General features: G+C 35.1%; 58 protein-coding genes and 5 tRNA genes (2 of these 63 cut by a window edge). 40 read left to right on the top strand and 23 right to left on the bottom strand.

The genetic code is table 11. The features are described 5' to 3' along the window. The 9 genes from AS161_RS00615 to AS161_RS00575 form a co-directional block, all read left to right on the top strand. Positions 1-773, top strand: the 3' portion of a protein-coding gene (locus tag AS161_RS00615; RefSeq protein ID WP_164541435.1) for a sugar ABC transporter permease. Its footprint begins 112 nt before the window's first position; 773 of the gene's 885 nt are visible here — the last part of the coding sequence; its start codon lies off the left edge, out of view; the stop codon is at positions 771-773. Beyond that, positions 770-1,612, top strand: a complete 843-nt coding sequence (locus tag AS161_RS00610) for a carbohydrate ABC transporter permease (RefSeq protein ID WP_164541391.1) — start codon at positions 770-772, stop codon at positions 1,610-1,612. Before AS161_RS00615 ends, AS161_RS00610 begins: the two co-directional genes overlap by 4 nt. A 176-nt stretch (positions 1,613-1,788) precedes the next feature. Continuing rightward, the gene (locus tag AS161_RS00605; RefSeq protein WP_164541390.1) at positions 1,789-2,730 is read left to right on the top strand and encodes an RnfABCDGE type electron transport complex subunit D; all 942 of its coding nucleotides are present in this window, start codon (positions 1,789-1,791) and stop codon (positions 2,728-2,730) included. Beyond that, positions 2,727-3,335, top strand: coding sequence for an FMN-binding protein (locus AS161_RS00600; RefSeq protein ID WP_164541389.1), 609 nt, complete (start codon positions 2,727-2,729; stop codon positions 3,333-3,335). The genes AS161_RS00605 and AS161_RS00600 overlap by 4 nt, the downstream gene beginning before the upstream one ends. A gap of 1 nt (position 3,336) precedes the next feature. Next, positions 3,337-3,948, top strand: a complete 612-nt coding sequence (locus tag AS161_RS00595; protein ID WP_011993805.1) for an NADH:ubiquinone reductase (Na(+)-transporting) subunit D — start codon at positions 3,337-3,339, stop codon at positions 3,946-3,948. 31 nt (positions 3,949-3,979) lie between these two features. Next, a complete protein-coding gene (locus tag AS161_RS00590; protein ID WP_011993806.1) occupies positions 3,980-4,573 on the top strand; it encodes an Rnf-Nqr domain containing protein in 594 nt (197 codons plus the stop codon). A gap of 11 nt (positions 4,574-4,584) precedes the next feature. Next, the gene (locus AS161_RS00585) at positions 4,585-5,694 is read left to right on the top strand and encodes a 2Fe-2S iron-sulfur cluster binding domain-containing protein (RefSeq protein ID WP_011993807.1); all 1,110 of its coding nucleotides are present in this window, start codon (positions 4,585-4,587) and stop codon (positions 5,692-5,694) included. Between the two features lie 12 nt (positions 5,695-5,706). Further along, entirely contained in the window at positions 5,707-6,156 is a 450-nt protein-coding gene (locus AS161_RS00580) for a hypothetical protein (protein WP_164541388.1), read from the top strand. Between the two features lie 27 nt (positions 6,157-6,183). Beyond that, positions 6,184-6,864, top strand: a complete 681-nt coding sequence (locus AS161_RS00575; protein ID WP_164541387.1) for a metal-dependent hydrolase — start codon at positions 6,184-6,186, stop codon at positions 6,862-6,864. 49 nt (positions 6,865-6,913) lie between these two features. Here AS161_RS00575 and AS161_RS00570 read toward each other — a convergent pair whose 3' ends face one another. From AS161_RS00570 to AS161_RS00530, 9 genes are all read right to left on the bottom strand, one after another. Next, positions 6,914-8,620: a DEAD/DEAH box helicase gene (locus AS161_RS00570; RefSeq protein WP_164541434.1), complete on the bottom strand. Its 1,707-nt coding sequence runs from the start codon at positions 8,618-8,620 to the stop codon at positions 6,914-6,916. Between the two features lie 252 nt (positions 8,621-8,872). Continuing rightward, the gene (locus AS161_RS00565; RefSeq protein ID WP_011993811.1) at positions 8,873-9,397 is read right to left on the bottom strand and encodes an isochorismatase family cysteine hydrolase; all 525 of its coding nucleotides are present in this window, start codon (positions 9,395-9,397) and stop codon (positions 8,873-8,875) included. A gap of 31 nt (positions 9,398-9,428) precedes the next feature. Then, a complete protein-coding gene (locus AS161_RS00560) occupies positions 9,429-9,920 on the bottom strand; it encodes a transcription repressor NadR (RefSeq protein ID WP_164541386.1) in 492 nt (163 codons plus the stop codon). Between the two features lie 147 nt (positions 9,921-10,067). Further along, a complete protein-coding gene (locus tag AS161_RS00555; protein WP_164541385.1) occupies positions 10,068-11,597 on the bottom strand; it encodes a bifunctional UDP-sugar hydrolase/5'-nucleotidase in 1,530 nt (509 codons plus the stop codon). An 84-nt stretch (positions 11,598-11,681) separates the two neighbouring features. Further along, entirely contained in the window at positions 11,682-12,452 is a 771-nt protein-coding gene (locus AS161_RS00550; RefSeq protein ID WP_164541384.1) for an RMD1 family protein, read from the bottom strand. A 27-nt stretch (positions 12,453-12,479) separates the two neighbouring features. Next, complete coding sequence (locus tag AS161_RS00545) at positions 12,480-14,723, bottom strand: DUF2194 domain-containing protein (protein ID WP_164541383.1); 2,244 nt, start codon at positions 14,721-14,723, stop codon at positions 12,480-12,482. Continuing rightward, positions 14,716-16,107, bottom strand: coding sequence for a GT4 family glycosyltransferase PelF (gene pelF / locus AS161_RS00540; RefSeq protein ID WP_164541382.1), 1,392 nt, complete (start codon positions 16,105-16,107; stop codon positions 14,716-14,718). Before pelF ends, AS161_RS00545 begins: the two co-directional genes overlap by 8 nt. Before the next feature lie 44 nt (positions 16,108-16,151). Next, the gene (locus tag AS161_RS00535; RefSeq protein WP_011993817.1) at positions 16,152-16,571 is read right to left on the bottom strand and encodes a peptidylprolyl isomerase; all 420 of its coding nucleotides are present in this window, start codon (positions 16,569-16,571) and stop codon (positions 16,152-16,154) included. A gap of 56 nt (positions 16,572-16,627) precedes the next feature. Continuing rightward, entirely contained in the window at positions 16,628-17,965 is a 1,338-nt protein-coding gene (locus tag AS161_RS00530; RefSeq protein ID WP_164541381.1) for an MFS transporter, read from the bottom strand. Positions 17,966-18,271: 306 nt separating this feature from the next. Between AS161_RS00530 and ffh the strand changes: the two genes are divergently transcribed. Genes ffh through lepB form a run of 8 tightly spaced genes read left to right on the top strand, consistent with a single transcriptional unit; the run spans position 18,272 to position 23,250 of the window. Continuing rightward, complete coding sequence (gene ffh / locus AS161_RS00525) at positions 18,272-19,576, top strand: signal recognition particle protein (protein ID WP_164541380.1); 1,305 nt, start codon at positions 18,272-18,274, stop codon at positions 19,574-19,576. A gap of 26 nt (positions 19,577-19,602) precedes the next feature. After that, positions 19,603-19,875, top strand: coding sequence for a 30S ribosomal protein S16 (gene rpsP, locus AS161_RS00520; protein ID WP_164541379.1), 273 nt, complete (start codon positions 19,603-19,605; stop codon positions 19,873-19,875). 24 nt (positions 19,876-19,899) lie between these two features. Continuing rightward, positions 19,900-20,124 carry a KH domain-containing protein gene (locus tag AS161_RS00515; RefSeq protein ID WP_011993821.1) on the top strand — a complete coding sequence of 75 codons (225 nt, stop codon included), beginning with the start codon at positions 19,900-19,902 and terminating at the stop codon, positions 20,122-20,124. A gap of 15 nt (positions 20,125-20,139) precedes the next feature. Continuing rightward, complete coding sequence (gene rimM, locus AS161_RS00510) at positions 20,140-20,673, top strand: ribosome maturation factor RimM (RefSeq protein WP_011993822.1); 534 nt, start codon at positions 20,140-20,142, stop codon at positions 20,671-20,673. Next, a complete protein-coding gene (gene trmD / locus AS161_RS00505; protein WP_011993823.1) occupies positions 20,670-21,410 on the top strand; it encodes a tRNA (guanosine(37)-N1)-methyltransferase TrmD in 741 nt (246 codons plus the stop codon). Before rimM ends, trmD begins: the two co-directional genes overlap by 4 nt. Beyond that, a complete protein-coding gene (locus tag AS161_RS00500) occupies positions 21,400-21,972 on the top strand; it encodes an RNA methyltransferase (protein WP_011993824.1) in 573 nt (190 codons plus the stop codon). Before trmD ends, AS161_RS00500 begins: the two co-directional genes overlap by 11 nt. A 41-nt stretch (positions 21,973-22,013) precedes the next feature. Then, positions 22,014-22,361: a 50S ribosomal protein L19 gene (gene rplS / locus AS161_RS00495; RefSeq protein WP_164541378.1), complete on the top strand. Its 348-nt coding sequence runs from the start codon at positions 22,014-22,016 to the stop codon at positions 22,359-22,361. Position 22,362: 1 nt separating this feature from the next. After that, positions 22,363-23,250, top strand: coding sequence for a signal peptidase I (gene lepB / locus AS161_RS00490; RefSeq protein ID WP_011993826.1), 888 nt, complete (start codon positions 22,363-22,365; stop codon positions 23,248-23,250). Positions 23,251-23,332: 82 nt separating this feature from the next. Here the strand turns inward: lepB and AS161_RS00485 are convergent, their stop codons facing one another. The 7 genes from AS161_RS00485 to AS161_RS00455 all read right to left on the bottom strand — a co-directional run bounded on the left by AS161_RS00485 (position 23,333) and on the right by AS161_RS00455 (position 31,510). Then, complete coding sequence (locus tag AS161_RS00485; protein ID WP_164541377.1) at positions 23,333-24,001, bottom strand: hypothetical protein; 669 nt, start codon at positions 23,999-24,001, stop codon at positions 23,333-23,335. A gap of 45 nt (positions 24,002-24,046) precedes the next feature. Then, complete coding sequence (locus AS161_RS00480; RefSeq protein ID WP_164541376.1) at positions 24,047-25,219, bottom strand: hypothetical protein; 1,173 nt, start codon at positions 25,217-25,219, stop codon at positions 24,047-24,049. Between the two features lie 32 nt (positions 25,220-25,251). Beyond that, a complete protein-coding gene (locus AS161_RS00475) occupies positions 25,252-27,969 on the bottom strand; it encodes an LPP20 family lipoprotein (RefSeq protein ID WP_164541375.1) in 2,718 nt (905 codons plus the stop codon). Between the two features lie 84 nt (positions 27,970-28,053). Next, positions 28,054-28,719 (bottom strand): hypothetical protein, encoded by a 666-nt coding sequence (locus tag AS161_RS00470; protein ID WP_164541374.1) that lies wholly within the window; start codon positions 28,717-28,719, stop codon positions 28,054-28,056. Positions 28,720-28,909: 190 nt separating this feature from the next. Then, entirely contained in the window at positions 28,910-29,839 is a 930-nt protein-coding gene (locus AS161_RS00465; protein ID WP_164541373.1) for a CBS domain-containing protein, read from the bottom strand. Positions 29,840-29,873: 34 nt separating this feature from the next. Then, positions 29,874-30,245: a CoA-binding protein gene (locus AS161_RS00460; protein WP_041257100.1), complete on the bottom strand. Its 372-nt coding sequence runs from the start codon at positions 30,243-30,245 to the stop codon at positions 29,874-29,876. Between the two features lie 11 nt (positions 30,246-30,256). Beyond that, on the bottom strand, positions 30,257-31,510 hold the full coding sequence (locus AS161_RS00455; RefSeq protein WP_164541372.1) for an HD domain-containing protein: 1,254 nt from the start codon (positions 31,508-31,510) through the stop codon (positions 30,257-30,259). 132 nt (positions 31,511-31,642) lie between these two features. On the opposite strand from AS161_RS00455, the gene AS161_RS00450 reads away from it, so the two are divergent. From AS161_RS00450 to era, 15 genes are all read left to right on the top strand, one after another. Beyond that, positions 31,643-31,717: transfer RNA gene (locus tag AS161_RS00450), tRNA-Glu, on the top strand. A 23-nt stretch (positions 31,718-31,740) separates the two neighbouring features. Continuing rightward, positions 31,741-31,815, top strand: a tRNA-Arg gene (locus AS161_RS00445). Positions 31,816-31,820: 5 nt separating this feature from the next. Beyond that, positions 31,821-31,896 (top strand) — tRNA-Lys (locus tag AS161_RS00440). Positions 31,897-32,098: 202 nt separating this feature from the next. After that, positions 32,099-32,629 (top strand): translation initiation factor IF-3, encoded by a 531-nt coding sequence (gene infC, locus AS161_RS00435; protein ID WP_241241291.1) that lies wholly within the window; start codon positions 32,099-32,101, stop codon positions 32,627-32,629. A 40-nt stretch (positions 32,630-32,669) separates the two neighbouring features. Beyond that, positions 32,670-32,873 carry a 50S ribosomal protein L35 gene (gene rpmI, locus AS161_RS00430; RefSeq protein ID WP_011993835.1) on the top strand — a complete coding sequence of 68 codons (204 nt, stop codon included), beginning with the start codon at positions 32,670-32,672 and terminating at the stop codon, positions 32,871-32,873. Positions 32,874-32,952: 79 nt separating this feature from the next. Continuing rightward, positions 32,953-33,309 carry a 50S ribosomal protein L20 gene (gene rplT, locus AS161_RS00425; RefSeq protein WP_164541371.1) on the top strand — a complete coding sequence of 119 codons (357 nt, stop codon included), beginning with the start codon at positions 32,953-32,955 and terminating at the stop codon, positions 33,307-33,309. 85 nt (positions 33,310-33,394) lie between these two features. Further along, complete coding sequence (locus tag AS161_RS00420) at positions 33,395-34,333, top strand: cation diffusion facilitator family transporter (protein WP_164541370.1); 939 nt, start codon at positions 33,395-33,397, stop codon at positions 34,331-34,333. Further along, positions 34,269-35,285, top strand: a complete 1,017-nt coding sequence (locus AS161_RS00415; RefSeq protein ID WP_164541369.1) for a hypothetical protein — start codon at positions 34,269-34,271, stop codon at positions 35,283-35,285. Before AS161_RS00420 ends, AS161_RS00415 begins: the two co-directional genes overlap by 65 nt. A gap of 136 nt (positions 35,286-35,421) precedes the next feature. Beyond that, positions 35,422-36,558 (top strand): DegT/DnrJ/EryC1/StrS family aminotransferase, encoded by a 1,137-nt coding sequence (locus AS161_RS00410; RefSeq protein ID WP_164541368.1) that lies wholly within the window; start codon positions 35,422-35,424, stop codon positions 36,556-36,558. 47 nt (positions 36,559-36,605) lie between these two features. Then, entirely contained in the window at positions 36,606-38,081 is a 1,476-nt protein-coding gene (lnt, locus tag AS161_RS00405) for an apolipoprotein N-acyltransferase (RefSeq protein WP_164541367.1), read from the top strand. Between the two features lie 55 nt (positions 38,082-38,136). Continuing rightward, positions 38,137-39,477 (top strand): replicative DNA helicase, encoded by a 1,341-nt coding sequence (dnaB, locus tag AS161_RS00400; protein ID WP_164541366.1) that lies wholly within the window; start codon positions 38,137-38,139, stop codon positions 39,475-39,477. 60 nt (positions 39,478-39,537) lie between these two features. After that, positions 39,538-40,017 (top strand): pantetheine-phosphate adenylyltransferase, encoded by a 480-nt coding sequence (gene coaD, locus AS161_RS00395; RefSeq protein ID WP_041257103.1) that lies wholly within the window; start codon positions 39,538-39,540, stop codon positions 40,015-40,017. 4 nt (positions 40,018-40,021) lie between these two features. After that, the gene (locus tag AS161_RS00390) at positions 40,022-40,750 is read left to right on the top strand and encodes an ABC transporter ATP-binding protein (RefSeq protein WP_206518736.1); all 729 of its coding nucleotides are present in this window, start codon (positions 40,022-40,024) and stop codon (positions 40,748-40,750) included. Between the two features lie 27 nt (positions 40,751-40,777). Continuing rightward, positions 40,778-41,740, top strand: a complete 963-nt coding sequence (locus AS161_RS00385) for a DNA polymerase III subunit delta (protein ID WP_164541365.1) — start codon at positions 40,778-40,780, stop codon at positions 41,738-41,740. A 40-nt stretch (positions 41,741-41,780) separates the two neighbouring features. Then, positions 41,781-42,677, top strand: coding sequence for a GTPase Era (gene era, locus AS161_RS00380; protein WP_164541431.1), 897 nt, complete (start codon positions 41,781-41,783; stop codon positions 42,675-42,677). On the opposite strand, the gene AS161_RS00375 is transcribed toward era, so the two are convergent. The 6 genes from AS161_RS00375 to AS161_RS00350 form a co-directional block, all read right to left on the bottom strand. Then, on the bottom strand, positions 42,643-43,611 hold the full coding sequence (locus AS161_RS00375) for an endo alpha-1,4 polygalactosaminidase (RefSeq protein WP_164541364.1): 969 nt from the start codon (positions 43,609-43,611) through the stop codon (positions 42,643-42,645). The genes era and AS161_RS00375 overlap by 35 nt on opposite strands. 72 nt (positions 43,612-43,683) lie before the next feature. Beyond that, positions 43,684-43,914: a 30S ribosomal protein S18 gene (gene rpsR / locus AS161_RS00370; RefSeq protein ID WP_011993847.1), complete on the bottom strand. Its 231-nt coding sequence runs from the start codon at positions 43,912-43,914 to the stop codon at positions 43,684-43,686. Positions 43,915-43,959: 45 nt separating this feature from the next. Then, the gene (gene ssb, locus AS161_RS00365) at positions 43,960-44,370 is read right to left on the bottom strand and encodes a single-stranded DNA-binding protein (RefSeq protein ID WP_164541363.1); all 411 of its coding nucleotides are present in this window, start codon (positions 44,368-44,370) and stop codon (positions 43,960-43,962) included. Positions 44,371-44,413: 43 nt separating this feature from the next. Further along, positions 44,414-44,788 (bottom strand): 30S ribosomal protein S6, encoded by a 375-nt coding sequence (rpsF, locus tag AS161_RS00360; protein WP_164541362.1) that lies wholly within the window; start codon positions 44,786-44,788, stop codon positions 44,414-44,416. A 158-nt stretch (positions 44,789-44,946) separates the two neighbouring features. Continuing rightward, positions 44,947-45,022 (bottom strand) — tRNA-Met (locus tag AS161_RS00355). A 7-nt stretch (positions 45,023-45,029) separates the two neighbouring features. Beyond that, a tRNA-Cys gene (locus AS161_RS00350) sits at positions 45,030-45,106 on the bottom strand. Between the two features lie 191 nt (positions 45,107-45,297). Here AS161_RS00350 and AS161_RS00345 point away from each other — a divergent pair. From AS161_RS00345 to AS161_RS00310, 8 genes are all read left to right on the top strand, one after another. After that, positions 45,298-46,503 carry an MFS transporter gene (locus AS161_RS00345; protein WP_164541361.1) on the top strand — a complete coding sequence of 402 codons (1,206 nt, stop codon included), beginning with the start codon at positions 45,298-45,300 and terminating at the stop codon, positions 46,501-46,503. A gap of 52 nt (positions 46,504-46,555) precedes the next feature. After that, positions 46,556-46,717, top strand: a complete 162-nt coding sequence (gene rd, locus AS161_RS00340) for a rubredoxin (protein WP_011993851.1) — start codon at positions 46,556-46,558, stop codon at positions 46,715-46,717. A 162-nt stretch (positions 46,718-46,879) separates the two neighbouring features. Beyond that, positions 46,880-48,289 carry a glutamate--tRNA ligase gene (gene gltX / locus AS161_RS00335; RefSeq protein ID WP_164541360.1) on the top strand — a complete coding sequence of 470 codons (1,410 nt, stop codon included), beginning with the start codon at positions 46,880-46,882 and terminating at the stop codon, positions 48,287-48,289. Positions 48,290-48,301: 12 nt separating this feature from the next. Beyond that, positions 48,302-49,714 (top strand): cysteine--tRNA ligase, encoded by a 1,413-nt coding sequence (cysS, locus tag AS161_RS00330; RefSeq protein ID WP_011993853.1) that lies wholly within the window; start codon positions 48,302-48,304, stop codon positions 49,712-49,714. Between the two features lie 60 nt (positions 49,715-49,774). Further along, complete coding sequence (locus tag AS161_RS00325) at positions 49,775-51,499, top strand: proline--tRNA ligase (RefSeq protein WP_164541359.1); 1,725 nt, start codon at positions 49,775-49,777, stop codon at positions 51,497-51,499. Positions 51,500-51,600: 101 nt separating this feature from the next. Next, positions 51,601-53,019: an RtcB family protein gene (locus tag AS161_RS00320; protein WP_164541358.1), complete on the top strand. Its 1,419-nt coding sequence runs from the start codon at positions 51,601-51,603 to the stop codon at positions 53,017-53,019. After that, on the top strand, positions 53,016-54,380 hold the full coding sequence (locus AS161_RS00315; protein WP_164541357.1) for an MFS transporter: 1,365 nt from the start codon (positions 53,016-53,018) through the stop codon (positions 54,378-54,380). Before AS161_RS00320 ends, AS161_RS00315 begins: the two co-directional genes overlap by 4 nt. A 41-nt stretch (positions 54,381-54,421) precedes the next feature. Beyond that, positions 54,422-56,686: an AAA family ATPase gene (locus AS161_RS00310; protein ID WP_164541356.1), complete on the top strand. Its 2,265-nt coding sequence runs from the start codon at positions 54,422-54,424 to the stop codon at positions 56,684-56,686. 63 nt (positions 56,687-56,749) lie between these two features. Here AS161_RS00310 and AS161_RS00305 read toward each other — a convergent pair whose 3' ends face one another. Then, on the bottom strand, positions 56,750-57,671 hold the 3' portion of the coding sequence (locus tag AS161_RS00305) for a type III PLP-dependent enzyme (RefSeq protein WP_164541355.1). 260 nt of this gene lie beyond the right edge of the window; only the last 922 of its 1,182 coding nucleotides appear in the window; its start codon lies beyond the right edge, outside the window — the gene reads right to left on this strand; its stop codon occupies positions 56,750-56,752.

Raw genomic sequence — 57,671 nt, 5'->3', positions numbered from 1 at the left:
TCACAGATTGGGATAGTATATCACAAACATTTAATTTCGTTGGATTTCAAAATTACAAAGACCTTTTCCAAGATTATTACTTTTTACTCTCTTTGAAAAATAATTTCTACTGGATGATAGGATTTGTATTTATCTCTATTCCTCTTGGTCTCGGATTTGCTATGCTTATGGATCAAAAATTCCCCGGGCACAAAGTTTATAAGTCTCTTGTTTATTTACCGATGACTCTCTCTTTCGTTGTTATTGGTCAAATCTGGTCTTGGATTTTAGAACCACGAAATGGTGCGTTAAATACATTCTTGAGAGCTATCGGCCTTTCCAATTTAGCAAGGCCGTGGATTAGTGACCCGAATATAGTAACGTTTTCTCTAATAGCCGCGGCACTTTGGAGACAAGTTGCTTACGCAATGATTCTTTTCTTGGCAGGTTTACAAGGAGTTTCCAAAGAGCATGTTGAAGCAGCTTACGTTGATGGGGCAAATTCGTTCCAAAGATTTTGGCATGTTATACTTCCTGAGTTAAGGCCTGCGACTGTTATAGCGATTACGGTGAATATAATAGACTCTTTGAGAGCATTCGATATAGTTTTTGTAATGACTCGTGGAGGTCCGTTCTATTCTTCAAGTGTTATGGCTAATTATATGTACATAAAAGCTTTTCATAATTACAATATGGGATACGGTTCCGCTATAGCTGTTATACAATTTTTGATAACTCTTGTGTTTATAATAGCTTATCTCAACAATGTTCTTAAGAAGGAGGAAAGGGAATGAGTAAAAAGCGCATTAAAATATTAAAAGTAACAAATTTTTATGTACTCTCAACTATAATCGTTATCATATGGATGACACCTTTTATAATAACGTTTTTAACCGCTTTCAAGAGTATGGATGATATATTTATGAATCCAAACGTCTGGTCACCACCATCGAAGTGGAATTTTGAAAATTTCAAAATCGCTTGGACTGAGAGTAAGATGCAAAGATACTTTTTTAACACCTTTATAGTCGCATCAATTTCTACGCTTGGCGCTTTGTTTTTGTCAAGTTTATCCGCTTTCGCGCTGTCTTGGTATGAGTTCAAGCTGAAGAAGTTCTTGATTATCGTTTTCGTAACTGGAATGTTGATACCTTTCCAAATGTTATTGATACCAGTTTATTCATTCTCGTTAAAAACTCATCTTTACGATACACTCACAGGTGTTATACTCTTTCACGTCGCTTTTCAAATAGGTTTTTGTACGTTCTTTTTAAGAAATTTCATGATTACTATCCCCACAAGTTTGTTTGAAGCAGCTAAAATTGATGGTGCAAACGATTTTACTATTTACAGAAAAATAATTCTTCCACTTTTGAAACCAGCTGTCGCGGCTTTGGGAATTTTGGAGTTCACATGGATTTGGAACGATTACCTTTGGTCTCTTATCTTACTCCAAACCGATGCAAAAAAAACCGTAACGATAGGCCTAACTTCATTGCAAGGTCAGTGGATTAGTAGCTGGAATATAATCGCTGCTGGTTCAATAATCGCCGCAATTGTACCTATTGTCGTGTTTATAATCTTTCAAAAGTACTTCATACAAGGTCTTACGATGGGAAGCGTGAAAGGTTAATTCACAACTTGATTTTTTCAATATAGCTTGTTTTAAATCCCCAAATTGCCAAATTAAAAGCAATTTGGGGATTTTTTTATTTTTGAAAAAATACTAAGGTTGCAAAATTATTAGATAAACGTGATATAATTGTGTACGAAGTTTAATTAAAAACTTTAAACTAAGTTGGGGGTGGTATGGTGGAGAAGATTTCAAAGTTTTTCCAAAAACAGCCCATGATGCGTAAAATGCTCTGGGCTTTGTTGTTTGTATTTATTTTTTCCGTTTTCGCTTATGGTTTTAAGGTTATCTGGTTAGGTATTTGGGTATTTACAACTGGTGTATTCGTCGAATACCTTTTCGAAAAGCAGAAAAGAAAGCCTGTTAGTGAGGCTGTTTTGGTCACTTGTATGCTTTTCTTACTTTCGCTACCACCGAACACTCCATTCTGGGTGGCTATGATTGGTATCGCTTTTGGTGTAGCCTTCGGTAAAGAAGTATACGGTGGATTTGGAAGAAATATATTTAACCCTGCCATAGTTGGAAGGCTTTTTATCTATATAACTTTTCCTAATTATATGACAATGGGATGGGTAAAACCTTCTTTATTCGGAACGGATGCCGTATCTTCGGCAACCCCACTTGCTCTTATGAGACAAGGAGAGAATTTGAATGTATTGAATTTGCTAACAGGTTGGCGAGCAGGTTCGATTGGAGAAGGTCCAATTTTGATTATTCTCGCTGCAGCTGTTTACCTTATAGTTACAAAGACAGCAAGTTGGCGATTGATGATTTCAACATATTTTTCAGCCGCTGCTCTGACTTTTCTATTAGACGTATTTAACGTTCCAAAAGCTCTTCCAACCCTTCCTGCAATACTCTCAGGTAGTCTTGTCTTTATATCTGTTTTCATGGCAACTGAGCCTATCACAGCGCCAAAGAAGATACGCTCACAGTGGATTTACGGGATAATAATAGGTACCACGGGTGTTATAATCAGGACTTTTTCTCTATTCTTAGAAGGTTGGAGCTTTGCAATATTGATGGGTAATCTTTTCGCACCACTTTTGGATGAGGTAATTAAAGATAAGAAGAAAAAAGCCCCCGTCCAAGGCCAAACAAAGAAGGTGGAAGCATGAAATTCGATAGGGAGAGCAAAGTTTACACTGTCGTATTCACATTAATTATCACATTTGTGTTTGTTTTCGTTTTGTCGTGGTTGAATACCGTCACTTCAAGCATGGTTAAGAAGAATCAAGAAATTTTCAAGATAAAAGCTGTATTGAACGCGATGGAAATTGGTTATACAACAAATGATGAAGCAATTAACAAATTTAAAGATACTGTGACCACCGAAAAGAAAGACGGTTACGAATTATTCAAAGCAAATGTAAATGGAAAAGAAGTTTACGCTATCGTTTTCAATGGGAGTGGGCTTTGGGGAAATATATCCGGAGTTTTGGCAGTTAATTCAGATGTGTCAGAGATTGTTGGCATTGATTTTATCTCCCAGAGTGAAACACCAGGTTTAGGTGGTAGGATCGAGGAGAGTTGGTTCAAAAATCAATTCCGTGGTGAGAAAGTTGTGAACAACGGTATTATCGTTTCAACAACAAAGGCGCCTGATTCAAAAGAAGACGGTGTCGTAGATGCCATAACTGGCGCAACTCTCACATCAAAGTCCATAGAAAAGATTATCCAAACGTATATTCCTATACTTAAGAAATTGCTGGGGGTGAATTGATATGGCAAACTCAGCTGAATACAAAAAGATATGGAAAAATAACATATGGTTAGAAAACCCCGTTATTGTGCAAATATTGGGCATATGCTCAACATTGGCTGTAACTAATAATCTCAGAAATACATTAATAATGACGATAGGAGTTACGCTTGTTACCGCATTTTCTAACTTTACCATATCCGCTATCAGAAATGTTATACCAAGGAAAGTTAGAATGATAACACAAGTTCTGGTTATTTCATTTTACGTTATTATCGTGGATATAATATTAAGGGCTTACGTACCAGATGTTAGCAAGGCGCTAGGACCGTACGTTGGGCTTATAATTACAAATTGTATTATCATGGGGCGCGCAGAAGCTTTTGCTCAAGGGAATACTCCAGTAATTTCCTTCTGGGATGGATTCACAGCAGGGCTTGGATATATGCTTATACTTGTTATAGTTGCACTCTTTAGAGAATTGTTAGGATTTGGTACTGTGCTTGGTTTTAGAGTCCTACCATCTTCATTCCCAGCTTGGACAATAATGGTTATGCCACCAAGCGCGTTCTTTGTCCTCGCGTCTTTGATTTGGGTTATCAGAGGTGTTCAGTTGAAAAAGGCTTCGAAATGATAAATATGAAAAAGTCTAGGAGGTGACAATGATGGTACCTGATATAAATCCTTTTGTATTGTTCTTTGCATCGATTTTTACAAGTAATATTCTTCTTACGAATTTTCTTGGGATGTGTTCGTTTATATCAATTTCGAAGGATATAAAGTCTTCTAACGGCTTAGGTTTAGCGGTAACGCTTGTAATGACGATAACAACAGCCATAAATTGGATTATCGAAAAATACGTTATAGCACCGTTGGATTTAGGTTACTTAAGGTATATACTTTACATCATCGTCATAGCCGCTGTTGTACAAGTGCTTGAGATGATAATTGACAGAGTTTCTCCGAATCTATATATGGTTCTCGGTATCTTCCTTCCGCTGATTACCGTTAACTGTGCAATACTTGGTGTAGCTTTGTTCATGCAATTGAGAAATTATACGTTCTTGCAATCTGTATTTTTTGGGCTTGGCAGTGGCATGGGTTGGTGGCTCGCCATTGTTTTACTTGCGGCAATTAGAAAAAAGACGGAAAATGCTCCCGTTCCAGCACCGCTTAAAGGCGTTGGAATTACACTTATCACAATTGGCATTATGGCAATGGCTTTCATAGGTTTCGCTGGAATGATTAAAGTACAATAGGGGGTGAAGAAATGACTTTGCTGATAGCACCTATCGTAGTTTCATTAATAAGCGGAGGACTAGCTTTAGTTATTGCGATAGTTGATGGAATAGTGAATAATTACGGTGAAGTGGATATCGATATAAACGATGGCAAGAAGGTATTGAAAGTTAAAGGCGGAGCACCATTATTGCAGACTTTGAGTTCACAAGGTATATTTGTGCCTTCCGCTTGCGGAGGTCGTGGTAGCTGTGGTGCATGTAAAGTAAAGGTTTTATCAGATGTAGGACCTCATCTCCCAACGGAATTACCTTATATGTCAAAAGAGGAAATACAACAAAACATAAGATTATCTTGTCAAATTAAGCTTAAAAAGCCTATAAAGATTTATCTCCCTGAAGAATTGTTCAACATCCGTAAATTCAAAGGCATTGTCGAAAGTTTAAAAGACGTTACTTACGATATTAAAGAGTTGAGAATTCGACTTGTTGAACCGAATGAAATAAATTTTAAAGCTGGACAATACGTACAACTCGTTATTCCACCTTACGAAAATGTCAAAGAATCAACTCAAAGAGCGTACTCTATTTCTTCAGCACCAAGCGATAAAAATCACGTGGAATTGCTTATAAGGCTTGTGCCAGGTGGTATAGCAACAACTTATGTGCATAAATACATGAAGGAAGGCGATGTTGTAGAAGTTGTTGGTCCTTTTGGAGAGTTCTATATGAGGGATACAAACGCCGATATGGTTATGGTAGCTGGTGGTAGTGGTATGGCACCTATAAAGTCGATAATTTTGGATATGTTGGAACGCGGAATAACCAATAGAAACGTATGGTATTTCTTCGGTGCAAGGAGCAAACGTGACTTATATTACGTTGAAATGTTCAGAGAAATAGAAAAGAAATGGCCAAATTTCCACTTTATTCCCGCGCTCTCTGACCCTCTTCCAGAAGACAACTGGGATGGTGAAACTGGGCTTATAACAAATGTCCTTGATAAATACTTACAGACTGTTTTACCAAAAGATACCCCAAAAGAAGGGTATCTATGTGGTAGTCCAGGGATGATAAATGCATGTATTCAAGTTTTTGAAAAATATGGGGTAAAGGATGTGTACTACGATAAATTCGCATAAGGGGGGAACGCTATGAAAATGACTCCGAAGTACATAAAAGCACAGGAAAATATGAAACCGGGAAAGATTACAGCGGATGGTTTCTTGGGTGATGATGATAGAAATATTGTTGATATAATAGAAGCAGACGAGGAAGAATTTGAATTTTTAAGCTTAGATTTTGTCGAAGTGGCTAAACTGATGAGAAAGCTTTTGAAAGAAGGCTTAAAAGGCTTAGGTGAAGTTATAAAATATGATAAATGGGAGATAAGAGTTGATGAAGCAAGAGGGTTCTTGCCTTGCCCATTCCAAGATGGTATATTCAGAAAGAGGGTTGCGGTTGTAAAAAATCTAAACAACAACGAGGAGATAATGTACAGTGAACTTTCGATTCATTTACTTGCCGCGCATCATTTCTTGCAAGGTAAAGGTTCAAAATTCAGATTGGAACCTGCCAAAATAAAAAAAGTGCTTTATGAGTAGAATAAATTTTAAAGAGGAGGGGTGGTTATGAAACTTACGTTCTTGGGGCACGCTGTCTTATTGATAAGTGATATAGAAGGAAAGTACAACGTTATTATCGACCCATTCATAACAGGTAACCCTGCATATCCAAAAGATTTTCAACTTCCAAAAATTGATTATATTATGGTAACCCACGGACATGGGGATCACCTTGGAGATACTGTTGAGCTTTGCAAAAAGTATAACTCAACGGTCATTTCCAATTTCGAAATATGCAATTACCTTAAACTGAAAGGTTGCAAGATACATCCAATGCATGTTGGAGGGGTGTATTACTTTGAATTTGGAAAAGTGAAGCTTACACCCGCTATTCACGGTTCTGGAATTCATGAAGGAGATAAAGTACTTTATGGTGGTAACCCATGTGGCTTTTTGATTAAAGTGGAAGGGAAAAATATATACCACGCGGGCGATACTGGTCTTACAAAAGAATTTGAACTTCTAAAGGATATAGATGTGGCGTTCTTACCAATAGGTGGTAATTTTGTTATGGATGTTGAAGATGCTCTGGTTGCACTTGAAATGATTAAACCAAAGATAGTTGTCCCAATACATTATAATACGTGGGATATAATAAAAGCTGATGAACAGAAATTTAAGGAAGGCGCAGAAAAACTTGGGATAAAGTGCGTGATTTTGAAACCGGGAGAAAGCTTAGAAATTTAACATCAGCAGCAAGTAAAAAACAAAAGCTGGGCCCATGCCCAGCTTTTATTTAAGCTCTTGATTTTCTTTCTTTACTTTCTCTATTTTCCCTATTTTCTCTTTTTTCCCTCGCTCTTTCAACGAGAGGTTTAGAGCGTGAATTTTTACCCCTTTTTGGATTTAATGTCTTCAATATAACTTCTGCGTCAAATTCACTTACATCTATGAAAGAGAAATTTTCAAAGACTTTTACATTGTTGATATTAGATGGCTCAACACCCGTTCTTTCAGATATGAACTCTACAAGCTTTTTCTTATCTAGTCCTTTTGAACTGCCCATATTTACGAATAATCTTACACTTCCAGAATCAACATTTTTGTTTGAATCCCCAAAATTTTGTTCTCTTCCTTTAGAAAAGTTCTTCGGTTTTACATCACCATACCTTGATACATCTATCTTATCTTTTATCAAAGTATGGAGAAGCATTTCAACAGCTTCAGTTGGTCCCATTTCCTCGATAATTTGTTGAGCTGCTCTTTTGTAAAGTTCGTTTGAAACTTTTGGTGCATTTTTTAAAGTATCTAAAAGTTTTTCAAGTTGCCTGTTAAGTATGTCTTCAACCTGCGGGATTGAATCTTTGATTATCTTTGCCTTAGCAAATCTCTTAACTCTCGCAAAGTGGAAGTAATCATCTCTTGTGACGAATGTGATAGCAAAACCTTTTTTTCCAGCTCTTCCAGTCCTTCCAATTCTGTGTACGTAATACTCAGGATCTCTTGGAACAGAATAATTTATAACATGCGTCAGTCCATCAATATCAATACCACGAGCTGCCACATCTGTCGTGACTAATATTCTCAATTGCTTTTTTCTAAATTTATCAAGTACTCTTTCTCTTTGATATTGAGAGTAATCACCATGGAGACCGTCTGCATTGTAACCAAGGTCCAAGAGTTTTTTGGATATTTCATCAACTTCTAATTTTGTCTGGCAAAAAACGATACCGTAAAAATCTGGATTCATGTCGATAATTCTGCAGAGTAACGGTAATTTATCTTTTTCGTCGACTTCAAAGTAAAGTTGCTCCGCATTTTCTGTCGTAAGTTCATCTTTAACCGTTGATACGTGTATATATTCTTTCATGAATTTTCTTGCTATATCAACTATTTCTTTTGGCATCGTTGCAGAAAAAAGAAATGTTCTCTTATTTTCGCCAGTTCTCTTAATTATTTCAAGTACATCATCTAAAAATCCCATGTCAAGCATTCTATCGGCTTCATCAAGGACAAGGTATTCCACATGTGAAAGGTCAAGAGTGTCACGATTTAGGTGGTCTATAATTCTACCCGGTGTGCCAACTACTATATCAACACCTTTTTCAAGGTCTTTGAATTGCTTTTCAAGTGATTGACCACCGTAAAGTGTTGTTATTTTAACTCGTTTGGTACCTTTCAAACTTTTCAGTTCTTCGAAGATTTGCAACGCTAATTCGCGCGTAGGTGTAACTATTATAGCCTTTACAAATTTGTTTGCCTTGAAATCTATCCTTTCAAGCAACGGTATTCCAAATGCCGCTGTTTTACCCGTTCCTGTTTGCGCTTGAGCTATCAAATCCTTATCAGTTGATAAAGCGTAAGGTAAAACAATTTTTTGTATTTCCGTGGGTTTTTCATAGCCTTTCTTTTGAATAGCAGAGAGAATTTCCTCACTCAAACCAAAATCTTCAAATCTCTCGTAGTTTTTTGTTTCGTCTAATACACTTCCCGTGTTTACCATGTACTTCACGTCCTTTCTCCTTGCTTACATCGTTTTTATCTTTTCATCGGTTAGTCCATCCCTTACCTTGCTTTTTCTTGCTCTTCAAAGGGGTAATGAACCAACCTTCAGCTTTAATTTCAACTACCAATAGGTAGCTTAAAACGGTAAAGCAAGGAGAAAGGGATTGACTAATTCATAGCTTATAAAGTTTAACACATATACTGATAATTACAATTAAGATTATATTACATTTTAGATTTTGTATGAAATTTAGATAACCTTTGCTAGCAAAACCTCTTTCATTTCTCTAAGTGCGAATTCGTGCATTGATTTATCAAAACTATCCACACAATTTGAATGAACTATTGTCTCAATACCTCTATTTCTCAACTCTTCAACGGTAAACAAAACGCATATATGGGTTACCAATCCTCCAACGTGAACCTCAGTTACGCCTAACTTTTTGAGCAGTTCATCAAGATTTGTGCCGTAAAATCCAGAGTATCTGCTCTTTTTGATTTCGTATTTGTTCTGATAATCTTCGAGCGCTTTTTTAAGTTCATCAACTATTTCGCTACCATGGGTATCGTGTAAACAATGCACTCCCCAAATGGAGAATTCGTAATCGTTATCTTCGTGCCAATCTTTTGTGTAAATTATCGGTAAATTCTGTGCTTTGAATTCTTCGACGATCTTAACTATGTTAGGAATAACATTCTCTGCACCTGGAAAATACAAAGCACCGCCTGGTTTAGCAAAATCATTTTGTAAATCAACTATGAGTAACGCTTTCATAATTAATTCCTCCTTTAAAATTTTATCTGAATTAAATTAATCTATACTTTTCAACAGCTTTCAAAATTCTTTCCATGGTTTCCTCATCAGGAGCTTCTATGGTGTGAAGGTGTATCCCACCAGATATCTCTAAAAGCGGCTTGGTGTTAGATGCCTTTAAAAGAGAGATAAATTTCTCTACATCGTCAATAGAAGAAACATCTATCCTACCAGTTATCTCACCATATATCGGATGCTCTACTATAACATCTATAACTTTTCCACCGTTTTCTACAATGGCTTTCAACTCATCGTATATATCATCCGCTGTGTGCTTAAAAGCTATTGTTCTTCTAACTTTTCCACCTGTGTCAAGTACGTACCCATCACGCGTTGATACGATTTTGTACCCTTCTTCCCTAAGTCTTGCAATGTCATAAACAATAATTTGGCGACTTACTCCTAATAAATCCGATAAATCTTTACCCTTCACAGGAGATTTTGATTTTTTGAGTATCTCGATAATTTCGTACCTTCGTTCCATTCATTTCACCTCCTTTGCTTTTACTGAATTAATTATACTTCTTAATACTTTTTCTGTCAAAATCTGTCGAAACAGATAAGAAAAACAGCGGGTGAAGTACTCACCCGCTGTTTGTTTTTAACTACTTTACTTTAATTATTAAATTATTTATTTTCTTTCCACTCTCGGTTTGTCATCGTAAGATGTTATTTTTCCACCTAACACTTTTTGGATATACTCAACAACAACATCTGCCATTACGTAGAATGTGTCGTAACCTTTTTGACCTTTCAACATTGAGTAACCGTCTCCACCAGATGCCATGTAATTATTTGTAACAACTTTATAAACTTTCTCTGGGTCTATTGGTTTCCCACCAACAAGTACATCCGTTAATTTTCCACCTTCTGATTTCCATGTCGCTCCAGCAACTTGTAAGAACGCACCTTGACCATTTGGTACAGTTGCAGCGTATTCAAATACCTTTATTAAATCAAGACCTTTCATTTCAAGCACATAGAGAGTGTTTCCAAATGGGAGAACCGTAAGTACGTCTCTTATTGTTATGTTACCCGGTTTTATTGATGCCCTAATTCCTCCACCGTTTGTCAAAGCAACATCGGCACCAGTTTTCCAAAGCATGGAATCTGCTATAAGGTTTGCAAGGTTTGTTGTCTTTGATCTAACGTTTGCTCTTTCACCGTCCAATAATATCTCTGTTGTCCCTATAACTGTATCAAGTTTTGCACCACCAAGTTTTTTGAAATAATCGAGCGGTACCTTAACATACAAAGCTTCTTTTGTAACAACTTGGTAGATATTCTTCCCTGCTTCATCTTTTCCAACAACTTTTGATTGAATTACCGGTATTGCTTGCCAGTCTATTTTTACAACTTTTCCATTTTCAACTTCGATATCAGCTCTTCCCAATACCTTTCCCCACTCAAATGCTTGAACAATTGGTACACCATTTACAATCATTGGTTGTGTCATTTGTGAGTGGCTATGACCATCGATAATTAAATCGATTCCCTCAACTTCGTTTGCAAGTTGATCAGCTGTTGTGTAAAGGCCGGAGTAACCTTGTCCAACACCAAGGTGTGTTAAAGCAATAACAACATTTGCTTGCTTCCTTAATTCAGGAATCAACTGTTTAGCAATCTCTATAACATTCTTAAATTCGAGATCTTCAGAGTTTGGTCCTTCTAATATTTTTGTATGCTCGGTTGTGAAACCAACGATAGCAACCTTTATTCCGCCAATTTCTTTTATGATATAAGGTGTAAAGAGTGGCTTTCCATCTTTGTAAATATTTGCACTTAAGAATGGGAATTTTGCCCATGACATTTGTTTCATTAGCACTTCTCTTGGTTTATCAAACTCATGGTTACCAACAGCCACAGCTGTTAATCTCATTCTGTTGAGTGCAAATATATCCGGTATAGCGTTCATTAGGTCTGATTCTGGAACACCTGTGTTGATATCGCCGGCATGTAAGAAAATTACGTTAGGATTAACGCTTTTTTCTGCATCGATAATAGATGCAACCGTTGCAAATCCACCGATTATATTACCTGCAGAATCTGTAAATGACCATGCGTGACCGTGTGTATCATTGATGTGAAAAACAGTAATCTTAACCGCAAATGCAAATAAGCTCAGAAGAACTACCAACAGAACTATCAAATACTTTTTCATACTTTATCCCTCCTCGGTATAAATGTGGTTAAGAATTATCTTAAAGTATACATGCATATTCCATTGTACACCAAGTTGAAAAATTTAAAAAATCTTTTCAATAAGAGTCATAGCTATTTCTACAACAAAAAGAAGGATTATCATCCATTCAAGGAAGTTTGCCTTACTTTCACTATGAATTTCGAGCAAAACCGATGCAACTTCAAACGCATGGTCTAATTTTGTCGTTACATTCTTATATCTCCTTGAGAGTTCATAATACCTTGAAAGTTTTTGGTAAAGTTGATCGTATAATTCATTTTCCCATGCCAAATCTGGTTTGTCTAAAATCATTATATCTGAGAGTATCTCATGGCGTGTTTTAAGAATTTTCATAGCAAGACTCAAAGATTTTCTACCTTTTGCTATTTTCCCTTTTGTTGAAAGAAATTTCTCTATTTCGTCTATCAGAATATTGGTTTTTTGCTCAATCCTATTTAACGAAACGCTCTGCGCGAGTACAAAAGAAGTGATATAGATTATTCCATCATCTATCTTTGGCAAGTAAATCTTATCTTCGTGTATCTCTATATCTTTGTCTTTACCTTGGAAAATTTCCAAAGTTTCTATTGAAGTGTGCTTTACATCTCCAATGACATACTCGTCTAGCTCTGAAAGGAGTGAGTTAAACTGTTTAGATGGTATGTTTATTCCTACAACAGCCCCAAATGAGTATACATAAACCATTCCCTCGGAGTACCTGAATTTAAAAGGCTCTTCCCACCTTATGTATTCAATATGTGACGATTTTTCACGCATCAATCTTTTTACATCAATATCATCACCTAAATCCAAAACTGTAAACTTATATTGCATAGAGTACCTCCTTAGTTTTTTAATTCATCATTTCAAAAATATAATTTCCATCCTATTTTCAAATTGCTCCACAACGTACAAATTACTGGAGTAGAAGATTATTCTTCCACCCTCGAGTTTGAATGGTTTTTTCGATCTCAAATAGTAATACCTTGGTAAATGATGGCCCATTGAAATCTCAACGGTAACTTTGTTTTCATTTTTCTTGATAAAGGGCCTTTGTGTGAAAAAGTCGTATATAACCTCCGCACTCTCAGATGAGAAATGATTTCTTAGATATGGATAGTATTTTTTCATGATATCCAAGAATTCTCTCAAACTTTTCGACATCTCTGCCCAGGTTTTGTTTTCTGGATTTCTGTCTTTTGAAAATAGATCGTCTGGATGGAGAAAATATTGATAAGTTCCTAACATCATTAGTCCCATAACAGAATTTGTCACAAGATTGCTAACAGGATAATATCCAGCTGTAGTGCGCGGTATAATCACAGTACCTTGTTTTATTACCGAAAAATCATAATTTCTTTCCCAACTTGGGTTTTTGTAAGTAGTTCCAATAGCTTTAACTGTCGGGAAAATTTCTAATAGTTTACTTACCCCAAAATCATCTATTATGTTATCTGGAGCTACGTAAGTGTAAGGTATGTATTCCTCACCAAGCGTGTTTTTTAGAAATATTTTTAAAGTTACCAATACATCCCTAATCTCCTCTTCGTTCCATCTATCTTTTGTAAATGGTATGTGGTTGTACCCGTGCACACCTATCTCGATGGAACTATTTAACAATTCTTTGAGCACAAGTCTTTGTTCTGGAGTGTTCACGTATTCTTGGAAGCTGAATGGCCATTTTACAGAAGCATTGTAATTCGCCACAAATATTGCTGTGTACTTTAGATTTAATTCATCAGAAAGTTTCTTCATAGTTGGCCACCAAACATTGTAATAAAATTCATTGTCAGTTATGTCACCAAACTCTCTTGTTATGTCATCTATCTTTCTATTATAAGCTGGCAATGGAAAATCGTCTAAGTAGATAGAAAAGCTGTTAATTATAGGTTGGATAGAAAACGGAAGTTGGGAGTATACAACTTGCATAAACAAACCAATTAGGTTTTTCGTAAGTAAGTCAGATGGATAGTATATGACTTGCCCAGTACCCATGAGAATTTTCCAAGCAACCGTTATGTTATCTGAAGAACTCACCAAAGGTATAGATGATGGAATAGGCTCTATATAATTTATTTCTCTATTAAACTCTATATTGAATTCAGGTGGAATAGGAAATATGTCGCTTGTAATTTTCAAATTAGTTACTTTTATCTTTTTATCACCCTTCGAAATGACTACCACGGTCCCCCCTGACAATGTGTAATTTATAAGCTTCTGATCTGTTAATGGTACTTTTCCATCAAGCAAGATTATTAAATCGTATATAGAAAGAACGGATGGAATATTTTCTTCCCAATCATATCTGACAAGCGTGTAACCGAGTGCTTTTAACAATGCGATATTGTTTTTACCTATTACAAGAACCCTAAAACTTTTGGAATTGCCGTAAAGCAAAGATATAAGGATTTTGCCAATATCTAGGGATATTTTACCATTATCGTCAAATAAGTAGCTATAACTTACTACCGCACCAATTGGACCAACAAAAGCCATATCGAAAGATTTTCCATCGGAAGTTTTGACAGTCACAATCGGTTTTGTATAAGGGCTTATTGAATAGTAAGGCTCAACGTCCCGATCTTTTGTTAAATAAACAGGATTTTCATTTAAGAGATAATACTTATCTATGCTAACTTCTGAAGGTTTTGTCTTTTTCCAACCAAAAGTATAGGAAATACCAATTAAGTTATATATAGAATTTATTTCGGCAAGTCCCGGGTGATTCGAACCAGAAGAATCGATTGTAGCACCTATGTTGTTTATGATAAATATTTTCCCACCATTTAGCAAAAAATCATAGAGCCTCTTTAAATAAGTCTTTGCGTTCGGCATGGTAGGACTGTAATAACAAGTCACAATAAGCTCGTAGCTTTTCAAATCTAAAGTTTCAAATTCTTCACTTTCCACGTCCATCGTATCGTAAGTTACAGAAAGCGTTTTTAGCTCAGGCGCGACGTACCTTAAAAGGATATTGTAACCGTATCCTTGCTCTGAATTTTTATAAAGAAGCAAAGCTTTTGAATATCCTAATGTGTCTAAAAAAATTACAAACAATGCAATCAAAAATGTGAGCTTTAGAATTTTATCAAGTGTTTTAACCATTCTTCAACACCTCTTCGTATAAAGATAGGTAAGATTTTATCATCTTCGAGAGGGTGTACTTTTCTCTAACAATTCGTTTTCCATTTTCAGAAAATGTGTGCCATAAATCTTTATTTTTGGCAAGTTCTAATATCTTTTCCGACATATTTATGTAATCTTTAGGTTCAACAACAAAACCAGACTGTCCATCAGGATCTAAAGCTATTTCAGCGCAATTTCCAACGTTTGTTACAACAACTGGGATTCCACAAGCCATAGATTCCAATTGTACTAAGGGCTGACCTTCCGAGACACTGCTGAGAAGAAGAACATCTATTAAACCATAATAATCAAGAACATTCGCTTTTCCAGTGAATATAACTTTATCATTTAGCTCAAGCAAGTCTATTAACTCAACACATTTTTGGTAATATTCTTCATCTTCATCGTTAGGACCAATTATGTAAAGTCTTGCGTTTTCCATTTCTTTAGCTACTATGCTAAAAGCTTTTATTGCTGTTAATATATCTTTAATTGGAACCACTCTTCCAACCATACCTATATTAAACGTTTCGTGCACTACTCTATTCACTTTACTGAATTTATCTACGTCTATTCCATTCGGAATTACGTACATCTTTTCAAAATCTGCGTTTAACTCAAGCTGAAAGAGTTGATTTTTTTCAAATAATGTGGTTAACGCATCACATTCTTTATACGCAACTTCACTTATCAATTTGAATATCTCTATCCATACAGGTTTATAAACCTCTTGAACATTTCTAGACTTCATTATTTCAATTTCTCTTTCTCTGTGATATATGCCATGTTCTGTAATTATTAACTTGCCATTATAGATGTATTTTCCAACAAGTGCACTTAGTGATGCATAACCAGTCGTTGTTGAATGATATATGTCGGCTTTTGGAGGAATAGATTGGATGGCTCCAATTATTGGGATGATAAATCCAATTACGGTCCAATAAAAACTTGTGAATCCTTCACTCTCAAAGTAATGTGAATAAATGTCGGTGATGAAATCCCAAAATTCTTTCGTTAAAATAGCCGAGTATAAATTCTTTCCGGCAACATCTTTTAATATTTCACTAAACAAGTCTGCTTTTTTACTTCTTGGAAAATCTATCAACTTACGAACGTTTAATACCAAATTATTCGTATCAACAAACTTATTAGAAGTATCCCCCTCTGAAAACAAAAGATATTCGTATATTCTATTTAGATTTTTTGGCATTTTATATCCAAAAGGACGTTTCCATCTCCAAGGTGCAAGATGGACAACGTCGAATTGAATACCAGGAAGATTTTCAATTAACATTTGTATCCACGATGATACTCCACCTGTTATGTACGGATACGTTCCTTCGACTATTATACAAACTTTCATAAAATTTATTCTCTCTGAAAAGATAATTCTGCTAGATTGTTGTTTTAGTTAATCTCCAATATCTCAATCTCAAAAATAAGATTCTTGCCAGCTAAAGGATGATTGGCGTCCAAAATTGCAACAGCGTCGTTCAACTCTTCAACCCTTACAACAAAGAAATTCCCATCTGGTTGATGAACTTCGAGAAGGTCCCCTACACTAACATCTTCAGGCAATCTTCCTCTTTCAACTGAGAATTTTAAATCTTCCCTGACTGGGCCATAAGCTTTTTCAAACGAAACTGTGAATCTCTTCTTGTCGCCCATCTCCATGCCAAGTATCTCTTCTTCAAAACCAGGAATAATTTGCCCTGCGCCTACAACAAATTCAAGTGGTTCTCTGTTCAAAGATGTATCAAAAATTTGACCATCTTCAAACATACCAGTGTAGTGAAGCTTAACTTTGTCTCCTACTTTAATACCCATGAAATCACTTCCTTTAATAAAGATAATTATGTGGTAAAAATATTTTACCACATTTTTTACTTTTCATCTTTATTCTTTTTAAAAGTTGTGCTATTGTGTATGTGAACACTTAATTTTTGAGAATTATCCTTTTGATAAGAAATTATTCTTCTATGCTTAAAGTCTTTAATTGATGTAACAAAAGCATTTTTCTTACTTTGTTCTAACTTTGTTGTTTGTGTTTTCTCATCGGTTTTATCTTTGAAAATATATATCAAAACAAAGGTTATCAACGTTATGATAGTGTTTAAAAGATAAAATGTACCAGTGATTAAAAAGAGTTTTGAATAATTTGTTGTACCACTTTTTGAAAGGTGAGTAAATATTTGAGCGGAAAATGCTTTCATTAAGTTGTTTATAAAGTAACTTACACCTGAAAATGTGGCTAAGTAAGATTTTGGAAGATACGATAGACAGAAAACCATAAACATAGGCGTTGTTATGTTTAACAGAATATACCTAAGTATATAAGCAACGGTAAAAAGAGCTGAGTTTAACATAAATATAGGCATCATGAAGATCAGTAAAGTTACCGAAAGATAAAGAACAAAGAGTAACAACTTGTAACCGTACTTAGACGTTAACTTGTGGGTGAACAATGATGTTACAGCCGTTGAAAGTTGAGAAATAGTAAGGATAAGTGTTATGGTTGTCGTTGAAAACAAAAATAAATCTAAAAATATCACATTCCCAAAGTTTATAAAAACTGCCGCGGCAGCGCTCACTAACGCTCCAGATAAAATGTAATAGAATAACATCGTTAATTGCACAGGATTTAGGTACATTTTACCATTTGTTTTTAATTTTTTTCTTTTAACTCTTAACTTCGTATTAGGCAAAGCAAAAAGTGGGAGAATAGAAAATAGCGCTAAAATCATAGATAATCTTAAGCTGTTGACTAATCCTATTTTCTCTGACAGAAGACCTGCACCAAAATATCCCAAAACACCTGTAAGCATAACTATAGCAAAGTTTATATTCGAATTTCTTAGTCTTTTCTTTTCATCTGAGCTTTCTATTACAGAAATTGTTGGTAAAATTATTGAAGTGTCAAAAAAACCAAATAAGAAAGAAAAAACATAAAGCAAAGTATACGAGGTCGGTATCAGCCTTAACAAACCAGCGAGAGAAAATAAAGGCATTGTTACAAGCAATGTCTTTTTTCGACCGATTCTATCTGAAATGCTTGAAAAAAGAAGGCCTCCAAAAGCTAATCCCCAAGAGTAATAAAATGTAGAATTTCCGATAATAGAGTTTTCATAAGATAAAGACTTTAAATACAAGTTAAATAAAGCAGTATATGCTGCTTTCGATATACCAACAAGGAAAGTGTAAAGATTAATATAGAGTAGCAACTTACTCCCCCCATCATTTAATTGAAAATAAAAAAATCTAATTTAAATAGCTCAAAACAATTATATTATATCACAATTAAAAACAAATGAAAAATCATTAGCTCTATCATTTGTTTCTTCAATGTAACATTTATTATGTTGTTTAAGTTAACACATCTAATTTAAGAAACTAAAGATTCATCATATATTTACTCATATGTTACATTAATCCACGTGAATTAATTGATTTTTTCAAAAGGTATAGTATTATTTTTAATGCAAACATTTTTGCATTTGATTTTTTGAATGTTGCATGGGGTGATTAGGATGTTTGAAGGACTGCGAGATAAATTATCAAACGCTTTTAAGGTTCTTTCTGGAAAAGGAAAAATCACTGAGAAGAATATAGAAGAGGCTATACAGATAGTAAAGACTGCTTTATTAGCTGCAGATGTTAACTATAAAGTTGTCAAAGAGTTTGTTGAAAATGTAAAGAAGAGAGCTTTGGGAGAAGAAGTACTCAAATCATTAACCCCAGACCAGATGTTTGTAAAGATAATTAGGGATGAATTGATAAAACTTCTTGGGGAACGCGAACCATTTAAATTAATTCATAGGCCCGCGTATATAATGATGGTTGGTTTACAAGGTACAGGTAAGACTACCAGTGCGGCTAAAATCGCTAATTATTTGAAAAAACAAGGTAAAAATCCTATACTAGTTGCCGCAGATACTTATCGTCCAGCCGCTATAGATCAACTTGAAACGTTAGGTAAAAAGATAGGTGTGCCAGTAATCACAGGCGATAGAAAAAATGCTTTAAAAATAGTAGAGGAAGCAAAGAAACAAGTTAAAGATAGCGGTCATGATGTCGTTATCTTAGATACCGCTGGACGATTGCATATTGATGATGAGATGATGCAAGAATTAGAGCAAATAAAGGAAATGGTGAATCCTGACGAAATTTTGCTCACAGTCGACGCAATGGCTGGCCAAGACGCTGTTAATTCGGGTAAGACTTTTAACGATAGATTAAATGTGACGGGTTTTGTAATAACAAAATTAGATGGTGACTCACGTGGTGGAGTTATATTAACAATTCGATATATAACGGGTAAACCTGTAAAATTCGTCGGCGTAGGCGAAAAGATAGACGACTTTGATGAATTTTATCCAGATAGAATTGCAAGTAGAATCCTTGGACTTGGCGATATGCTCTCACTAATTGAAAAAGTTGAACGTGAACTTGATAAAGAAAAGATGGAAAAGATGAGTCAGAAATTCATGAGAGCTGAGTTCACATTAGAAGATTTCAGAGAACAAATTAAAGAGATTAAAAAACTCGGGATAGATAAAATTCTTGAAGCATTACCCGGTTCTCCACAAGTTGATTTAGATACAAGCGAAAAGGAACTTAAGCGAATTGAGGCCATAATAAACTCAATGACACCAGAAGAAAGAAACAATCCGGATATTATAAACGCAAGTAGGAAGAAACGAATAGCCGCCGGAAGTGGAACAACAGTCCAAGATATCAATAAGCTTCTCAAATCTTACGAGGAAATGAAAAAACTTATGAAAACAATGAAAAAAGGAAAAATGCCATTTGCTCTTAAAGGATTTAAATTCTGATAAAAACATTTTAGGAGGTGTTTTTAGTGGTAAGGATTAGGCTTACACGCATGGGAAAAAAGAAACAACCATTTTACAGGATAGTTGTCGTTGATCAGAAGAAGAAAAGAGATGGTGCTTACATCGAAAGTTTAGGTTACTACAACCCACTTAAGGAACCTTACGAGGTAAAAGTTGACATCGACAGGGCAGTTGAATGGATGCTTAAAGGTGCTCAACCAAGTGAAACAGTTTCAAAACTCCTTGGTAAGCTTGGATTATACGAAAAATTAGAAGAAGCAAAATCTAAAAAGGCTTGAATGTAAATATGAGGAGGAAAAAACGTGAAGGAGTTTCTTGAGTACGTCCTCAAATCTATAGCAAAACATCCAGATGATGTTGTAGTTGTTGAATACGAAGAGGACGGAAAGAAAGTCTTTGATATTTCAGTTCATCCAGACGATGTAGGACAAGTTATAGGAAAAGATGGCAGAACGATAAAATCTATTAAAATATTACTTTCAAGCATGTCTGATGATTCTGAGTTTATTTTAAAGGTTTTACGTTAAAACAAGGTGATAGGTATGATGAGAAGAGTAGAAGATCTACTAAAAGATAAAATACCATATGGAATATTGAGTAATACACACGGACTTAACGGTGATTTGAAATTGTATTTATTTTCAAATATGCCGGAACTTGTGGAAAAAATAACCGAAGCTGTGGCATACAATGAATCACAAAAAAAGTTTGTTATTGTAAAATTTTCAAAGGTAAGAAAAGCAAGTGACTATTTTATAGTACACTTAACAGGCATAGATACAATATCGGAAGCTGAAAAATTAAAAGGTTTCATAATTTACCTTGATAAAAGCTTTTTCCCAAAATCTAAAGATGGTGAGTATTACTTTTTCGAAATTTTGAACGCTGAAGTCTACGACAATGCTGGAGAATTCATAGGTATAGTCGAGGATATTATTGAAACCGGGAATAACGATGTTATCGTTGTGAAAAAAGAAAAGGAAGAAGTACTCATCCCAGTTATAGAAAGATATATCTTGAAAATCGATAAAGAAGCAAAAAAGATAATTGTAAATATGCCGGAGTGGTTGGAGTGAGAATTGGCATCCTAACCATTTTTCCGGATTTTGTGAAAGTTATCAAAGAGTACGGAGTTATAGCACAAGCCGTTGAAAATAACCTTTTGCAAATCGATATATTCAATCTAAGAGATTTCACCACAGATAAGCACAAGGTCGTCGACGATTACGCCTATGGCGGCGGACCTGGAATGGTTATGAAACCAGAACCATTTTTTAAATTTTTCGAGTATTACAATCAAATGTTTGGTAAACCTTACGTAGTACTGACATCACCGCAGGGTAAAACGTTAAATAACGAAATAGCAAAGAAGTTATCAGCTCAAGAAAGATTGTTAATCATCTGTGGAAGATACGAAGGCATCGATGAACGCGTTATGAAGTTCGTTGATGAAGAAATTTCAATTGGAGATTACGTCCTCACAGGTGGCGAACTACCAGCAATGGTTATTACAGACGTGGTATCGAGATTTATACCGGGTGTGGTAGAAGAGGAGTCTGTTAAAAACGATTCTTTCTACAACGATTTATTAGACCACCCACACTATACAAGACCAAGAAACATAGACGGTTTGGAAGTTCCTGAAGTGCTTCTTAGTGGTAACCATGAAGAAATCGAATTGTGGCGAAGAAAAGAGTCTTTAAGAAAGACTATATCTAAAAGGCCTGATTTATTTTTAAAGCACCAATTTGATGAAGTTGATAAGAAAGCACTTCTTTTACTCTTTAAGGAGCTGATAAAAGATGCTAAATAAAGTTTACACAGCGCTGATTCACTATCCAGTACTTGGTAGAGATGGAAGGATAATAACCACAGCAGTAACGAATTTGGATATACACGACATAGCTCGTAGTTCAAGAACTTACAATGTAAAAAAATATTACGTAGTTACTCATCTACCAGCTCAACAAGATATAGTAAAAAAAGTGCTTGGATATTGGACGGAAGGGTACGGTAAAACATACAATCCGAATAGGTCAGATGCGCTTTCAATAGTTGAATTAAAATCTTACGTTGAGGAAGTAATTGAAGACATAGAAAAGGAAGAAGGCCAAAAACCAATCATTATGTTTACATCTGCCAAAGTAAGGCCAAATACTATAAGTTACGAAGAAGGTAAAAAGATAATACTTAACGATGAGCGACCGGTTTTATTGCTTTTCGGTACAGGTTGGGGAATGCCAAAAGAATTAGAAGATATGTGCGATTACTCACTCGAACCAATTAGAGGAAAGAGCGATTTCAACCATTTATCAGTTAGAGCTGCGGTTGCGATAATTCTTGATAGATTGATAGGAGAAGAAGTAAGTTATTAAACAAACTAAACAAATTAAATGTGATAAAGGAGGTTATACATATGAGCATGGACAACATTGTTAGAATCATTGAGAAATCTCAGTTAAAAGAAGTTCCAGAGTTTAGACCTGGCGACACAGTTAGAGTACACGTTAAAGTTAAAGAAGGAGATAAGGAAAGAATACAGGCATACGAAGGTGTAGTTATTTCCATAAGAGGTTCTGGCATTAGCAAAACATTCACAGTAAGAAGAATTTCTGCAGGTGGAATCGGTGTTGAGAGAATTTTCCCACTTTACGCACCAACTATCGATAAAATTGAAGTTGTAAGAAGAGGTAGAGTAAGGAGGGCAAAACTCTACTACTTGAGGAATGTCAAGGGTAAGGTGAAAATTAAGGAGAGAAAATAAAATGCCCTCAAAAGACAAAAATAAAAAAATAGAAAAAAGCAAAAGTATATTTAAGGAAACGATTATAACGTTAATTTATGCAATCGTTGCAGCCACGATAATTCGGCTTTATGTATTTGAAACTATGCTTGTTCCAACGCCCTCAATGGTCCCCACAATAAATGTGGGGGATCGTCTTTTTGTTGAGAAGGTAACGTATTCCGCGAGAGAACCACAAATTGGGGAAATCGTCGTTTTCTACACGCCATTCCCTGACGAAAGAGCTCAACAAATGCTCCGAGCTTTTGATAAATTTATGGATTCATTCTCACCAAAAGAATTTAAAGGTTCGGTCAAATATGTAAAAAGGCTTGTCGCAAAAGAAGGCGATGTAATCACGTTAAAACAAGTGGATGGTAAATGGAAGTTGTTTGTTAACGGAGAAATTCCCGAACACTTAAAAAATGTTAATTACGAACCAGATGGTATATTTAAATATCCAAAGTTATGGGATTATCTTGCGCAAGCAAGTAAATTAAAAAACAACAAAGAACAGTACAGAGCTTACCTATTCACGCTTGCACAAAAAGAAGGTAATGAACTTGCAAATATCGTTTTCAGTATCTTAGGTGGACTTGATCCGGTACCTTATGGAATCAATTACGACGTTTTTGTGACAAAGTATCTTGAACCAAATGGTATAAAACTTTCAGATTATGTCTGGGAAGAGAATGGGCAAGTTTACGTTAAAATCCCAAAAGGTTTCTATTTCTTCATGGGAGACAACTCACCACAGAGTCTTGATGGTAGATATTTTGGTTTCGTCCCAAAGCATGCGGTTATAGGAAGGCCGATATTGAGGATATGGCCATTCAACGCATTCGGGCCAGTGCAACCTTTGGTTAAATAATTGATTAATAAGATCTAGAAAAAGGTGGGAAACATTCCCACCTTTTTTTGCTGAAAATCTCTTATTAAATTGCTTATTTAAATTACTTTTTTGCTTCTTCAATTACACTATTTAAAGCTTTGAAGAAATCAACACCGTTTTTCCCAAGTTCTTCAATTTGCTTTGATATTTCTTCATTCGACATTGCCATTTGCTTTGCTATCTCGATTGCTCCTTCTGGGTCAAAGACAAGGAGAACATTCGTGTAAACTACATTACCGACGTATTCTTCCCAAATCGCGTAGATATAAGTTCCGGAAAATTCGTCACTTGAAAACATCTCAGTTACGCTTTTGTACGTTTCCATCGCAATTGCAACTACTTGCTGACTTGCACCTTTTTGTTGAATTTGTCCCTCAACTAGTTGTTTAAATGTTGAAACCTTCGTATTGAAATATTCTGATAATTCTTTTAACGCGTTAACTTTTGCTTTTTCACGCGCTTTTACCGTATCAAATCCACCGCCAATAGACTCTCCACGAAATGCTAAGAGTTTCCCCTTTATATAAAGTTCTTTAACACGATTTTCCATAGGATTGTTTATGTAGACTATCTTGGCTTCTCTAGATATAGATTGAATTTTTACACCCGCGGCCGTTATCCATTGATAATCATCTTTGGATTTGAGCACTAAAAATATCAAGATACCTCCTACAATCAAAGCGGTAATTACGGCTATTGTTAACCAATTCTGAGATAAGAAGTTATCCACATCTCTCACCTCCAAAGTTATTGCTTAATCATCCTCTGGTATAAACTAGAAATACACTCCCAATTGGAAGCTTATTCCAGTTGGTCCACTCGTACCTAGGTACAAATTGTATCCAAGTCCTCCGTAAATTCCAAATTTTGGATTAAATTCATAAGTACCTACTCCACCCACAAAAACTCCGTAAATAGCTCCAACAAAGTCTGTGGTGTTTAAATCAAATAAGCCTATTAAGCTTATGCCACCGCTTACAATACCACCAAATCTGTCAACCTCAAGTAATTTCATTCCAACACCAACATTAAGATAAACAGGTGTGTAACCTAAGATTTCACCAATGAAAGTTCCCATGCTTGCATAAAGTGGTAAAGGTATCTCGCCACTTGCATCAGTCCAAGTTGTCACACCTAATCCAAATAAACCTGAGAACATCGATAATCCAAGCCCGGCGTGCGCCGGCAGCGTTGGAAATTCTTGCGCTACATCGTAAACTTCCGGCCTTTCACCATACATAAATTTCGTAACAACGCTTCCAGTCTCTTTGTCATATCCTGTTACCTTCACATACCCGACACCTGTCGCAGTCTCTACTTGGAATATAAAACCAACTTTTGCAAGCTTCGGATCTATACCTGCAAGTAATATTTTGTCTCCTTGAATGGATTTTACATAGGCTTCCAGTTTAAATATATTTCTCAACTCAAGCCAAATTGATGATGCCGTAGATTTTAATGCATCGGATATCGCTTTCTGAGATGTCTCTTTAGAACTACCTGTGGATTCCATCGATTTAGAAGCAAGTAATTCGCCATTTTCAATATCGTAAAGCTTTATAGTATACCTAGAAATCGCTTGATAACTATTTGTTTTACTACTCCAAGAAGCCGAGAGTTCAGTTAAAGTTAAAAGTAAGGCATATTTCGAACCACCCAATTTACCAATTTCCACCGCTTCGGAGACACCTAATTCAGTAAGATTTCTCTCTTTTAAAATTTTTTCTAAGTCTGCCCTTGGAAAGAGTTGGAATCTGCCAAGTTCAAGGGCTTGTTCCTCTAAAATGGACAGTAAGTAATCTACTTCGTCCATATTCCAGCCGTTTCCAATTTTTGCAGGAAGTATGACAAGCTTTATTTTTTCAGTTACTGTAATACCACCAGCAGCATTTAATATCGAAACAAGTAAAACTGTTAATATAAAGGTTATTAATAGTAATTTCTTCATATTATCCACCACCCTGAATTATTATTTTTAATTTACTTTGTAACTATGTACTCGTAATCGCTAACTTTCTTTACTTTCACAGAAGTCAAAGAGTTGAAGAATTTTTCCATTTCTGGCATATCAATGTCAATTTCAATTACCAATTTTTTGCCAGTATTTTCAATCACTTTCAATGAAGCATATTTTGCTTTTAATGCATCAAGAAGCATGGCACTGTATGCTGCCCGCTCCGGTGTGAATGTGTATCTGTAAGCTTTTGAAATTTCTACATTCTCAAAATTTAAAGAATTAATTATCTTTTGGATATATGCTTGGAAATTTGAAGAATTAACAATTTTCGAAAGTGCAGCTTGAATTGTTGCACCTGAATTCGTTTCTTCGTAATTTTGGGCAGAAACTATATTTCCCGTTATTGAATCGATGATTTGAGTATTTACAAGCATTCTGACTGAGTAAAGCTTATATTCAGAAAGATATGTCGACGGCGCGTTGACTTTTGTGTATATCAAGTATCTTGCAGCTGATAGAGCTGCATATTTCGCAACTATCGTTGAGTTGTAACCCAATTTGTACTGCTCTTCAAGTATCTTCTTTGAAAAATCTTTAGAAACGAGCTTTACTCCTGCCGATAGTATTCTTTCAATCATCATTGATTCAACATAGCCATTTTCATCGCCTTCTACTATCAACAGTGCAAATCCAGAAGGTGCGGTTTTTAAAGCGTACTCTATGTCTTTTTCAAATCTTGATTTACTTATTTTCGCATCAACGACTACGTAATAAAGGTTCTGATACTCTCCAGAAGCGGTGATTTCATAGTCAATTCCTGCCAAAACTCTATCCAATATGTAATCATCAACGGGAACGTTAAGTAATTCCTTGTTCTCACCTATTAATACTTCAGCCGCAGCTTTCTTGACTATCTTTATAAGTGCGTCTTTTGTTGCATTTTTTCTCATCGCATTTTGGTCAGTAATTATTTTTGCAGTACCCCCTGCGAGGATTCTTAGAGTGTCTCCCTCTCTTGTAACCACTCTCAGTACATCCGGATTAACACTGACTTTCCCTGGTGCCCATGTTGCGGATACAATTCCCGCTAGAGTAACTGTTAGCTTCGAATTTACCGATTTGACTACGCCTGAAAGTTGTGTAGTACCATCTTTCAAACTTATCAAATCTGGGTTCTCTGTATTTTCGCCAATAACCCTTAAAAGTGTTATTGTATTCGGTTGAACCTTTACGGAAATTGTTACCTGCTCTCCTATAATCGTTTCAGAAGGTCCTGATAATTCAATTTTTACATCGCTTAGATAAGACCTTAACGATTCTCTATTAATCAACTCCGAAGGTAAATCTATTGCCATCGCGTCGATTTCATTAATCATCTGTGCAACTTTTATAGCACTGTCTTTATCTACTATTTTTGTAGAATTTACATTGTTAACCATCATTGAAACTTGATTATACTTATTTTTTATACTTCCAACAATCATAGATAACTCTTCAGAAATTCTTGGTGGAAATTTGTATTTTCCAAGTATCGGTTCGTATTTGTCAACAATTCTTTTCGCTGTGTAAATCATCTTTGATGCGAGTAATGAATTTCCAAGTCTTATTGACACAAAAGCTTCAAAAGTTTGTCTTGCAACATCCGCATCAACATATGCTTCCGCTTTTGCATAATATTTACCTTCAACCGCTTTCTTATCGACTATTTTGTAAACAACATCCATAAACTCGAATTCCGTCTTTGTTTGAATTGTCTTTTCATATTCGCTCTGGAATTTTTCTTTAACTTTGTTATCAACTATAAGTTGGCTTAATTGGTCTTTCAATATTGCAGAAGATTTAACTTCAACGTACAATTGCTCTGACAAATTGCTTAGAGCGTTCTTTTTGGCACTTTCTTCCGCTTCAATTTCAGTTTTACCATATGCTTCACCGATACCTTTTATGTAATTAGATGGTATATTTACTTGAGCGGGTGAAGTTGGTGAAATTGGCTGTGTTGGTTGACTCGGTTGACTTGGTTGGGTAGGTTGAATAGGTTGCTGTACTTGGTCCGTTGGTTTGGACGGTTCAGATGGTTTACTTTCCAAAGGAGTACCTTTGTAAGCCTCTTCTATAACACTGTTAAGTGCACCGAAAAAATTCACCCCTAAGCTACTTAAACTTGAAATAGCTGAGTCTATCTCTGGTTGCATCTGTATATATTTCTTCACGTCCTCTGGATCGTAAACTAAAAGGGCGTAGGTTTTTACAACATTGCCTTCTCTAACCCTCCAATACGCATAAACGTATGCTCCGGAAATACGTGCTTGAGCAAACAGTTCGGTAACTCTTTTGTAAGCATCTACTGAAGCGGAAACTATCTGTTGTTTGTTCTGAGAAGTTGAAACACTTTGAAGTTGACCTTCAACAAGCTGCGCAAAAGTACTTACCCTTGCGTTTAGCATCTCCGCCAAATTGGAAAAAGCTCTAATCTTTGCCATTTCTTTTTCTTGGAGGGTTCCATTTCCCTGAGCTTCACCTACAAAAGTGATAAGTTGGTTCCCTCTCATTAATTGTGCCACGGCTTTTTCCTTAGCTGTGTTTTTTTCTATTATCTCAGCATTCACTGGTATTTTCTGTATTTTAACACCATCAGCATCTATCCACTTTTCTTGTGGTTGACCAAAAACAAAGAAAACTCCTATACCAATTGCCACAGCAAGTGCTAAACCCATGATTATAAATAAATTATTTTCCATTAGTTCACCTCCCGATTAAAAACAAAAAGTGGAAATAAATAAAATAACCCCCTGCCGCTTTGCAGGGGGCTTAAGAAAAGAAAATCATTTTTTCTCCATCGGCGTTCCCTTCGTTGCTTCCATCATAACAGAATTCAAACCTTCAAAGAAATTCACACCTTGTTTTGCAAGCTCATCAACTACTTGCTTGACCTGTGCATCCATTTCCACTATTTTTAAAATAGATACCGGATCATAAACAAGCAAAGAATAAGTATTTACAACGTTATTCTTAGAAACTCTCCATACCGCAAAGACATACGCACCTGAAATTCTTGCGTCCGCAAACATTTGTGTAACTCTCTTGTAGGCGTCTACAGATGCACTCACTATCTGTTGTTTATTTCCACTCACTTGAACATTTTGAAGCTGACCTTCAACCAATTGCGCAAACGTTTCTACTTTCGCATTCAAGAATTCTGCAATTTGCTGGTATGCTCTTATTTTAGCTTTCTCTTGATCTTGCGATGTTCCAGTGCCTTGAGCTTCTCCAACAAATGCAATTAGTTGGTTCTTTTGTTTTAATGATTTTACAGCATTTGCCTGAGCTTGGTTTATAAATATTACCTCTGCATCATTTGGAATTTGCCAAATCTTTACTCCATCAACTTCGATGTATTTCTCCTTAGGCATCAATAAGAAAATTCCACCCACTACAAGTACAGCCGCAAGCAAGCCAACGAGAACCCAAGTCATCATGTTGCTATCCATAGTGAATCCCTCCTTTGAGTTATGTATGACAAATTTTTGAATGACGGAAATTAGTAAAAAATAGTAACCAATTGTAAAAAAATATAAATTAAATTAGAGAAGAATTTCACTAAAATCAGCTAACATATATATAGACCTCAACAAAATCAAAATCGTTTAAAAATTTTTATATTTTTAAGATAATTTTTGGTTAATTCAAATAAAAAACCATCTCAACAACTACACCTTTCCCTTTCTCCGAAAGCACCACCATTTTATCTGAGAATCTCTTCATATTCGGTAGTCCCATACCTGCTCCAAATCCAAGCTCTCTAACGTAGTCCGGGGCTGTTGAATATCCTTCTTTCATCGCAAGTTCTATATTTTCTATCCCTTTTCCGTTGTCCTCAACTCTCACTATAATTCTATCTTCAGCGATAAAACAATAAAGTTCGCCTTCACTTCCACTATGTATAACAACATTTGTCTCGGCCTCGTAAGTTGCAACAGCAACTCTTCTCACAACATTTTCATTTACTTTTTTGTTCAAAAGGAATTTTTTCAACTGCGCAGCACCTATACCAGCAAGATTTACATCAAAGTAATCTATTTTAAAATAGAAATCGGCCCCTTTTTTGTTGAGTTCTTCACCTGTTATTAAAGACCGATTAAGCATATCCCCTTCAAGGACTTCTTTTCTTCGTTCATCGTGAAGATACAATAATCCAAGTCTTGTTGCAACAGCAGCAAGTATATCGTTTTTTGTAACTATACCAACGAGCTTTCCATCATCGTCTACAACAGGAAATCGCCCGTATTTATACCGCTCAAATTGTTTTATAACTTTTTGAAGTGTCATGTCTTTATGTAAACAAATCACATGAGCAGTCATGTGCTTGTCTACTTTTTCATGTAACGTACCATTCTCAAGGGATTTTATTATGTCTTCTATACTTATAATGCCGACCACATTTCCATCATCATCAACAACGGGAACACCTGAAATTCTTTTAAGTCTAAGAATTTCTTTAACTTGAGCAACCGTTCTGTCGGGCTTAACGTAAATAACGTCTTTATTCATAAATTCTTCAACTTTTATGTTAGCAAATACCTTTTGTACCTTTTCGAGAATTTCCACCATCTGGCACCTCACACGTTAGTTAAATTATCCTTACCTATCTTGTCTCAACCATTATGCAATTGATAAACGAAAATTGCGCATCTGAAAGCGTTTTTGAATATTCTATTAACTCCGGAGATTCAGCGCCGGGTTGGAACCAAAATCTTCGAAAACCACTTTGATAAGCTTTCTTCAATTCTTCAATTGCTATCTTAGGCGGGACAATAAAAACCAACAGTTCAACGTCTTTTGGAAGCTCATCGACATTTTTGTATACTTTCAGTCCATCAATCTCATCGTAATTCGGGCTAACAGGATAAACTTCAAATCCTTTTTTTCTCAAATCTTTTAAAACGATGTTCCCAAACTTATTTGGATTTGTTGTGGCACCTATAATCGCTATCTTTTTAAATTCCTTAGGGTTCATACTCATTCTTCTCAACCTCCAATCAAACTTCTCTCAAAATCATATATATCTTTTTGTATTGAAGACATAAAATCAATTTTATTGAAATCATAACCACCAAAAACAAGTTCTTTTAAAATATTTGCAGGCCCTTTGTCTAATACACCGTTAGAAACAGCGCGCTCAACTTCTTCGTACGCTTTTTCTGGAGTGTTTGGTCCCCTGTATGGCCTTGGTTCCAGCACAGCAACAAAATAATCAGCAACTTGCAAAATTTTATCTTTGAAAGTCATTTTGTCACCCTTCAGCCTCCAAGGATAACCGTTTCCATCTATTCTTTCTTGATGCCTTACTGCTGGCCAAAACCATGGTTCATCTTTATGATTACATAGTATTACGTAACTGTAATAAACATGCTTTCTCATTATATCCATTTCACTTGGTTCTAACTTACCATTTTTTTCAAGTAAATTAACTGGTGTCGTTATCTTACCTATATCATGGAAAAGCCCTGCTATGAAAAATTCTTCGCTGTTAAGCAATATTTCACTAGCAATTGCCGAGGATACCTTCGCTACCCTCCAAGAATGTTCTCTAGTGAATGTGCTTTTAGAGTCTATTATATACGATAGAACAGCACCTATTTCAACAACTTCGTTAAATGAGAGTTTAACATCCAACGTGTGCTCGTTTATAATCTTTTCTCTATTATATCCCGCCTTTATATCGTATAACATCCAACGTGTGTATTCTTCCTTCAAAACTCCAATTGCTGCATCGTAAACAAAATCAAAATACCTATTTTTTATAGTAGATAACGGTATAACAAAGTCATCAAAGCTTAATTCTTCATTATTAACTAGAACATATTTAGATATTTCTTCACTGATAGAAAGCACATTACCGAGAACGTCCTTTTTTTCATTTTCATTAAGATAATGTGGCATTGCGTGGTGCAAAAGAATACTTGCTGATAGGTCCGGATACATATTCGCAAGTACAGATATTTTCGATACCTCAAATGCAGAAATCAACGTATGATCTTTTGTAGGAGATTCGTGAGTTGGCACATCTTGGTTGATAAGAAATTGCTCATCAATATCATCTAAGACTATGCCTTTATGAGGAGTGATAACACCTATATCATGAAGCACTCCTGCGTAGAAAGCTTCCATTTCATCCAAACCAAGCATTTTAGCAATTTTTGAAGCTAGAAAACCAACCTGGAGCGAATGAATACCAAATCTTGGAACAAAGAGTATAGTATTCAGCAAAATATCTATCATCTATCTCACCTCGTTTAAATTATACCATAAATTATTTGTAAAAATATTCTGTAAAAATATTCAGTATAATAAAAAAGGGCTTGACTTTTTTTTAGCTTATGTTAATATATATTTCGGTCATAATAATTGTATGGCCCCATAGGATAACGGCTAGTCCATCGGATTCTCAGTCCGAGGGTCGGGGTTCGATTCCCCGTGGGGCTGCCAGTGTAAAAAATGGTGTTTGAGCAGCCCCCATAGTTCAAAGGATAGAACGGCGGATTCCTAATCCGCAAATGGAGGTTCGATTCCTCCTGGGGGCACCATAATTGGGCCGCTAGCTCAGCAGGTAGAGCACCTGACTCTTAATCAGGTGGCCGTGGGTTCGAGTCCCACGCGGCCCACCAGTTATCTTAGGGTTAATAAATATTTTTTAGGCAAAAAGTGGAGGCGCCCGGCTTCCCACCCAACGGCAAAATGCTGTTTGGGTATCAGAAAAGTTAAGTTTGAAAGGTAGAACTGTGATAAATCATAATGTGTTATAAAACAACGGGCGCTTTTGCCCGTTTTTATTTTTGCAAAAACTAAATTAAAAACCAAAACAGGAGGGTGAAAATTATTAAAAACGAAAAAGAAAAGATTATAAAGAACGAAGAAATTCCTTTCACAGAATTAAGAGTGGTTGATGAAGAAGGTAAAGCCATTGGTGTTATGTCGAAAACTGCTGCTATCGATTTGGCTAAGTCAAAAGGACTCGATTTGATTTTAGTTGCACCAAATGCTCAACCACCAGTTGCGAGAATATTAGATTATGGTAAATACAAATACGAATTAGCAAAGCGAGAGCAAAAAGCAAAAAGAAACCAAAAAATTATTGAAGTTAAAGAGATGAAGTTTAGACCTGTTATAAACGAGCATGACTATCAAACAAAGCTTAAACATATAAAAAGATTTTTAAGTGACGGAAATAAGGTTAAGGTTACCGTAATGTTCAGAGGAAGAGAATTGGCATTTGTTGAGAAAGGGAAAGAGATTCTCGATAGGATTTCCAATGACATTGCTGACATTGGAAGCGTTGAAAAAGAAGCAAAGATGGAAGGCCGTGATATGTGGATGGTTTTGAAACCAAAAAACCTTTAAAGTACAATAAAAATTTAGACTAAGACAGGAGGGATAAACAATGGCTAAGCAAAAGATGAAAACAAGCAAGACTGCTGCAAAAAGATTTAAAGTAACAAAAAACGGCAAAATTATGAGAAGACATGCAAACGCATGGCATAAGACAGGTAAGAAAAGACGTTCAACAATGAGAGCTTTAAGACTTGAAGATGTTATCGCAAAATCAGATGAATCAAGAATATTAAGGTTACTTGGAAAGAAATAATAGTTTTTGGTACTTTTCGCATCGATAAATTTATTTAACTTTTACGAATTCAAAAAATAAAAAAAGGAGGATATAAACCATGCGCGTAAAAAATGCCGTCAATTCAAAAAAGAAAAAGAAAAAGATTCTGAAGTTTGTAAAAGGTTTTAGAGGTGCATTGAGAAGAAGGTATTCTCTTGCTAAACAATCTTACTATAGAGCATTAAAATTTGCTTTTGATGGTAGAAGAAATAAAAAAGGTAACTTCAGAAAGATATGGATCACAAGAATAAACATCGCCGCAAGAAATGAAGGATTAAAATACAATGAATTGATTCACGGTTTGAAACTCGCTAATGTTGCGATAAACAGAAAAATGCTTGCGGAATTGGCAGTTAACGATCCAGAAAGCTTTAAAGAATATGTAAATATAGCTAAAGCAGCACTTGGAAAGTAAAATTGATATTGATTCTCAATAGCAAGGGGCGTATGCCCCTTTGTTTTTTAATAATTTTCATGCTCTAAAGCAAGGAGGCCTTAAAATGGAAAGTATAGCCGAAAAAGAATTAAAAAAAATTTCTATCATTGCAGTTTTCACAAATTTGATTTTGGCAATTATAAAGGTTAGTATTGGCTTGATTTTCAAAAGTATGGCCGTTTTAGCTGATGGTATAGATACATCGACAGACATTCTCACATCTTCCACTATGTTGATAGCAACAGTAATATCGAAAAAACCTGCGGATAAAGAGCATCCTTATGGCCACCAAAAAGCTGAAAACATAGGCGCAAAGATAATATCCTTCGTAATATTTTACGCAGGTGTTAGCTTGTTAATAGAAAGTGCTAAAAGACTTATAACTGGTCAATACGAAGTTTTAACAGGTTTTTTACCGCTCTTTGCAGCGATAATATCAGTTCTTGGTAAAACTTTTCTTTTTGCAATAGAATACACAACTGGCAAAAAACACAAAAGTCACGCTATGATTGCGGAAGCAAAAAATATGAGAAATGATATAATAATGTCAGGACTCGTTTTTCTTGGAGTATTTTTAAACAAAATAGGTTTGTCTTGGATGGATCCGCTTGTTGGTATAATTATGTCTGGTATAATAATAAAAGTAGCATGGGAAGTTTTTGAAGAAAATGCTCACGAGCTCATGGATGGATTAAAAGATGAAGAAATGCTTATATACGACAAAATTTTTGAAGCCTGTAAGGTTTGTGGCGCATCAAATCCACATAAAGTAAGAGTTAGAAAAATAGGTAATAAGTTCGACATAGATATGGACATTGAAGTTAACGAAAATATGTCTGTTAAAGAAGCGCATGATATAACAAAATGCATAAAAAAACAACTTTGTGAAACAAAAGATATATATGATATTGTTATACACGTTGAGCCGGAGGCAAACGATGAAAAAGAGCCGTTTGGACTTTCTGAAGATAATCATAGGATTAGCGGTAATAGTTCTAATTAGTTCAAAAGTGTTATCATTAAATTTAAACGAGATATTAGAAAAATCTAAATCTGATCCAGAATTTGCCTGGAACATGTATTTAATTTATATTTCTCAACTTTCCAACGAACAAAGTCAATATATAAACTCAGATGAAATTGACAAAGTTGGGAAGAAAATTTACGCGAAAAGAAAATTAGTACAGTACAAATTCGCGCTGGAAGAAGATATAGAAGGTCTAATTGATTTTTTAAAAACAAACGCAATAACTGAAAAAACAAAGTATCTACTTCTTGATATATTCGGTGAAGAAAGCATATCAAATTATCTCCTGAAAAATTTGAAAAACAACATTGATTCTCTTTATCTTCTCAAAATTATCCATATACCTGATAAAAACCAATTTTCGAAATCTTTGGTGGAATTACTTGAACAAAAAGTCCTGTCAAAAAAGTTTTTTGAAACTGTTTTACCTTCACTTCCACAACAAATAAAAGACGAGCTGCTAAATATGATAATAGAAGAAATTACAAATTTTGTGAAAAATAAAGACATAACAAATGAAGAAAAAATATCGTTGGCCAACGTATATAAAGATATTTTAAAATACTACCCTTCGTATAAAAATTCTTTTATTGAAAGAAGACTAAAATTAAACAAAAATATTTTAGTGTCTATATGGGAATTTTTAATTAAATTTTCGTTTAGCACATTATCTAACATTCGTATTTTAATAACAATATTGCTCTTAGTAGCATTGCTAATATCTTTTTCTCTACGGATTATACGATACAGGATATTCTTATTACTAGGATTGAAAAAGTTAGCGGCGTTGAGTTATAAAAAGATAGTCGAGAAAGACCCATTAAATGAAGAAAAAAGGCTTAAACTCGCTCAGTTATATGAATCAGCCGGTATGTTTGATGAGGCTTTGAATGAGTATAATTTCTTAAAGCGAATAAAATTTGAGTGAAGGTGAAAATTTACAAGCGATTTACGACTAATCCCTACACATTATTATTCGTGTAGGGTTTTTTGTTACGTACTGTGATATAATTTATAATGACTAATTTAAAAATACAAAAATAAATTTGGGAGTGTGATTATGAGTGAAAAAAGTGCCTTTGTCAAGCCCACAAATAAATTCTTCTGATATAGAAGTTGTTGTCGAAGTCCTAAAATCAGGAAGATTAAGTATCGGTAAATACACAGAAGAATTCGAAAATTCTATTCGAGATTTTGTAGGAGCAAAGTACGCAGTTGCTGTTTCAAGTGGGACAAGTGCATTGCATTTGATATTAAAAGCTTCTGGTTTTACAGAAAAATCATTGCTTATAGCTCCTTCATTTACATTTATCGCCTCTGCTAATGTTGCTTTATTTGAAAAAGGTAGTGTAGAATTTGTTGACATAGAATCTGACACTTTAAACACCGATTTTTCTCATTTAGAAGAGGTAATAAGCAAAAATTCTGAAAAATACGAAAAAATATATTTCATGGGGGTAGATGTTTTTGGGCATCCTTTAGATTGGGATAGGATTGAGGCGATTTGCAATAAGTATGGTGTAAAAATAATCGAAGATTCGTGCGAAGCATTGGGAAGTGAATATAAGGGGAAAAAGGCTGGATCTTTTGGAATAGCTGGTGCCTTTGCGTTCTATGCAAATAAGCAAATTACGACTGGTGAAGGTGGAATTATAGTTACAAACGATGAGGATATATACAAAATTTCCAAGTCTTTGAGAAATCAAGGTCGAGGCGAAGGTGAAGGTTGGCTTGCACATGAATACGTTGGATACAATTATAGAATCGATGAGATGTCTGCTGCCTTGGGTTGGTCACAAATGAAAAGAATAGATGATATTATAGGCAAAAGGGATAAAGTGGCGCAAAGATACAATTATTTGCTTTCTAACCTTGAAGTCAAAACACCTGTAGTAAAAGAGTATGTTACAAAGATGTCTTGGTTTGTCTATGTTGTCCAACTTCCAGAAAGCGTAAATAGACAAAAAAGAAAAAAAATTATGGAATATCTTGAAAATAACGGTATACAAGTTAGAAATTACTTTGAGCCAGTACATCTGCAAAAACCATACAGGGAGTTAGGATGGAAAGAGGGAATGTTACCAATTACAGAAAGTGTAGCTGAAAGAACTTTGGCATTGCCATTTTACACTGATTTGATACAAGAAGACCAAGAATACGTGGTCGAAAAGTTAAAAGAAGCGTTAGAAATATTCGCTTAATGTAATCATATAAAACTTGGTTAAAAACACGAAGAGGGGGATTAGGTGTGTTAGAGAGTATTTTGAATGTTGCGTTTTCATCTTTGCTTACAACAATATCAATGCCTGGTTATCTATACGGGGGATTAATATTTTTTTCTTTGATACCTTTGTTCTTTGCCCTTGAAAAAAAAGGACCTTTTTCAGCAGCTATCTTAAGCTTTTTGTATTTTTTTATATTTTCATTTGCGAATTTTCATTATTTGATAAATACATTAACTAAAGGGATGCCTGAGCTTTTTGGCAGATTCTCGTCAGTCACAGGTATTTTAGTTTTTATACTCTTTTGTGTATTAGAAGCTCTTCCTTTCCTACTTTTTGGATTTCTATATGGTCTGTGGAATGAGAAGATTAGATTCAGAATTTTAGAACCTATTTTTGTTGCGTCTGTTTATGTCATTTCAGAGTATCTTAGAAGTTTGGGAGATCTTGGATTCACAGGTGGAAGATTGAGTGACGCTCTTTACAGCTTTAAAGGCTTAATCCAAATAACACAGATTACTGGAACTTTGGGTTTGGTATTAATAATAGTGATTTTTAACTATGAGGCTTATAAACTTTTAAAAAAGAATAAGTACGGAATATCAATTGTATTAGCCTCTTTTGCAATAATAATTCTTGTAAACGGGATTATAGATTCAAAGTTGCCAATTACTATTGGTGAAAAGCCCGTTGTTTTAGCCCAAACAAACGTTCCGCAAAATGTAAAATACACTTATCCTTCCTCAACAATACTTGAATATTTGAACGAAAAATTTTCTGATTCACCCGACTTTTTAACAGTATTTCCTGAGGCTGTTTTCCCAGGGGAAGATATAAGAAGGAATAAAGAAGTTGAAGAAAAACTTATTCAATCTTTCAAAAATAGAACGATAGTAATTGGTTATCCAACATTTGAAGGGAACGCAGTTTTTAACAGTTTGAACATTTACACTAAAGGCGTCTATGTCGATAAATATGATAAAATAAAGCTTTTCCCATTTGTTGAAATGCTTCCTTACAAATCTATATTCGGTCATTTTGAATTTCTCAAAGGAATGTATTATTTCACACCAGGTACTTTAAAACAGATAAAAATCGATGGATATGGGAATGTTGGTTTTTTAATTTGCTTTGAATCATATTTCTCTTCACTAACACGTAAAGTTGCAAAAGATTCAGACTTTATAATAGTTTCCACAAACGATGGTTGGTATAAATCAAAAATAGCTTTAATACAACATTACACACAAACAATCTTCAGAGCTGTGGAAAATGGTAGGTACGTTGTTCAAGTTTCAAATACAGGGGTAAGTGGTGTGGCTGATTATTATGGCAATTTTCAAATACTGCCTGATGGAACAGTATGGAAGGTATTATATGTAAAAACAAATAATAAAACCACATTCTACACAAAATACGGCGATTACATAGTTATAATAGCTTTATTCTTTATGATATTTTCTGGATTGTCATCGAAACGAAAAAGTTCAATTTTTGATTAACTTTTTGATTAGTTTTTCAGACATAAATTATTTATATATCTGGGAGGTTTAAATAGTGAAAAACGTTCCGGCGAATATCGAAGCTGAACAGGCTTTAATTGGAAGTATTCTAATAGAACCAGAAAAATTGGATAATATTGTTTCAATTGTTAGCTCTTCTGATTTTTACGACCAAAGACATAGGTACATATTCTCCGTAATAGAACAATTACACGATGAAGGATTACCCATTGATATAATTTCTGTTTGCGATCGATTGAGAAACCAAGATTTACTCGACAAGATTGGAGGAGAACTTTACGTTGCCCAACTTGCCGATAGTGTCCCAACTTCGGCTCACGCTGAAGTTTATGCTCAAATAATACGTGATAAAGCTATACTCAGAGAACTAATAGCGGCTGGAAGTCAGATAGTTCAAAATGCTTATACAGATGTGGCCGTCGATGAAATTTTAGATGAAGCCGAGAGGCTTGTTTTCAGAATAGCCGAATCTAGAGCCACTAAGACATACATCGATGTTAAAAGTGCATTGACAGAAGTATTTGAACATTTAGAAGAATTGAGAGAAAAACACCTAAAAGGACTGGGTGGCCTTGTCACGGGTATACCAACTGGATTTAAGAAGCTTGATGAAATGACATCAGGATTTCATAGATCCGATTTAATAATAATCGCCGCAAGACCGAGCGTTGGAAAAACTGCATTCGCATTAAACTTAGCAAAAAATATGGCGCTTGTAGGCGAAGCATCGGTTGGTATATTCAGTCTTGAAATGAGCAGAGAGCAGCTTATACAAAGATTGTTATGTATGGAATCCCTTGTAGATCTCCAAAAAGTAAGAAGAGGTTGGTTAAGCGATGATGAATGGAAAAGACTTGTTCAAGGTGCTTCGAAATTAATGAAGGCAAATATTATCGTCGATGATGAATCAAATCTCGAACCGCGTGTACTAAGGGCAAAGGCAAGGAGAATGAAAAAAGAATATAACGTAGATGCGATTTTCATAGATTATCTGCAGCTTATGAACCTTGGTGATAGAAGAGATAGTCGTCAACAAGAGATATCCGAAATCTCACGCTCGTTAAAATTACTCGCAAGAGAATTAGACATATCTATTATTGCACTATCTCAGCTTTCAAGAGCTGTTGAACAAAGAGAAGATAAACGTCCAAGGCTCAGTGATTTGCGTGAATCTGGTGCTATTGAGCAAGATGCCGATGTTGTAATATTCCTTTACAGGGATGAATATTACAAGAAACAACACGTTGACCTTCCACACGAAACTGAGATTATAATAGGCAAGCAAAGAAATGGACCAATAGGTACAGTAACACTTATGTTTAATCCATCTTTCACAAATTTCTTTGAAGCCGATGCTTTCCATTCCAATTCATAAAACATTAAGCGATTAACAGTGAAAAAAGACCGTTGATGTGGGACAGGAGGTACTAGAATGATAAGAGCTGTTTATCCTGGTTCATTCGATCCAATTACATATGGACATATAGATATAGCTAAAAGAGCTGCAAAACTCTTTGATGAATTATATGTCGTTGTTATGGAAAACAAGAGAAAAAATTATACGTTTACCGTAGAAGAACGAATAGAAATGGTTAGAGAGTGTTTAAAAGATATCCCAAACGTAAAAATAGAAAGTTTTTCTGGTTTGCTTGTTGAATACACTGAAAAAAATAAAATTAACGTTGTTATTAGAGGTCTTCGCGCTGTTACGGATTTTGAATATGAATTGCAGATGGCACTTGCAAATAAAGAGATATGCAATGGAGTAGAAACTGTTTTTCTTATGACCGATAAAAGTTATTCTTTTCTTTCTTCAAGTCTTGTAAAAGAAGTTGCTTCTTTCGGAGGACCAATATCCCAGTGGGTTCCGGAGAATGTAGCTAAGAAGTTGTCTGAAAAAATTCAAAAGAGGTGAAATTATGGAATTAAATCACATGCTTGAAGATAAGTCAAATAAAGCATTAGTAAAAGCACAAAATTTATCAAAAATTTACGGGAATGGTCCGTCAAAAGTTATCGCTTTAGACAACGTAAACCTTGAAATATACGAAGGTGAAATTATAGCGATACTTGGTCCTTCAGGTTCTGGTAAAACAACGCTTTTGAATTTATTAGCGGGGCTTGATGTACCATCTTCTGGACAAATTGTCATTGATGGGGTAGATATAACGAGTTTAAGTGAAGAAGAAAAAACGAAATTCAGAGCAAAGAATATGGGATTCATTTTCCAATTTTTTAACTTAATTCCTGTGCTGAATGCAGTGGAAAATGTTGAATTACCAATGCTTTTGAACAAATATTCACTTTCTGAAGCAAGAAAAAGAGCACTGGAACTTTTAGAAAAGTTGAATATACTTCATAGAAAGGATGCTTATCCATCACAACTTTCTGGTGGAGAACAGCAAAGAGTCTCTATAGCGCGGGCACTATCAACTCGTCCAAAGATAATATGGGCAGACGAACCAACAGGCGCCCTTGATAGTAAAAATGCAGAACAGATAAAACAATTGATAATCGAGTTAAATAAAGAATTTAGTACAACATTTGCTATAGTCACACATGACCCTACTGTTGCACAAATAGCCAATAGAATCTTTAGAATGGAAAGCGGAAAAATCGTTGAGGTTATAAATAAATTTGAAAAATAAAAATCGTAGACATTTGGGGTGTAATAAATGGTTGTCTATTTGACTGGTAACTCAAGATTGAAAAAGGAATTGTACATAAAAGATTACTTAAATAAATACACTAACTATCAATATATAAAAATCTTCTCAAACGATGAAGGAAAGTTGGAAGAATTGAAAAACGCTTCAAAAAGTTTGGGGCTTTTCTCAGATGGAAAGATATACGACCTCGTTGATTTCGATGAATGGTCAAAGTCTGAAAAGGAAGAATTCTATAAAATTGAATTTCCTGATGAAAATGTAATAGTATTAGTTAGAACCGAAAAAGCTATTCAAAAAGACTTGAAAGACAAAGTAATCGTTCAAAATTTTGATAAGCCAAAGGATTGGGAAGATGAAAAATGGCTACAATTTATTATGGATAGTGCCAAGCTTATAGATGTGGAAATTTCACAAGAGATAGCACACGAATTGTTAGAAATTGTAGGGCCTGACGAAGACACAATAATTAGCGAGCTTGAGAAAATCAAAATATACTCACTTGGTAAACCTCATATCGAAGATATAGAAGATATAACATACAAGAGAACTGTAAGCAAATTAGACGAATTCGCTTACCTTTTGAGCGAAGGAAGGTTAGATGATGCAAAAAATTTAATTTTCGAAGTTAGTAATGAATACGAACCCGTTTTTGTCTTATATGCGCTTAGCAGACATTTTATTGAATTATTGAACTTAATAGCAACAGTTGAAAGAAAACATAAATACTCCTGGCCACAAATAAAAGAAATATCAAAACAAACAGATATACCTATTCCTAGAGTGACAAGGTTTCTCGGATTTAAATTTAAAGACTCAAAATTTTCACCAATAAACCATCTTGAAAAGTACACATTAAAAAAAGTTAAAAATGTGCTTGAGTACTTGTATTCAATGGACAGACAAATAAAATTAGGTGCTGACGTAAAAGTTGTTTTAGCAAATTTTATAACCTATTTGAAAAATCTATAAAATAGAAATTTTTAAAAGAGGTGAATTTAATATGCAATTAATAAAATCAGGCTTTGCTTCATTTGTTGGGAAACCAAATGTCGGGAAATCTTCTATTATAAACGCCATAATGAAAAAAAAAGTTGTTATAGTATCTGAAAAACCACAAACAACAAGGAATAGAATCAATGTAATTTACACCACCGAAGATTTTCAGATCGTCTTTGTCGATACTCCGGGGATACATAAGCCACTCCATAGATTAGGAGAATATATGGTAAAAGCCGCTGTACAAGCTCTTAAAAATGTTGATTTACTTCTTTTTACAGTAGATGCCAAAGAAGGATTTGAAACGCCTGAAGAATACATAATTGAATATGTAAATCAATCAAAAACACCAGTAATAGGAGTTATAAACAAAATAGACCTTGTCGATAGAGATAGAATAAACAGCATAGAAAAAATAATGATGGAAAAAGTAGAGAACTTGAAAGAAGTTGTTAAAACGTCCGCCGTTACTGGAGAAGGGCTGGAAAAACTTTTAAAAGTTATAGTGGAAAACCTTCCTGAAGGGCCCCAATTTTACCCAGAAGATATAGTCGTTGATAGACCTCTTTCTTTTATAGTTTCAGAGCTAATACGTGAAAAAATATTTCATTTTACCTACGAGGAAGTACCACATTCTGTTGCAGTAATAGTCGAGGAGATAAAAGAAAGAGAAAACGGAGTTTTCTACATAAGAGCTAACATATACGTTGAAAGAGAGAGCCAAAAAGGTATAATAATAGGCCAGAAAGGTCAAATGATAAAGAAGATCGGTGAAAGTGCGAGAAAGGATATTGAATACTTCTTAGAATCAAAAGTTTACCTTGATTTGTTCGTTAAAGTAAAAAAAGATTGGAGAAATAAAGATTTTATTATACTCAACGAAATAGGGATGAGAGATGATTTGGAATAATATATTCGGCTAAATTTTTAAAATCATCCGCTGAATTTCTCAAAGATATCCTTGGAACATTCGGAAAAGTAAGTTTCATGTCATATCGTGCAATGTAGTATAAAAAATTGTACTTTTTAGCAAGCTCAATGTATTGATTTATTCTTTGAACGTTTTCTTTATCAAAAGGATTACCGTTGTCTATGTATTCCACAGATAAAACAGTAACGCCCATTTTTTGAACGTTTATTAAAATCTTAATTCTTTGTTGAAAAGCATCGGATAAAGTATTTAGTTTGAGCTTATCAAAAAATAAACTTTCAACGACAACATACTTAACTCTATCCGTGAGGACTGGGTAATCGTTTAGTATCTCTTCGCCATTTACTAACGCAAACTGGAAATTGTTAAAATCTCTTGTTAGAGTATTTATTAACTCAAACATAGCTATTTTTAAATCTTTCTCAGATTTACCAGTTATCTTTTGCAGAGTTTCATGTTTATAAACATTTGTCCAATCAAACATTACACCATCAAAACCCGATTTCTTTACTCTGTTTAAGTAATTTCTCATCATGTCATACCATTCTCTGTACCAGTACTTTACATAGTATTCTCCTTTCCAACCTTCCAAAGGAGATAATATAATGGATTTATTAAGACTTTTCCAATAAAATCTCCAATTTTCCGCTATACCTAAATTCACATAAGCAAAGACTTTTTTACCTGTGCTTTTTAGTTGACTTATGTCAGAATAACTAAACTCCGTTTTTTCCGTACCATCAGCGGAGTAATCACTTACAACAATATTGGATTTTATACTAAGCAATTGATTAATATCGGAACCATTTGTAAATAATATCCAATCTTGATCAACTTGTTTTGTAAAACCTATTAATGCAACTAAAAGAGCCAAAAAAATTAATAAGAAATATTTCGTCAAATCATCTAACATACTCTTATCACTTCCATTAATACAAATAATACAAAACGCCCCTTGTTTGGGGCGTTTTAAATGTCCTCAAGATTAGTACTTTATATATGGTAAGAGCGCCATTTGTCTTGCTCTTTTAATAGCTATTTTGACCATTCTTTGGTGTTTAGCACAATTGCCTGTTAACCTTCTTGGGAGTATCTTTCCTTTTTCGTTTAAGAAATCTTTAAGTATTCTTATATCTTTATAATCAACGTATTCAACGTTCATTTCACACATTTTACAAGCCTTTACTTTTCTCCTTCTCTGTCTTACTTTCGGCATTTCTATTCCCTCCTATTTTATATCATTTTTTCGGAAAATCAAAAATCAAAACGGTGGTTCATCGTCGTCTGGAATGTTGTCTACTATTTCTGCGTCTGTATCAAAGACATCTTCGTAAGGAATCTCGTCTTGGACATCTCTATCGCCTTTCTTTGTATCAACAAAGACAATATTATCAGCCCATATCTCAGGAGTTGAACGCGATTGCCCATCGTTTGTTTTCCATTTGTTTATCCTCAACTTACCTTCTACAAGAACCATTCGCCCCTTTTGAAGGTAAGTATGAGCTAACTCAGCTAACTTTCTAAACGCAACTATGCGTATAAAATCTGCTTCTCCGTTGTTTGGCCTATTAACTGCTAAAGTGAAAGTCGTTATCAAATTTCCATCTAGAGTCTGTTTTGTTTCTGGATCTCTTGTTAGCCTTCCAACTAAAACTACTTTGTTGTAAGACATTATTAATTCACCTTCTTTTTAAAATAAGCAATTTCGATAAACTTTAATTTGTTGAACTTTCCTCCTGTGAAACATTCTCTTGAGTTTCTCCTGTCTTTTGGCGTGCTGCTCTTCTTTCTTTCTTTTCAAGGTCTTCTCTTCTAAATGTTTGCCATCTCATGAACTCTGGGTGTACTTTGAAGTAGTTTTCAAGTTGCTCAAGGCCTTGACCGTTAGATCTGAAGTACATAACCGTATAGTCACCCTCGAAGTACTTTCCAATCTTGTAAGCAAGTTTCCTAATACCCCATCTGTCAACGGTCTCCACTTGTGCTTTAACTCTTTCCTCAAGGAACTTCTTAACGTTTTCCACAAGTTTGTTTCTTTCTTCCTCTGGTACATCTGGTTTAATAATGAACATGGTTTCGTAAATCCTCATAAAGCACCTCCTCCCTCGGTCTACGCGGCTCTGCTTATCCTCTAAAAAAGCAGAGCGGGAATTTTCGAATTATTTTTGCGTATTTTACATAAAATAAATACGGGCAAACAAGCCCGCTCTTCCTCACTCACAAAACCTTTGCAAAGCTTTAAAAGAACTGGTGGGCTCGGGAGGGATCGAACCCCCGACCGTCCGGTTATGAGCCGGATGCTCTACCAACTGAGCTACGAGCCCACTCATGTGGAGGCGACGGAGGGATTTGAACCCTCGAATAGAGATTTTGCAGACCTCCGCCTTAGACCCCTTGGCTACGTCGCCCCATCGCGTGATAGATTTTACCACAGAGTTTTTAATATGTCAACAGGTTAAATATATATGCGGAGTGAAGAATAGTAAAAATAATCAAAAACATCATTAATAAATAAAAATACGGTTGTCAAATGCCGTTTTTAATGATATCATTATTTTGTTAGCATGTATAATTTTTATGTTTTTAGAGGTGAATTATTTTGGAAAAAAAAGATAAATTTAGTGGCATTTTTCATCTTTATCACTTAGTTTCGTTTTTTGTATCTATAAACGCTTATTTATTCAGCACCTTCATTAATTCAACAGCCGCTCAATGGGGATTTTCATTCTCCGAAATTGGTTTTATAAACCTTCTTTTGTCATTCTTGTATGCCTTGTCAAGTATCACTTTGGGACACATAGGATACAAGTTTGGGTACAAAAAGATGATGAATATGTTATTTATTTATCTTTTTGTATTATCATTTACTGGTTTCTTCGTGAATAACAGATTTTGGCTTTACATCTTCGCAAGCCTTCAAGGAATATTCTTCGGCGCATTTTTCCCACAAGTTGAAGGATTAATAGCCCAATCTGAAAGTTTGCTAAAAGTTACACCTCCATCTATAACCGGTAGATTCACACTAGCATGGAGCTCTGGAAATATATTTGGTGTGGCTTTCGGGCCTTACCTCACTGTAAAAGCACGTTCTATTATATTCTTTTACGGAATAATCCTGAGTATTGTTGTTTTTTTGCTTATAAGCCGTGATAAAAAAATAAATGGCGAATTGATAAACTTCACCCCCAATAGAAAATTAACAACCGATAGCGATAAATTCGATGTTGTAAAGGATATTAGCAGGATGAAAAGACTTAGATTAGAATATAGGATTATTCTTTTCCTTGGCGGATTGATATACACATCGGTTCTCGCTGAGTTTCCAAAGTTAATAAAGATGGCTGGGCTTGATATATCACGTGCCGGTTTTCTTACGGTTGGAGCAAATATCGGAGTTTTGCTTACATTCATTGCTCTTCAATATTGGAAAAAATGGGTAGGCAATGAAATTATCTGTGGCGTTTTGCTATCTGTGGTGCTACTTACCGGAGTTGTTGCATTATTCGCCAAAACTCCTCTCTTATTCTTCTTAACAGCCTTTTTGGCTGGCGGAAGTTATGCGGTTCCTTATACTTTTGCTATATTTTACGGTTTGCTTTCTACTTCAGAAGAACATGGTAAACAAGGCGCACTGCATGAAATGGTTATAGGCTTGCTTTTTGGCGTTGGACCTTTTGTCGGTGGAATATTCCTCGATCATTTTAAAAGTACTTTTGGATTGACTTTCCTCTCAATTATATTGAGTATATTAATATATTCAATTCAATTTTTCTTCAACAAAAGCAAAGTAGTTATTGAAAAGTGAAATAGTTTTGTGGTATAATTGATTACCACAGTTAAAGATGGAGGTGAAAGAAATGAAGTACAGATGCACAGTATGTGGTTATATTTACGATCCAGAAGTTGGTGATCCAGATTCCGGTATAAACCCAGGAACTCCATTTGAAAATTTACCAGATGATTGGACATGTCCAGTTTGCGGTGTAAGCAAAGATATGTTTGAACCACTCGAAGAATAACTAAAATTTACATCAACTTTAAGTGTTAATACTTTTCGTTTAGTTTATGTCTTAAGTTTAAATCTTCGGTGGAAAGTTAAAAATTGGGGGCCGTGGTGCCCCCGTTTGCATAAATAATAAATAATAAGAGATTTAATAAAAAACACAAGGAGGAACGGTTATATGTCAGAAGTTCGTGTGAGATTTGCCCCAAGTCCAACGGGGTATTTACATGTTGGTGGTGCTAGAACTGCACTTTTTAATTATCTTTACGCAAGAAAAACAGGTGGTAAATTCATTTTAAGAATCGAAGATACAGATCTCGAAAGGTCAGAAAAAGTTTTCGAAGAGCAGCTTATTTCCGCGTTGAAATGGCTTGGTCTGGAATGGGATGAAGGTCCAGATATCGGTGGGCAATACGGGCCTTACAGGCAGAGTGAAAGAGTTCATCTTTATCATGAATATGCGCAAAAACTCATTGAAGAAGGAAAAGCTTACGAAGTCTACGCATACCCAGAAGAGATTGAACAGTTGAGAGAAAAATTACTCAGTGAGGGTAAAGCACCTCATTATACCCGTGAAATGCTTGAGTCATACAATACCCCTGAAAGAAAAAAAGAATACGAAGAAAAGGGATTAAGACCTGCGGTTTATTTCTCTATGCCAAGAAAAGATTACGTGATAAACGATGTTGTAAAAGGAGAAGTTGTGTTCAAAGCTGGAAGTGTTGGTGATTTCGCGCTTTTAAGAAGTAACGGTATGCCAACTTACAACTATGCTTGTGTTATAGATGATGGCCTTATGAAAATCACCCACGTCTTACGTGGTGATGACCATTTGTCAAATACAGTTAAACAGGTGGCACTATATGAAGCATTTGGTTGGCCCACACCTGTTTTTGGACATGTCTCAATGATTCTGGGACCTGATGGGAGTAAACTTAGTAAACGCCATGGCGCAACATCTGTAGAAGAGTTTAAAAGCAAAGGATATCTTCCAGAAGCCTTGGTTAATTTCCTCGCATTGCTTGGTTGGTCACATCCAGAAGGAAAAGAAATACTCACAAAGCAAGAATTGATAGAAAGTTTTTCGCTTGAAAGACTTGTAAAAAATCCTGCGATATTTAATCCAGAAAAATTGAAATGGATGAATTCAGAGCATATTAGAATGAAAAGTATGGATGAGCTTGTTAAAATAGCTAAACCATTCTTGCAAAAAGATGTTGACGATGAATATTTCGCAAAGATACTCCACGCTGTAAAGGATAGGATAGAAGAACTTTCGCAGTTACCTGAATTGACAGATATTTTCTTCGAAAAACCTCATCAATTACCGGAAAAAACTCCAGAGGCTATTGAAACTTACACAAATTTACTTTCAGAGCTCAAAAAAATTGAAAAATGGGATAAAGATTCAATATACGCAGCTTTCAAAACAGCTATGAAGAGCGCAAAGCTCAAAGGTAAAGATTTCTATATGACGTTAAGACTTGTACTTACAGGTAAAACTGAAGGTCCAGAACTAATCGATATACTCGAAATCCTTGGTAAAGACGAAGTAATAGAGAGGATCTCTTTGTATTTAAATAAATGAAGAGGTGGTCTCATGACAAAGGTTTATATAACAGATACGCTTAGTAAAAGTAAAGTTCCACTTGAGACTTTAGAACCTGGCGTCGTAAAGATGTACGTTTGCGGACCTACTGTATACAATTACATTCACATAGGCAACGCAAGACCTATGGTTGTTTTCGACGCTCTCAGAAGGTTTTTAGAATTCGTGGGTTACAGGGTAATAATGGTTCAAAACTTTACAGATATAGATGATAAGATAATAAACGAAGCAAAAGAATGGAACGTCGATTGGAAAACAGTTGCGGATACGTTTATCGCAGAGTATTTTCACGATGCTCAACTTTTAGGCGTAAGAGCAGCAAATTACCACCCCAGAACAACAGATTTTGTTAAAGATATCGTTGAAGCAATTGAAACAATGATAAAAAAAGATTTCGCATATCCAGCAGAAAATGGTGATGTTTATTTCAGCGTTAGGAAATTAAGAGATTACGGAAAGCTATCTGGAAAAAATTTGGATGATTTGAGAGCAGGCGCAAGAGTTGATGTGAATGAACTGAAAAAAGATCCACTTGACTTTGTTTTGTGGAAATCCGCCAAACCTGGTGAACCTACGTGGGACAGTCCGTGGTGCAACGGTAGGCCAGGTTGGCATATAGAATGTTCCGTTATGTCGCAAAAATTACTTGGTGATATGTTTGATATACACGGTGGTGGTGAAGACCTTATCTTCCCACACCATGAAGATGAAATAGCTCAGAGTGAAGCGCTCACAGGTAAACCACCGGCAAAATACTGGATGCATAACGGTATGATTATCGTACGTGGAGATAAGATGAGTAAATCCCTTGGAAACACATTCATGGTAAGGGAAGCGGTAAGAAGGTACACTAAAGATGGCGTAAAGCTTTTCTTGCTGTCCAAACATTACCGTTCACCTATGGAATTTTCGGACGAGATACTTCAAGATAACATGAGAGCAGCTCAAAGGGTGCATAACGCATTAAACAGATTCACGGAAAAGTACCCATACCCATTGGTACCAAAAATTGACGAAGAAATGGAAAACTTCATAGACAGATTTGTGGAAGCACTTTCCGACGATTTCAACACACCAGTTGCACTCTCAATTTTATTCGATACAGTTAAAGAACTTAACAAATCAATGGATGAAGGTAACGACGAAAGAGCATTGAAAATGTACCACCTTGTAAAGAGAATTTATGGTCCTGTTCTTGGAGTGTTTGACAGTGAAATCCAAAAACAACAGCAAGTAAATTCCGAACAGTTAGATCAGCTAATACAAGGTATAATAAATTTAAGAAATGAATACAGAAAGAATAAACAATTTGAAATAGCTGATAAGCTAAGAGACGCACTCTTAAATGCAAAGATAAAATTACTTGATACTCCAGAAGGTACAAAATACGAAATTAATGATTAATAAAATTTTAGAATTATTGACATGTAAGACTTTAAAAAGTTGGAAAATGGAGGGATATTTGTGAGATTTTCACAGTTTTACGCGCCAACATTAAAAGAAGCACCAGCGGATGCGGAAGTGCCAAGTCAAGAATTGCTTACAAGAGCTGGGTTTATAAGAAAAATAGCGGCTGGTGTGTATACATATTTACCACTCGGAAGGAGAGTTTTACTTAAGATTGAAAAGATAGTGAGAGAAGAAATGGACAACATAGGAGCAAACGAGATTTTGATGCCAATAATCCAGCCTGCGGAACTTTGGAAACAATCTGGCAGATGGGAAGATTACGGTCCAGAGATGATGAAATTAAAAGATAGGCACGGAAGAGATTTTACGCTTGGACCTACTCACGAAGAACTCGTAACTTTCCTTGTTCAAAATGAGCTTAATAGCTACAAACAATTACCGATAACCCTTTACCAAATGGCAAACAAGTACAGAGATGAAATTAGACCGAGATTTGGTGTGCTTAGAGCAAGAGAATTCATAATGAAGGATGGTTACAGTTTCCACAGCGATTGGGAATCCCTTGATGAAACATACAAAGCTCATAGAAAAGCTTACTCTAATATAATGGAACGAATCGGATTAAAATATGCGGTTGTTGAAGCTTCGTCCGGAGCAATTGGAGGCAACGAATCTCACGAATTTGTTGCTTTTGCAGATACTGGAGAGAGCAATGTACTTTTCTGCGAATGTGGGTACGCAGGCAACGATGAAAGAGTGCCATATACTGGTGAAATTATTTACGATAATGAAGAGCTCAAGGGAATGGAAAAAGTCTACACTCCAAATGTGAAAACAGCGCAAGATGTGGCAGATTTTCTAGGAGTTCCAGTGAGAAAAATCGTAAAAACACTTATTTACAAAGGTAGAAATGGATACTTCATGGCACTTGTCCCAGGTGACAGGGAACTCAACGAAGAAAAATTGAAAAATTTCTTAAACGACCAGTCGTTAGCTTTTGCCACACCTGATGACATATTGAAAGACTTTGGTGTACCCATTGGCTTCTTAGGTCCGGTGGGTGTGAAAGGTATAAAAGTTATCGCAGACCACTTGGTAAAAGGGATGAAGAACTTCGTTGTTGGTGGAATGGAAAAAGATTATCACTTCGTAAACGTAAATGTTGACAGAGACTTTAAAGTTGATGAATGGGCAGATCTAATAGTTACAAGAGAAGGAGACCCGTGTCCTGTTTGTGGAAAACCGTTAAATGCAAAGAAAGGCATCGAACTTGGTCATATATTTAAGCTTGGCACAAAATATTCTGAGGCGATGGGTAGTAAATACATGGATAAAGATGGTCAGTTAAAACCTTTCATCATGGGGTGCTACGGTTGGGGTGTTTCAAGAACACTTGGAGCGATTGTAGAACAACTACATGACGAAAAAGGTATAATTTGGCCATTATCCGTCGCACCATTTGCAGTAGTTATAACACCAGTTAGTAACAACGAAAACTTAATGAAATTTTCTGAAGAATTGTACAATTTCCTTGTTGAAAAAGGCGAAGAGGTACTTTTAGACGATAGGAATATATCACCTGGTATGAAATTCAACGACGCGGATTTAATAGGAATACCATTTAGAGTAACAGTTGGTAAAGCTCTATCTGAAGGAATGGTAGAAATCAAGTGGAGAACAGGACAGCAATTCAAGGTGAAAGCAACTTTAGAAGAAATATATGAATTTTTGCAAAAGTCAAAGCAAGAATACGATCCTCACAAAAGAGTTGAAAAATAATAAATTATAAAGTTATGAATTAATCAGTGGTCTACAATCAAGGTACAAAAACGATAAAAAGACTGGGGACCACTGATTAAAATATCTAGGGGGTGATTTATATGTCACCTGTTGAAGGTCTTGAAAAAGTTGATAAGTACATTTACAAAATTCGCAAAGCTGGAAATATGAGAGTTGACGCGATAATTCTATCGGATTGGGAAACGTTAGATAAAGAAGCGATAGAACAAATCAAAAACGTCGCAACTCTTCCAGGTATTTTAAAAGCTGCTTACGCTATGCCAGATATACACTGGGGTTACGGATTTCCAATAGGTGGAGTTGCCGCTTTTGATGTTGAAGATGGAATTATAAGCCCTGGTGGTGTGGGATTTGATATAAACTGCGGAGTTAGGATGCTTGTCGTAAAAGGTTCAAGTAATATCGTAAAGAGTAATATCGATACAATAATAAAACGCATTTATGAGAGTGTACCAGTTGGAGTTGGTGAAACAAGTGAGTTGAATTTTTCAAAAAACGATTTCAAAAGGATAGTTACAAATGGTGCAAAAGAAGTAATAAAGATGGGATTTGGATACGACGAAGATTTGGAAAGAATCGAAGACTACGGCCACATACAAAATTGTGATTTTTCCGATGTAAGTGAAGAAGCTGTAAAGAGAGGGAAAGACGAACTTGGGACGTTGGGTGCGGGAAATCATTTCATTGAAATCCAAGTCGTCGAAGAAGTATACGATGAGAAAATAGCAAAAGTATTTGGGTTGGGTAAAGGTGATATAACGATATTAATCCACACAGGTAGCAGAGGCTTTGGTCATCAAATCGCTACAGATTACATTAAAATCATGAGAGATAACCTTAAAGAACATAATAAAAATCTCCCTGATAAACAGTTGATAAATGCTCCATTTAATAGCAAATGGGGGCAGATGTATTATAGCGCAATGAACTGTGCGGCAAATTACGCGTTCGCGAATAGGCAGATTATTACTCATCTCATTAGAAAAGTATTTAAATCTGTTGCGGGATTAGATGTAAAACTCGTTTACGATGTAGCGCATAACATCGCTAAGATAGAAGAATATGAAATTGATGGAAAAAAGAGAAAAGTTATTGTACATAGGAAAGGCGCGACAAGGGCATTTGGACCGGGAAACCCACACCTTCCAGAAATATTTAAAGAAACAGGGCAACCAGTTATAATCCCAGGGAGTATGGGCACAGCATCGTACATACTTGCTGGAACGAAAAAAGCTGAAGAAATGACATTTGGTTCAACTGCTCACGGTGCTGGGAGAACTTTGGGAAGAAGAGAAGCGACACGAGAGCTCTCAGTTGAACATGTGATAAGAGAGCTTGATGAAAAAGGTGTAAAACTTTTGGCTAAATCAAAAAAAGGTATAGTTGAGGAAGCGCCAGAAGCGTACAAAGATGTTGATAAAGTAATTAAAGTTGTTGATGAACTTGGTATATCGCTCAAAGTTGCAAAGTGTGTTCCTATCGGAGTGATAAAAGGATGAGTGAGTTTATAAAAAGACTTAAATGGCACGCCTCAAAAGATGAATTGTACCTTACAGTTGAAGGCACACTCTCCACTTTTTACCTTGTTCTAACTCAAACGGTAATATTCACAGCACTCGCATTGTACTTTGGCTTAAATGAAGTCGCTTTGGGATTAGTCTCTTCTTTTCCCATGGCATTTCAGATTTTTCAAATATTCGCACCCGCAGTTATTGAGAAATTACCAAACAAAAAGAAACTATTAGCTTTTTTTAACTCAGGTAGGTTTTTATGGATAATATTAATCCCACTCCTATTTTCAGAACACAGAAAACCGGAATTATTTATACTCATCTTCGCGCTCAGTCAGGTATTCGCAGCATTTGCTGGAAATATCTGGATTAGTATTATATCAGATGTCATCCCTTCAGAAAGAAGGGGAAAGTACCTTGGATTGAGAAATTTTTTCGTATCTTTAGCGACACTTTTGGTTTTTTATCTGTATTCCCTGATAGCTGATAACATTAAAAAACCTTTCAATTTCGCGATAATAATACTAATAACAATGGTTACTACGCTTTTCTCTCTTGTTTCATTAATGAAAGTTAGGGACGTCAGTTCGAAAAAAACAGGATCCCTTAACGATTTAAGAATAGTTTTAAAAGATAAAAATTTTATGAAACTTTCAAAAGCTTATTTTATGTGGAACTTTGTGATTTTATTATCCGCACCGTTTTTCCCATACCATCAAATACATAATCTAAAATTACCAATGACGTATATAAGCTATGCATCTATCACCGCATCTTTACTATCGATGTTATTTTACACACTTTGGGGAAGATTATCTGACGAATTCGGTCATAAAAGTGTGTTGATAACCGGTTTATCAATCGTTTCCATAACACCTGCTATTTGGATTTTGATGAACGAAAAGCACTGGGTCTTAGCTCTTACTTTAGACGCTATTTTATCAGGTGTTGGATGGGCTGCTGTGAACCTTGCTTTTATAACTCTCCCTATGGAAACGGCAGCAAGTAGCTCACCAATGTACTTTGCAGTATTCTCAGCCCTTGGTGGTTTAGGTGGTATGATAGGTTCCTTAATAGGGGGACCTATTGCAAAATTCTTTAATTCGCTTGATTTTTATGTAAAAGATTATCACATCTTTGGTCTTCAAATATTCTTCATAATAGAAAGTGTATTAAGATACTCTGTAATCCCACTTTTCGCGGGAATATCGAGCAGAAAATATGTGTCTCCAGCAACTTTGTTTACAAATGTACTCTCAACTCTGTCTGGTAGACATGCTATAAGGATACAAGAAGGTAACAGACAAGAGGTTATCATCGGTAGGAAGAGACTCCGAAGATGGTGGTAACATAAAGGTTTTAAAAATATCCTAAAATTAGGTGGTCAAAAATGTTTTTGAACTTCCTTCAACAATACAACTTAACAAGGGACCAAATATATGCAGCTAAAAAACTAGAAGATTTTATTTATAATTATCTAGATTTTCTAATCATTCAAGGCAGCGCAGGTACAGGTAAAACGTTTTTAATATCTCAGTATGTTAGATATCTCTTCGAAAAAGGAAAAAAATTTGTAATTCTCGCACCAACTGGTAGAGCTGCTAAAATCCTTCACGAAAAATCCGGATTTGAAACTAAGACTATTCACAGTGAAATTTACAGTTTTTCCCATGAGAAAGTAGATTTGGAAAGTGAAATCATCAAAGTATATTTTCGTTTAAAAAAATCACAACATGATAACACAATTTTCATAGTAGATGAAAGCTCGATGATTTCAGACAATAAACAATCAGACGAGGAACTTGTCTTTGGGAGCGGAAAATTGCTTTCCGACTTTATCGAATATGTAAAAAGCGGTGAAAACAACAAAATTATATTTTTCGGAGATGAATACCAACTTCCACCAACAAACTCAGCTTTTTCCCCGGCATTAGATGTTAAAACCCTTCAGGAAAATTTTCATTTAAAGGGCGAAAAGATTTTTCTTAACGAAGTTGTTAGGCAAAGAAACCAAAGTAAAATATTAAATAATGCAAATACAATTAAAAAACATATCGACGATGAAAATTACTTAACTCTAAAGTTTGAGTACGACGGTGACGAATTTGTCAAAACACATGATTTCATAAAGGAATACAACTACTCAAAGCTTGGCGAAGATATCATAATTGTTTCAACAAACAAAAAAGCTTTGGAGTACAATATGGAAATTAGGAAAAAGCTCGGATTCCAAAGCCAAATTGAAGTAGGCGATATATTACTTAATACAAAGAATGTTTACTGCAAAGATAAAGTAGTATTTAACGGCGAATTTTTTAAAGTCGAAAAAGTAATAAACTATGAGGGAAAAGACGCATTTGTTGGAAGAAAAAAGTACGTTTTGGAATTCTACGATTTAGAATTAAAAAATATAAATTCTGGTGAGATTATAGAATCCAAAGTACTTGCGAATTCCTTATTTTCAGAAACCGCAGATATAGATTTGGATTTAAAGAAAGCATTGTTTAGCTTTTGTATAGATGATGTGTGCAAAAAAACAGGTTTATCACAAAAAAATATTACTCAAAATCTAAGTAAATACCTTCAAGATAACCCATACTTAAATGCATTACACGTAAAATATGGTTACGCTATAACTGCACATAAATCTCAAGGTGGAGAATGGGATAGAGCTTTTATAGACCCATATTATTACAATTCTACAAAAACTAAGGAATATTTCAGATGGTTATACACATCGATAACCAGAGCCAAGAAAAAAGTCTATATAAAGGATTTACCAATAAAAATCTTTTCATTTAACAAATTGAAAATTCAAAATGATTTCACTTTAAGAGAAAAAATCAATATTTCATACAATTTGAACTTTAACGATGAAATGTTAAGAGAACTATACACAGCTTTTGAAAGCATAATATCCAAACATTCATTTAACGTATTGGGCATAGAGCATCTCCAATACCAAGAGGTTTATTATATCAAAAGTGGTAATCATTATCTCAAAGTCCAACTATATTACGATAAAAATTATGAACCAACAAGTCTGAAAATTTTGGAAACAACCAACAACGAACAAGCACTAAAAATGTTGAGTATCATCAATTCAGAAGTTCAAAATTCTAATAATTTTAATATTGATAAAAACAATAAAATTAATTCTATTTCTATAAGCAGGTGTATGAAAAAGACTTTAGAAAACGAATGCGTAAAAATCTATATAGACGGAAGCTACGACGAGTTCACGAAAAAATTTGGCGCAGGTTTTGTTGTTGTAAAAGAAAGCAATGAAGAGAAAATAGAAACGTACTGGAGAGGTTTCTCAAACCCAGAACACGTAAAACATCGAAATGTGGCTGGTGAAATATATGCAGCATTGCTGGCATTTGAATATGCGAAAAATGAAAATCTGAAATGCATAGAAATTAACTATGACTACGAAGGTATAGAAAAATGGGCTCTTGGTTTGTGGAAAACAAATACTAGCTTAACAAAATTATACAAAGAAAAGTACGATTACTATTCCACTTTTTTCAGAATAAAATTCAATAAAGTCAAAGCTCACACTGGGGAAAAATACAACGAAATAGCCGATAATTTAGCAAAGAAAGCTGTTAATGAAGAAAAATACCATGTAAAATATGAAATTGATTTATAAAATATAAAAAAGGCTCCGGTAATATCACCGAAGCCTTTTTGATTTTAATATTAGATGCCTATTTTATTGCTCTTGAGTCTCTGTAATCAAAGTTTCAACAGTGTTTGAACCTTCAACGATTTCTTCTGAAAGAATTCCATTTTCGAAGATGATAGATGGTGAAGCTATACCATTGAAATTCGTTCCATACTCTGTTGTATACGCACCTGTCGCAAAGAAGTAAACTATATCTCCAAGTGTTGTGCTCTTTGGAAGCATCGCATCGTAGTACATGACATCAACACTATCACAAGTTGGTCCTGCAAGAACAAATTTTTCGAGTTCTTCGTCTTCTTTTCCGTCAACTGTAATTCTGTATCTTATGTTTTGAATAGTCTCTGTCAAGCCATGGAACACTCCAGCATCTAAATAGAGCCAATTTTCGTCACCTTTTTTACTTCTGAGAATTACTCTGGAAATCATGACTCCCGCATTACCAACCATTGATCTTCCAGGCTCAACGATAACTGTTATATCATTTCCAAGATATTCTTCAACAGCTTCGTTTATAACTTTTGCTATTTTTTTAATTGAAGGTATATCCCTGACGTAGCGAACTGGCATCCCGCCGCCTGTATTTATCATTTTCATTTCTACACCAAATTGCTTAGCTTCTTCAAAAACTATGGAAGCTTCTCTTATTGCTGTTCTCCAGTTCTCTGGATTGTAATTTTGCGAACCAACATGGAAACTCAAACCAATTGGATTAAGTCCTTTTTCTTTCGCGTATCTTACAAGTTCTATAGCGTGATTGACGCTTGTACCAAATTTTCTTGTGAGTGGCCAATCAGCATCGCCTTCCATTCCGTTAGTACTAATTCTTACGTATATGTCAGCGTTAGGAGCAACAAGAGCAATCTTTTCGATTTCCATTTCAGCATCAACTGCGAACATCCTAATACCAACTTCGTAAGCGAACTTTATATCCTCAATTTTCTTTATTGTA

The sequence above is a fragment of the Fervidobacterium sp. 2310opik-2 genome (assembly GCF_011057735.1).
Classification (GTDB): Bacteria; Thermotogota; Thermotogae; order Thermotogales; family Fervidobacteriaceae; genus Fervidobacterium; species Fervidobacterium nodosum.
This window is presented reverse-complemented; position numbering and strand designations above follow the sequence as displayed.

What these genes read in the sequence shown, in the direction of transcription:
- AS161_RS00610 (WP_164541391.1), top strand. Translation starts at nt 770, where the DNA reads ATGAGTAAAAAGCGCATTAAAATATTAAAAGTAACAAATTTTTATGTA.
- AS161_RS00605 (WP_164541390.1), top strand. Translation starts at nt 1,789, where the DNA reads ATGGTGGAGAAGATTTCAAAGTTTTTCCAAAAACAGCCCATGATGCGT.
- AS161_RS00600 (WP_164541389.1), top strand. Translation starts at nt 2,727, where the DNA reads ATGAAATTCGATAGGGAGAGCAAAGTTTACACTGTCGTATTCACATTA.
- AS161_RS00595 (WP_011993805.1), top strand. Translation starts at nt 3,337, where the DNA reads ATGGCAAACTCAGCTGAATACAAAAAGATATGGAAAAATAACATATGG.
- AS161_RS00590 (WP_011993806.1), top strand. Translation starts at nt 3,980, where the DNA reads ATGGTACCTGATATAAATCCTTTTGTATTGTTCTTTGCATCGATTTTT.
- AS161_RS00585 (WP_011993807.1), top strand. Translation starts at nt 4,585, where the DNA reads ATGACTTTGCTGATAGCACCTATCGTAGTTTCATTAATAAGCGGAGGA.
- AS161_RS00580 (WP_164541388.1), top strand. Translation starts at nt 5,707, where the DNA reads ATGAAAATGACTCCGAAGTACATAAAAGCACAGGAAAATATGAAACCG.
- AS161_RS00575 (WP_164541387.1), top strand. Translation starts at nt 6,184, where the DNA reads ATGAAACTTACGTTCTTGGGGCACGCTGTCTTATTGATAAGTGATATA.
- AS161_RS00570 (WP_164541434.1), bottom strand. Translation starts at nt 8,620, where the DNA reads ATGGTAAACACGGGAAGTGTATTAGACGAAACAAAAAACTACGAGAGA.
- AS161_RS00565 (WP_011993811.1), bottom strand. Translation starts at nt 9,397, where the DNA reads ATGAAAGCGTTACTCATAGTTGATTTACAAAATGATTTTGCTAAACCA.
- AS161_RS00560 (WP_164541386.1), bottom strand. Translation starts at nt 9,920, where the DNA reads ATGGAACGAAGGTACGAAATTATCGAGATACTCAAAAAATCAAAATCT.
- AS161_RS00555 (WP_164541385.1), bottom strand. Translation starts at nt 11,597, where the DNA reads ATGAAAAAGTATTTGATAGTTCTGTTGGTAGTTCTTCTGAGCTTATTT.
- AS161_RS00550 (WP_164541384.1), bottom strand. Translation starts at nt 12,452, where the DNA reads ATGCAATATAAGTTTACAGTTTTGGATTTAGGTGATGATATTGATGTA.
- AS161_RS00545 (WP_164541383.1), bottom strand. Translation starts at nt 14,723, where the DNA reads ATGGTTAAAACACTTGATAAAATTCTAAAGCTCACATTTTTGATTGCA.
- pelF (WP_164541382.1), bottom strand. Translation starts at nt 16,107, where the DNA reads ATGAAAGTTTGTATAATAGTCGAAGGAACGTATCCGTACATAACAGGT.
- AS161_RS00535 (WP_011993817.1), bottom strand. Translation starts at nt 16,571, where the DNA reads ATGGGTATTAAAGTAGGAGACAAAGTTAAGCTTCACTACACTGGTATG.
- ffh (WP_164541380.1), top strand. Translation starts at nt 18,272, where the DNA reads ATGTTTGAAGGACTGCGAGATAAATTATCAAACGCTTTTAAGGTTCTT.
- rimM (WP_011993822.1), top strand. Translation starts at nt 20,140, where the DNA reads ATGATGAGAAGAGTAGAAGATCTACTAAAAGATAAAATACCATATGGA.
- AS161_RS00500 (WP_011993824.1), top strand. Translation starts at nt 21,400, where the DNA reads ATGCTAAATAAAGTTTACACAGCGCTGATTCACTATCCAGTACTTGGT.
- rplS (WP_164541378.1), top strand. Translation starts at nt 22,014, where the DNA reads ATGAGCATGGACAACATTGTTAGAATCATTGAGAAATCTCAGTTAAAA.
- lepB (WP_011993826.1), top strand. Translation starts at nt 22,363, where the DNA reads ATGCCCTCAAAAGACAAAAATAAAAAAATAGAAAAAAGCAAAAGTATA.
- AS161_RS00480 (WP_164541376.1), bottom strand. Translation starts at nt 25,219, where the DNA reads ATGAAGAAATTACTATTAATAACCTTTATATTAACAGTTTTACTTGTT.
- AS161_RS00475 (WP_164541375.1), bottom strand. Translation starts at nt 27,969, where the DNA reads ATGGAAAATAATTTATTTATAATCATGGGTTTAGCACTTGCTGTGGCA.
- AS161_RS00470 (WP_164541374.1), bottom strand. Translation starts at nt 28,719, where the DNA reads ATGGATAGCAACATGATGACTTGGGTTCTCGTTGGCTTGCTTGCGGCT.
- AS161_RS00465 (WP_164541373.1), bottom strand. Translation starts at nt 29,839, where the DNA reads ATGGTGGAAATTCTCGAAAAGGTACAAAAGGTATTTGCTAACATAAAA.
- AS161_RS00460 (WP_041257100.1), bottom strand. Translation starts at nt 30,245, where the DNA reads ATGAACCCTAAGGAATTTAAAAAGATAGCGATTATAGGTGCCACAACA.
- AS161_RS00455 (WP_164541372.1), bottom strand. Translation starts at nt 31,510, where the DNA reads ATGATAGATATTTTGCTGAATACTATACTCTTTGTTCCAAGATTTGGT.
- rpmI (WP_011993835.1), top strand. Translation starts at nt 32,670, where the DNA reads ATGGCTAAGCAAAAGATGAAAACAAGCAAGACTGCTGCAAAAAGATTT.
- rplT (WP_164541371.1), top strand. Translation starts at nt 32,953, where the DNA reads ATGCGCGTAAAAAATGCCGTCAATTCAAAAAAGAAAAAGAAAAAGATT.
- AS161_RS00420 (WP_164541370.1), top strand. Translation starts at nt 33,395, where the DNA reads ATGGAAAGTATAGCCGAAAAAGAATTAAAAAAAATTTCTATCATTGCA.
- AS161_RS00415 (WP_164541369.1), top strand. Translation starts at nt 34,269, where the DNA reads ATGAAAAAGAGCCGTTTGGACTTTCTGAAGATAATCATAGGATTAGCG.
- AS161_RS00390 (WP_206518736.1), top strand. Translation starts at nt 40,022, where the DNA reads ATGGAATTAAATCACATGCTTGAAGATAAGTCAAATAAAGCATTAGTA.
- AS161_RS00385 (WP_164541365.1), top strand. Translation starts at nt 40,778, where the DNA reads ATGGTTGTCTATTTGACTGGTAACTCAAGATTGAAAAAGGAATTGTAC.
- AS161_RS00375 (WP_164541364.1), bottom strand. Translation starts at nt 43,611, where the DNA reads ATGTTAGATGATTTGACGAAATATTTCTTATTAATTTTTTTGGCTCTT.
- rpsR (WP_011993847.1), bottom strand. Translation starts at nt 43,914, where the DNA reads ATGCCGAAAGTAAGACAGAGAAGGAGAAAAGTAAAGGCTTGTAAAATG.
- ssb (WP_164541363.1), bottom strand. Translation starts at nt 44,370, where the DNA reads ATGTCTTACAACAAAGTAGTTTTAGTTGGAAGGCTAACAAGAGATCCA.
- rpsF (WP_164541362.1), bottom strand. Translation starts at nt 44,788, where the DNA reads ATGAGGATTTACGAAACCATGTTCATTATTAAACCAGATGTACCAGAG.
- rd (WP_011993851.1), top strand. Translation starts at nt 46,556, where the DNA reads ATGAAGTACAGATGCACAGTATGTGGTTATATTTACGATCCAGAAGTT.
- gltX (WP_164541360.1), top strand. Translation starts at nt 46,880, where the DNA reads ATGTCAGAAGTTCGTGTGAGATTTGCCCCAAGTCCAACGGGGTATTTA.
- cysS (WP_011993853.1), top strand. Translation starts at nt 48,302, where the DNA reads ATGACAAAGGTTTATATAACAGATACGCTTAGTAAAAGTAAAGTTCCA.
- AS161_RS00320 (WP_164541358.1), top strand. Translation starts at nt 51,601, where the DNA reads ATGTCACCTGTTGAAGGTCTTGAAAAAGTTGATAAGTACATTTACAAA.
- AS161_RS00315 (WP_164541357.1), top strand. Translation starts at nt 53,016, where the DNA reads ATGAGTGAGTTTATAAAAAGACTTAAATGGCACGCCTCAAAAGATGAA.
- AS161_RS00310 (WP_164541356.1), top strand. Translation starts at nt 54,422, where the DNA reads ATGTTTTTGAACTTCCTTCAACAATACAACTTAACAAGGGACCAAATA.